Below are 56,230 nucleotides of genomic sequence, written 5' to 3'. Positions count from 1 at the left end.
CTTCAGGTCAGGCGCGCCATCGAGGATGCCAGCCTGCGCCGGGAGAATGCGGAACTCAGGCTGCGCGGCGGGCCGGAGACGGAGCTGACGGGCAGTTCTCCGGCGATCATGCATCTGCGCCAGTCCATCGAGAAGGTGGCCCCCACCGGCAGCCGCGTGCTGATCACCGGGCCGGCGGGGTCGGGCAAGGAAGTGGTCGCCCGCATGGTCCATGCCCGGTCCCGGCGCAATAACGGGCCCTTTATCGTGCTGAACTGCGCCACCATGCACCCTGACCGGCTGGAGCTGGAGCTGTTCGGCAGCGAGAGCGAGCAGGAAGGCAATGGCGGGCGGAAGATCGGCACCTTCGAGCAGGCCCATGGCGGCACGCTGCTGCTCGATGAGGTTGCCGACATGCCGCTGGAAACCCAGGGCAAGATCGTGCGGGTACTGCAGGACCAGACCTTCGAGCGGTTGGGCGGCCGCCGGCGCGTCGAGGTGGATGTGCGCGTGATCGCCTCCACCAACCGCGACCTTGAGCATGAAATGCAGGAAGGCCGGTTCCGCCAGGACCTCTATTACAGGCTGAATGTGGTGCCGCTGCGCGTCCCCTCCCTGCGCGAACGCCGGGAGGATGTGCCGACGCTGATCGCCTATTTCCTGGCCCGCGCGGCGGAGCAGGCGGGCCTGCCGATCCGCCAGATCAGCGATGACGTGATCGCGGCGCTGCAGGTCTATGAATGGCCGGGCAATGTGCGCCAGCTGCGCAATCTGGCGGAATGGATGCTGATCATGGCGCCGGGCGATGCGCGCGAGCCGATCCGGATCGAGAACCTGCCGCCGGAGATCAGCGCCACGGCGCCGGCGGTCACGCGGCTGGACAAGGGCAGCGAGATCATGAATCTGGCCCTGCGCGAGGCCCGCGAGCTGTTTGAGCGGGAATATCTGATGGCGCAAGTGAACCGGTTCGGTGGCAATATCTCAAAAACTGCGGCTTTTGTCGGCATGGAGAGGTCCGCCCTGCACCGGAAGCTGAAATCGCTGGGCGTGCCGGCACCGGAACGGGCGACGAAGCTGGTTTCCTGATCTCCGGCCCTTGCCGGCGGTCGTCGAAAGGATAGGCAACAGCCATGAACGTGATTATCTGCGGCGCGGGGCAGGTTGGCTCCAGCATCGCCCGCTATCTGTCCTCCGAGGGCAATGACGTCACCGTCATCGACCAGTCGCCGGAGCTGATCCGCAAGATCAACGATACGCTCGACGTGCGCGCCTTCGTCGGCCACGCCTCGCATCCCGGCACGCTGGAGATGGCCGGCGCCAAGGAGGCCGACATGCTGATCGCGGTCACCTATGCCGACGAGGTGAACATGATCGCCTGCCAGGTCGGCCACTCTCTGTTCCAGGTGCCAACGAAGATCGCCCGCGTGCGCAGCCAGAATTATCTGCAGCCGGAATGGGCAGACCTGTTCAGCCGCGACAACATGCCGATCGACGTCATCATCTCGCCGGAGGTTGAGGTCGCGCGCCATATCGGCCAGCAGCTGCAGGTGCCGGGCGCCTTCGACATGCTGGCGATGGCGGACGGCAAGGTGCGGGTCGTCGGCGTGCGCTGCGGCGAGGATTGCCCGGTCGTGAACACGCCGATGCGCCAGCTTGCCAGCCTGTTCCCCGACCTCAACATGGTGGTCGTCGCGATCATCCGGAACGACAAGGTGATCGTGCCGTCCAGCGAGGACCAGATGCTGGCCGGGGACGAGGTCTATTTCGTCTGCGACACCGCCCACCTGGCCCGCGCCATGGACGCCTTCGGCCATCAGGAGCCGGAAGCGCGCCGCATCATTGTCGTCGGCGCCGGCAATATCGGCCTGACGCTGGCGCAGAACATCGAGGAAAATCAGTCCGCTGTCAGCGTGAAGCTGATCGAGGTATCGCCGGAGCGCGCTAAGAGGGCGGCGGGCCAGCTTGCCAAGACCATGGTGTTGGCCGGCAGTGCGCTGGACCCGGAAATCCTCGAAGAGGCGAACATCCGCAGCACGGAGACCTTCGTTTCGGTCTCCAACGATGACGAGGTGAACATCATTAGTGCGCTGCTGGCCAAGCGTTATGGCTGCGAGCGGGCGGTGACGCTGATCAACAATCAGCCCTATGGACCGCTGGTCACGGCGCTGGGCGTGGATGCGGTGGTGAATCCGCGCTCCATCACCGTCTCGACCATCCTGCAGCACATCCGGCGCGGCCGTATCCGCGCCGTGCATTCGCTGCGCGAGGGGGTGGGCGAGGTGATCGAGGCGGAGGCGCTGGAGACCTCCACCATGGTCGGCGTACCGCTGCGCGAGGCGAAACTGCCGAATGGTGTCATCGTTGGCGCCATCCTGCGTGATGATGAGCTGGTCGTGCCACGCGGCGACACGCGCATCCAGGCCAAGGACAGGATCATCCTTTTTGCTGCCAGCAATGCGGTAAAGAAGGTGGAGAAGCTGTTCTCGGTTCGGCTAGAGTATTTCTGAGGCGTCTGACGCCCTTCCATTTCCGTTGCGTCGCTAGAGGTTGCGCATGTCCCGTATCGCTTACGTCAATGGCCGCTATGTCCAGCATGGGGATGCCGCCGTCCATATCGAGGATCGCGGCTATCAGTTCGCCGATGGCGTCTATGAGGTGGTCACCGTGGTGAACGGGCGGCTGGTGGACGAGGACCCGCACCTTGACCGGCTGTGGCGCTCGCTGGGCGAACTGCGCATTGATGTGCCGATGTCGCGCGCCTCGATGAAGGCGGTGACGCGGGAGATCATCCGCCGCAACCGGCTGAAGACCGGCCTGGTCTATATGCAGGTGACGCGTGGCGTTGCCCGCCGTGACCATCCTTTTCCGAAGCCGGGCACGCCGCCGGCCATGGTCATGACCGTGAAGCATATGCGCCTGCCGGGCCGGGCGAAGATCGAGGAAGGCGTGAAGGTCATCTCGATCAAGGATATCCGCTGGGAACGCTGCGATATCAAGACGGTAGGTCTGCTTCCTAACATCCTGGGCAAGCAGCAGGCGCGCGAGGCCGGGGCCACCGAGGCCTGGCAGGTGGATGAGGACGGCATGGTGACCGAGGGCACCTCGACTAATGCCTGGATCATCACCAAGGAGGGGGAACTGGTCACGCGGCCGGCCACCAACGACATTCTGAACGGCATCACCCGGCTGCGCATCCTGAAGATTGCCGAGGCGCATGGCGTGAAGTTCGTCGAGCGGCCCTTCAGCCTGGATGAGGCGTTGCAGGCCCGTGAGGCCTTCATCTCCAGCGCCACCAGCTTCGTCACGCCGGTGACGCAGATCAACGACACGGTCATTGGCAATGGCCGGGCCGGCACGCTGTCGCTCAGCCTGCGTGACTGGTACGACGAATTCATGGCCGGCCTGAAGGAGAGTGCGTGAGCGCCCTGGCGGCACTGGACTGTCCGGCGCGGCCGCGCGCCGTCCTCTTCGACTGGGACCATACGCTGGTCGATAACTGGGATGCGATCCGGGCCGCGCTGAACTTCACGCTAGTCAGCTTCGGTCAGGAAGCCTGGACCGTCGAGGAGACGCGTGCCCGGGTGAAAGCCTCGTTGCGCGACTCCTTCCCGCTACTGTTTGGCGACCGGTGGGAGGAGGCGCGGACGCTCTTCCTCGACCACTTTGCGGAAAACCATCTGGCGGTGCTGAAACCGCTGCCGGGGGCGGCCGATCTGCTGGCGCATCTGGCGGCCGAAGGCGTCTATATGGGCATCGTCTCCAACAAGCGCGGCCCGACCCTGCGGCTGGAGACGGCGCATCTTGGCTGGGACCGCTATTTCGGACGGATCATCGGCGCGGAGGATGCCCCCGAGGACAAGCCATCGCCGATCCCGGTGTCGATGGCCCTGGAGGGCAGCGGCATCGCGCCGGGTGCGGATGTCTGGTTCGTCGGCGATACCTCCATCGATATGGAGTGTGCACATAATGCGGGCTGCGTGCCGGTGCTGGTCCGTGACCCGCTGCCCGACGATCCTGCGCTGAAGCTGCACCCGCCGGCCTGGCATGCGCCGCATTGCGGACAACTGACCGACTGGCTGCGGGCCGGACTCTGACGGATCACCCTGCCGCTTTCCGAAAACGGCATTGAATCCATTGAGTCGAAGCCCAATTTCATTTATCGGTAGGTATTTCGCATGTGCGAAAAGACCGGGGCGACAAGAGCCGCAATCGGGCTCCAACAAATTAACAGACGGAAAGCAACGATGTCTGATAAGAATCAAAACGTTCAGGACGTATTCCTCAACAATATCCGCAAGCAGAAGACGCCGGTGACCATCTTCCTGATCAATGGCGTGAAGCTGCAGGGGATCGTAACCTGGTTCGACAATTTCTCGGTTCTGCTGCGCCGTGATGCGCATTCGCAGCTTGTCTACAAGCATGCGATCTCGACCATCATGCCGGCCCAGCCGATCCAGCTGTTTGACGGGGCAAAGGAAGGCGCTGACACTGACGATTGATGTCACGGACGCCGGCCAACGGAATGGGTGATTCGTTCCACGAAAGAAATCAGGGGATTGCCACGCAGGCTTCCTCCACGCGTGCCCTGATCCTGCATCTCGATCTGCTCTCCGCCGCCGACAAGAGCGGCGGAGCTGTTCGTGCGCCCGAAGCGCGGCTGGAGGAGGCGTGCGGCCTCGCGCTCGCCATCGATCTCGACATCGTCCATTCGGAAGTCGTGCGGGTCTCCCGCGCGACGCCGGCGACGCTTATGGGCAGCGGGCAGGTCGAACGCTTCGCTGATGTCATCGACGCGATGGAGATCGAGGTGGCGGTGATCGATACCGCCCTGTCGCCGGTGCAGCAGCGCAATCTGGAACGGTCCCTGAAATGCAAGGTGATCGACCGCACGGCGCTGATCCTGGAAATCTTCGGCGCCCGCGCCCGCACGCATGAAGGCCGGCTACAGGTCGAACTGGCGGCACTGACCTACCAGCGCAGCCGTCTGGTGCGGTCCTGGACCCATCTGGAGCGGCAGCGTGGCGGCGCGGGTTTCATGGGCGGCCCCGGCGAAAGCCAGATCGAGCTGGACCGCCGTATCATCGACGACAAGATCGTGAAGCTGAAGCGCCAGCTGGATGAGGTGAAGCGCACCCGCGAGCTGCATCGCAGCGCCCGGCGCAAGGTGCCGTATCCCATCGTGGCGCTGGTCGGCTACACCAACGCCGGCAAGTCCACGCTGTTCAACCGGATGACGCGGTCGGCTGTCTTTGCCAAGGATCTGCTGTTCGCGACGCTGGACCCGACCATGCGGCGGCTCTCCCTGCCATCGGGCCGGCAGATCATCCTGTCCGATACGGTAGGCTTCATCTCCGACCTGCCGACCCAGCTTGTCGCCGCTTTCCGCGCCACGCTGGAGGAGGTGCTGGAAGCCGACATCATCCTGCATGTCCGCGACGTCGCCCATCCCGACAGCGCGGCGCAGCGCGCCGATGTCGAAGCGGTGCTGGCCGATCTCGGCATTGCGCCGGAGGAAAGCGACACGCCGATCATCGAGGTGCTGAACAAGGTCGATCTGCTGCCTGAGGAGGACCGGGCTCAGGTTCTCAACCTCGCGGCGCGCGATCCGGACAAAGTGGCCGTCTCCGCCTTGGAAGGCAGCGGCACCGATGAGCTGCTCACCCTGCTTGACCAGCGGCTGAATGCCAGGCGGGAACTGCTGCGTGTGGATGTCGATCTGTCGGACGGCGCCACCCTGGCCTGGCTGTACCGCCATGGCGAGGTGCTGGAGCGTGAGGATGACGAGAAGCATTCGCACCTGCTGGTGGGCCTCGATCCTGCCGACCGGGCGCGGTTTGAGCGCCGCCAGGCCGGCCAGCCCCTTTCCTGAAACCGGATGCCGGCATGAGTCTCGATCCCGACCGCGTCTCCGCCCTGCTGCGCGAAACCGCCGAACTGAAGATCCTGCCGCGCTTCCGCGCGCTGGGCGAGGGCGATACGCATGAGAAGGGGCCGGGCGACCTCGTCACCATCGCCGACCTTGAATCGGAAAAGCACCTGACGCCGGCCCTTAAGCGCCTGCTGCCCGGCTCCGAGGTGGTGGGTGAGGAAGCAGCTTCCTCAAATTCCGCCGTGCTTGACCTGCTGAAGGGCGACAGCCCGGTCTGGATCATCGATCCGGTGGACGGGACCGCCAATTTCGCCGACGGGTCGGAGATGTTCGCCGTGATCGTTGCGCTGGTTCAGGGCGGCGAGGTGCTGGCCGGCTGGATCTACGACCCGATCCGCGACCGCATGGCGGTGGCCGAGGCGGGCGAGGGCGCCTATCTGGACGACAAGCGCATGCGGGTGTCGCAGCCGGTGCCGCTGTCCGAGATGCTGGGCATCATCAGCCTGAAATTCGTCCCGACCGAGGAACGGCCCGTCCTGCGCGCCCGCGCCCAGGAACTGCGGCGTTTCTTCTCGCTGGGCTGCGCCGGCCAGGAATATCTGCAGCTGGCGGAAGGGCGGACGCATTTCTCCGTCTATCGCCGGATCATGCCCTGGGACCATGCCGCGGGCTGGCTGATCCACAAGGAGTCCGGCGGCGTCGGCGCCTTCGCGGACGACACACCTTATGACCCGACCATCCACCAAGGGCGCCTGATCATGGCGCCGGATGGCGACAGCTGGCGCGCGCTGCGCGACCTGCTGTTCCCCGATCCTGCCGACCGGGTTGAACGCACAGCCTGAAGAATTGGGCGCTAAGCCTTCAGATCAATTATTTTCTTGTTGGCTGGCGCGATAACCGCCGGCTGTTCCCGGCGCAAGGGGGCGGCAGCCCGGGCCGGCACATCGATGATCGGCGGTGCTGCTGGCGGAGTTGGCTCTTCAGCTGGTGCGGGGGCGGAAGGTGTTTCTGCCGCACCCAGCTTTTCTAGGGTCAGGCTGTCGTCGGCGCTGTCCGGCAGCGCGGTGCCGAGATAATTCAGCGCGAAACGGCGGCGGTCCTCTTCCTCTTCAAACAGCACAGTGAGAGACAGCGCCTGCACGCGCTTCCCGCCATGATCGCGCGCCGCCATGAAGCCGCCGAAGCGAATACTCCACTTGCCCTTGCTGTTCGCCGCCAGCCAGGTTTCGGCATAATCGAGCGAGCGGCGATGCGGGACCGGATAACGCAGCATGTAGCGCATGGCCGGCGGCCTTTCTTTAGCCGCCATCAGGCGGCGGGTGTGCCTTCTTCCTGCAAGGCAAGGTCGAACATCGGGAACAACGCCTCCGGCTCCTGCGCGCCGGACAGGCCGTATTTGCCGTTCAGCACGAAGCAGGGCACGCCATTGATCCCGATCCGGTTGGCCGTCGTGCATTCCGCCTCGACCTCGGCCTTGTGCTCGATCCCGTCCAGGAAAGGCCGCAGCTCGGCGGCGGGCAGCCCTTGCGCCGTGCCGATCTCGAACAGCACCTCCTTGTCGCCGATATCCTGGCCTTCCAGGAAATAGGCCTGGAACAGCGCCTCGGTCACCGGTTCCTGCAGCTGGCTGTCATAGGCATAGCGGATCAGCCGGTGCGCATCGACCGTGTTGGGGGTGCGCTTGATCTTCTCGAAATCGAACGGAATGTTCTCGCTGCTGCCGACCCGGCGGATGGTGTCGTAGATCTGACGGGCACGCATCTCGCTGCCGAACTTGGCCTCGACATAGGCCTGCCGGTCCATGCCTTCCTTCGGCATGCCGGGGTTCAGCTGGAAGGCCCGCCATCTGATTTCCAGCCCCGGCATCGGCCGCAGCTGCAGGGCGCGTTCCAGCCGGCGCTTGCCGATGAAGCACCACGGGCAGATCACGTCGGAGAAGATATCGAGGCGCATGGCTGTTCCTTTCCCGCCCGGTTTGCTGCGGAACAAGCATGCAGCTTGACGGGCGTCAGCAGGGATTCGAGCATGAGGCATAACAAACGGCAACCCGTCAACCGGGTGCCTTGATCACAAGAACGGGAGGGGACGTGTCCGACGCTGGGAATCTGGGCGCCTATGAGCGCGATCTGGATCGCTGTTCCGCCAATCATGTGGCCTTGAGCCCGCTGTCTTTCCTGGAGCGTTCTGCGCTCGTCTATCCCGACAAGATCGCCGTGATTCACGGCAAATCCAGTTACAGCTACCGTGATTTGCGCGCGCGCTGCGGCCGGCTGGCGGCAGCACTGGCGGCGCGTGGCATCGGGGCGGGTGATACGGTCTCCATCCTGGCGCCGAACATTCCGCCGCTGCTGGAGGCGCATTACGGCATCCCGATGCTGGGGGCGGTGCTGAACGCGATCAATACAAGGCTCGATGCCGACACCATCGCCTTTATCCTGCAGCATGGGGAGTCGAAGGCGCTGATTGCCGACCGGGAATTTGCCGGCGTGGTGGGGCCGGCACTCAAGAAGCTGGGCCGGGACATCCTGCTGGTGGAGATCGACGATCCGGAAGCGGGCGGGGCGGGGAGTTCCCTGGGCGGTATCGACTATGAGGATTTCCTGGCGGAAGGCAGCTCAGGCCATGTCTGTGCGCCGCCCGCCGATGAATGGCACCCCATCGCGCTGAACTACACCTCGGGGACCACCGGCAATCCAAAGGGCGTGGTCTATTCCCATCGCGGCGCCTATCTGAACGCCATCGGCCAGGTGCTGGCCTTCGGGCTGGGGCCGCAGACCCGCTATCTCTGGACCCTGCCGATGTTCCACTGCAATGGCTGGACCTATACCTGGGCGGTCACGGCGGTCGGCGGTACCCATGTCTGCCTGCGCCGCGTCGATCCGGCGCTGATCTTTCCGGCGATCCGCGACCATGCAGTGAGCCATATGTGTGGCGCGCCCATTGTGCTGAACATGATGATCCATGCGCCGGACGACCAGAAGCTCGCCTTCGACCATGTGGTCGAGGTGGCGACGGGAGGTGCGGCCCCGCCCTCGGCGGTGATCGAGAAGATGGAGGCAATGGGCTTCTGCGTCACTCATCTCTATGGGCTGACGGAAACCTACGGACCGTCCACCGTCTGCGCCTGGCAGGAGGACTGGGCCGATCTGGAACTGGAGAAGCGCTCGGGCAAGATGGCGCGGCAGGGCGTGCATTACCCGACGCTGCAGGGCATGCGCGTCGTTGATCCGGAAACCCAGCAGGACGTGCCGGCCGACGGCCAGACCATCGGCGAGGTGCTGTTCCGCGGCAATACGGTGATGATGGGCTACCTGAAAAACCGCAAGGCCACGGACGAGGCCTTCGCCGGCGGCTGGTACCACAGCGGCGACCTCGCCGTGCTGCATCCCGATGGCTATATGGAAGTGAAGGACCGCGCCAAGGACATCATCATCTCCGGCGGCGAGAACATCTCTTCGCTGGAGGTGGAGGAGGCGCTGTTCCGCCACCCCTCGATCATGGAGGCAGCGGTGGTGGCCCGGCCAGACGAGAAATGGGGCGAGAGCCCCTGCGCCTTCGTCACGCTGAAGCCCGGTGCGCCAACCCTCTCGGAGGAGCAGGTGATCGACTGGTGTCGGCAGAAGCTGGCGCGCTTCAAGGTGCCGCGCACTGTGGTGTTCGGGCCGCTGCCCAAGACCTCAACCGGTAAGATCCAGAAATTCGTGCTGCGTCAGCAGGCGGAAGGTCTGTAGCCGGCTTGACCGGCGCGCCCTGGCGTGCCGAGATGTCCTATCCCTTTACCAATTTTGGATAACACAATCATGATCATCGATCACCGCACCTATGACATCAAGCCGGGCTGCCTACCGAAATTCCTGCAGCTCTATGGCACTGAAGGCTTCCCCGTGCAGCTGAAGCATCTGGGCCAGCCCTTCGGCTATTTCACCGTGACGGATATCGGCCCGTTGAACCAGGTGATCCATATGTGGAAGTACGAGTCGCTGGCTGACCGCGAGGCGAAGCGCGGCGCGTTGCAGGCCGATCCGGCCTGGCAGGCCTATCTCGCCAAGAGCGCCGAAGCGGGCTATGTCGCCCGTCAGGAGAACAAGATTCTGAAGGCAGCACCGTTCTTTGATCTGAAATAATCAGCAAAAACAAACGACTAATAATGTTCATGTTTTGTTCTTGACGTTACGGCGGAACATGCGGCACTCTTCCCGCCAGTAATGATCTGGCGAGGGAGAGTGTCATGTCGGAACAGACTCTGAATGCGATGGACCGGGTGCTCAGCAGCGTTGCCGTGTTCGGCAGTTTCGCCCTGCTGATGGTGGTCATGACCTATGGCTGGCTGACCGCCTTCCGCGTCATGGCGAGCTAAGCCTTTCTTAGTGCAGGTGAGGCGATGCCGGGTGGATGAAGGGCAGGATATTGCCCGCATCCAGACGCCCTGATGCGGCACGTCCTGTCCGTATGATTTCGGTGCCTTTCGGCGGCAGCTGTATGCCGGCGCGCAGCAGGCAATCGGCCAGCAGCAGGGCCGGCAGCTCGAAAAGGCGAATGGCGGCTGGCGTCAGGATCGGCTTGGCCAGTCGGCCAAAAGTATCCTCCCGGTCCATATGGCGGCGTAACCGGCGCTGCTGGCACAGCGAGACGAGATCGAGCAGCAGCTGCTCATCCTCGGTAACGCCGGGACAGCGCGGGCAATTCACAGCGACCTGCCGGCTGGAGCCGCCAGCCAGAATGCTCATCATGCCTTCCAGCGGATCGATGGCATCCAGCGCATAGGCCAGCGCGAAACCTTCCATCAGCGTCTCGCGCGTCTGTACCGGCGGCCAGTTTTGCCGCAACCCGGCAACCCAGACCCGGATGCCCCAGAGCAACAATTTCCGGCCATTGTCGAGCGCGGCGAAGGAGTCCTCACCCTCATGCGGATTATTCAGGTGCGTTTCGCATCCGTCATCCATGGCGGACCTCATGCTGGGCGGCGGTGCCTAGGGGGAAATGCAGGCCGGCCCCGGCCAGCTCCAGCGCGAGATCGCGCCCCAGCCGGGCAGTGACGGCGGCGGCAGCAGGACGCAGGAAGGAGCGGCAGAGCAGGGCAGGGGCGAATTGCTCTCCCGCCTGGCTGTAGCGCAACAGGTCGAGCAGCCGGGCCTCGTCATCGCTGACCGGGCGGCTGCAGGCGGGCCAAAGCCGGATCGGGCGGATGGCGCCATGTGCCAGCGACAGCATGAACAGTTCCAGGCTTCGTAGCGCATCGGGCCGGTGCAGCCTGCGGAATGCCCCCTCCAGCGCATGCTCCACAGGCTGCCCGCGCCGGCCATCGACCCAGAGCCGCATCGCCCACAGGGAGAATTGCTCCGCGAAGGGCATGGCCAGCCGGTCATGCTGGCAGTCGCGGAGATCGACCGGGGACAGGGCCCGCTCACGCGCGTTGGGCGTGGTCTTCGCGGCCGTCATGGTCTTTTCCGGTTCCACGCCTGTCATGTTTTCGTCCCGCCTGATTCGCTGTGCAAGTGATAGTCATTCTTATTTAAGGCGAGATTGTGGTCAAGAGCGTTGGTGGGATGGCCTCATTCAGGGGCGTATTTAACCCGCAAAAGAAAACGCCCTCCGCTGGGGGAGGGCGTTGGTCGCTAGTCGCTTGTGAGGAGGGTCAGCCGGCGGCCTGAACCGCGCGCTTTGCCATCACGCCTATCAGATGCGCCCGGTATTCCGGGCTGCCATGGATGTCGCCATTCAGCCCGTCAGCGGACACGGCAACACCCTCCAGCGCGGCGGCCGTGAAATTGGCGGACAGGGCACTCTCGAAATCGCCCACCCGGAACACGCCGCCTTCGCCAGCGCCGGTCACCGCGACGCGCACGCCGCCGCCGGTCCTGGCGACGAACACGCCGACCAGGGCATAGCGGCTGGCCGGCTGGGCGAATTTGGCATAGGCCGCCTTCTCCGGGATCGGGAAGGCGACCTTGGTGACGATCTCGTCTTCTGCCAGCGCGGTCGAGAACATGCCGTCGAAGAAATCCTCGGCGGCGAGCTGCCGCTTGTTGGTGTGCACCGTGGCCCCCAGCGCCATCAGCGCTGCCGGATAGTCGGCCGCGGGATCATTGTTGGAGATCGAGCCGCCCAGCGTGCCGCGGTTGCGCACCTGCGGGTCGCCGATACCGTGCGCCAGGCTGGCCAGCGCCGGGATCTTCGCCTTCACCTCGGCCGAGTCGGCGACGGCAGCATGCGGCGTCATCGCGCCGATCACCACGCTGTTGCCCTCGACCTTGATGCCCTTCAGCTCGGCGATGCCGGACAGGTCGATCACCTTGGTCGGCTGCGCCAGGCGCTGCTTCAGCGTCGGGATCAGGGTCTGCCCGCCGGCCATCAGCTTCACCTCGTCGCCGGAGGAGAGCGCCTTCAGCGCCTCGTCGAGCGAGGAGGGGCGGGTATAGTCGAAATTGTACATGATGACGTCCTCGTCTGGATCGGGTCTGAACGCGGTCTATTCGGCTGCCAGCGGCGGGCGGGCGGAGCGGATCGCCTGCCACACCTTGGCGGGCGTGGCCGGCATGGAGATATCGGTGATGCCAAGCGGACTCAGCGCGTCGATCACCGCATTGATGACCGCCGGTGGCGAGCCGATGGCGCCCACCTCGCCGCAGCCCTTCACCCCCAGCGGGTTGTCGGGTGCGGGCACATTGTGCGTGTCGAGGGTGAAGTTCGGCAGATTGTCGGCACGCGGCATGGTGTAATCCATGTAGGAGCCGGTCAGCAACTGGCCCTGCTCGTCATAGACGCAGTTCTCCAGCAACGCCTGGCCGATGCCCTGGGCGAGGCCGCCATGCACCTGGCCTTCGACAATCATCGGGTTGATGACCTTGCCGAAATCGTCTACCGCGACGAAGTTCACCACCTCGGTCACGCCGGTATCGGGGTCGATCTCGACCTCACACAGATGCGCGCCGCCGGGATAGGAGAAGTTCAGCGGATCGAAGAAGGCGGTCTCCTCCAGGCCCGGCTCCAGCTCGGTGATCGGGTAGTTGTGCGGCACATAGGCAGCCAGCGAAATCTCGCCGAACGCCTTCTTGCGGTCGGTGCCGGCCACCTTGAACTCGCCATTCTCGAAGACGATGTCGGCTTCGGCGGCTTCCAGCAGATGGGCTGCGATCTTCTTCGCCTTGGTGATCACCTTCTCCAGCGCCTTGTCGATGGCCACGCCGCCGACCGCCAGAGAGCGCGAGCCATAGGTGCCCATGCCGAACGGAATCTTCGCCGTGTCGCCATGCACCACATCGACATTCTCGATGGGGATGCCCAGCCGGTCTGACACCAGCTGCGCGAAGGTCGTCTCATGCCCTTGGCCGTGGCTGTGCGTGCCGGTGAAGACGGTCACGCTGCCGGTGGGGTGGACACGCACCTGGCCGCACTCATAGAGGCCGGCGCGCGCACCCAGCGAGCCGACGACCGCCGAGGGGGCGATGCCGCAGGCCTCGACATAGGTGGAGAAGCCGATGCCGCGGTACCTGCCGCGCGAGGCGGCTTCCTTGCGGCGTGCCTCGAAACCGGCATAGTCGGCCAGTTTCAGCGCCTTATCCAGGCAGCCGCCGGGATCGCCCGAATCGTACATCAGGGCAACCGGTGTCTGGTAGGGGAACTGCTCGCGCTTGATGAAGTTACGGCGGCGCAGCTCCGCCTGGTCCAGCCCCATCTCGCGCGCCGCCTGGCTGACAATACGCTCCAGCAGGTAGGTCGCTTCCGGCCGGCCGGCGCCGCGATAGGCATCCACCGGCACGGTGTGGGTAAACACCGCCTTCACATTGGCGAAGATCTTCGGCGTGGTGTACACGCCGGCCAGCAGTGTGGCGTAGAGATAGGTCGGCACGCAGGGCGCGAAGGTGGAGAGGTAGGCGCCCATATTGGCGATGGTCTCGACCTTCAGCGCCAGGAATTTGCCATCCTTGTCCATCGCCAGATGCGCGGTCGTCACATGGTCGCGGCCATGCGCGTCGGTCATGAAGCTTTCTGAGCGCTCGGCGGTCCATTTGATCGGCCGGTTCACCTTGGCCGAGGCCCAAGTGACAATCGCCTCCTCGGCATAATGGTAGATTTTCGAGCCGAAGCCGCCGCCGACATCCGGCGCCACGACGCGCAGCCGGTGCTCCGGTATCTGCAGCACGAAGGCGCCCATCAGCAGGCGAATGACATGCGGGTTCTGGCTGGTGGTGTAGAGGGTGTAGTCGCCAGTGGCCGGGTCATATTCGCCGACCGCCGCGCGCGGCTCCATCGCGTTCGGCACCAGCCGGTTGTTCACCAGCTCGATCTTTGTCACATGGTGCGCGCCCTTGAGGGCGGCATCGATCTCCGCCTCGTCGCCCAACACCCAGTCATAGCAGAGATTGCCGGGCGCCTCGTCCCAGACCTGCGGCGCGCCGCCTTCCAGCGCCTTCTTCGGGTTGGCGATGGCCGACAGCGGCTCGTAATCGACCTCGATCAGCTCGGCGGCGTCCTTGGCCTGGGATCGGCTCTCGGCGATCACCACGGCAACCTGATCGCCGACATGGCGCACCCGGTCCACCACCAGCGGCGGATGGCCGGGCTCCTTCATCGGCTCACCGTCGCGCGAGTGGATCTGCCAGCCGCAGGGCAGGCCGCCGACACTGTCGGCCGCCATGTCCTTGCCGGTGAACACCGCGACGACGCCGGGGGCGGCCATCGCGCGGGACGTGTCGATCTTGCGGATTTTCGCGTGCGCGTAGGGCGAGCGCAGGATGTAGGCGTGGGTCTGGCCGGGGCGGTTGATATCGTCGGTGTAATGGCCCCGACCGGTCAGAAAACGCTGGTCCTCCTTGCGGCGGACCGAGGCACCGATGCCAGTAGCAGACATGTTCTTCCTCCCTTTTGGCTGCCCGCGCCGGAATAGGGCGGGTGGCGCAGGAACTGCCCGGTATTCCGGGAACTGTCCGCCGGCGTTTTTGCCGGTTCTTGCTTTCCTTATCTTTAGTTAATCGTCAGGCGGCGCTCATCTTCTCGGCGCCGGCTTTGATGGCCTTCACGATGTTGTGGTAGCCGGTGCAGCGGCAGATATTGCCTTCCAGCCATTCGCGGATGGTGTGTTCGTCCGGCTTCGGATTGTGCTTCACGAGGTCGATGGCGCTCATCACCATGCCGGGGGTGCAGAAGCCGCACTGCAGGCCGTGATGCTCGCGGAAGGCCTCCTGCATCGGGTGCAGCGTGCCGTCCTTCGCCAGGCCCTCGATGGTGGTGATCTCCGCGCCGTTCGCCTGCACCGCCAGGGCCGTGCAGCTCTTCACCGATTCGCCGTCGATATGGACGACGCAGGCGCCGCACTGGCTGGTATCGCAGCCGACATGCGTGCCGGTGAGCTGCAGGTGGTCGCGCAGGAACTGCACCAGCAGGGTGCGTGCCTCAACTTCGCCTGAGACCGGCTTGCCGTTCACCTTCATGGAAACGGAAATGGCCATACGAACCTCCCACTGTTCTCTATTCTGCGTTCGGTAGTCAGATGTGACGGTCCCGCGGTCGCCGCAAGCCGCCCTTGGGACTTAATGATTAATATTACTCTCCCGCGCGGCACAACCAAGGTCAAGCTACGGTTGCACGACACTGGCCGGCCGCGTCGGGATTCTGCCTCAGCCGGCGAAGAAGGCGGCCAGCGCGATGATGGCGGCGACCAGCGACACCAGGATCATCGGCGGCACGCCATGCTCGTAAGACGGCACGGGCGTGGCCACAGGAGCATGGTCGTGATCCGACATGGCCGGCTGCGGCGCAGCCGCCGGGGGCGGGGCAGGAGCAGCAACCGGTTCGGCAGCCGGTGCGGGCGCGGCAGGCGCCGCAGTCTCTGCCGGCGCGGGGCCGGCGACAATCTCGGAGAATTTCTCGAAGAATTCGCCGGACAGCTTCTTTGCCGTCGAATCGATCAGGCGGGAACCGATCTGCGCCAGCTTGCCGCCGACATTGGCGGTCACGGTGTAGTGCAGGATGGTGCCGTCCGGCCCGTCCTCTTCCAGCCGTACCTTGGCGCCGCCCTTGGCGAAGCCGGCGGCACCGCCCTTGCCCTCGCCGCTGATGGTGTAGCTCTCCGGCGGGTTCAGCTCGGACAGGGTGACCTCGCCGCCGAAGGTGGCGCTGACCGGGCCGACCTTCGCCTTCACCTTGGCGCTGAACTTGTCGTCGCCCTGCTTTTCGATGGACTGGCAGCCGGGGATCGCCTGGCCCAGAATGTCCGGATCGTTCAGTGCTTCCCAGACCTTCTGGCGCGGTGCGGGAATACGTTGTTCGCCCGTAAGCTCCATGTGGCTATCTCTCGCTATCGGCTTCGGCTGTGCCGCCCGGACTGTCCGCCAGGCGGCGTTTCGACCGTAACCTTAGTGGACAGGTCAGAGGGGGGCAAGCGCGCCCCGGACCATTTCCGGGGCGCATCAGTACATTAGTACGGCAGCTCCACCGCATAGCTGGCCACCGGCTTGATCTCCCGGATCAGCTTGGCGTCCAGCAGGAACCGGGCGAACCGGTCATAGCGCGCATTGTCCATTGCCGCCGGACGGTGGGCGAAGCGCGGCAGCGTGTCGAACCAGGCGCGGCGGTTCAGCTCGTCATTCAGCTCCGGCCGCCTGGCGCGGAAGGTGTTCCAGGTCTCCTGCGGATGGTTGATCAGGTACTGCGTGCCCTTCTCGACGGCGGACAGGAAGCGGCGCAGGCGTGGATCGCCGACGCTGTCCTTGTGCGCGACGTAAATCAGCTGGTCGAAGGGCGGCACGCCATGCTCCTCGATATAGAAGGCGCGGCCCTTCTTGCCGATCAGATCCATCTGGGTCAGCTCGAAATTGCGGTAGGCGCCGACCACCGCATCGACCTTGCCGGAGGCGAGGGACGGGGAGAGCGAGAAGTTCACATTCACCAGCGTGATGTCGGCGAGCGTCAGCCCGGCGGAGCGCAGCACCGCGCCGAGCACGGCTTCCTCCGTCCCGCTGACCGAGAAACCGACGGTCTTTCCCTTCAGATCGGCGACGGTCTTCACCGGTCCGTCGGCCAGCGTCAGCACGGTGGAGAGCGGCGTGGCCACCAGCGTGCCGATGCGCACCAGCGGCAGGCCCTGGTCGGCCTGCAGATGCAGCTGCGGCTGGTAGGAGATGGCGATCTCCGCCTTCTTCGCCGCGACCAGCTTCGGCGGGTCGTTCGGGTCGGCCGGGGCGATCAACTCCACCTCCAGATTCTCGTCGGCGAAATAGCCCTGGTCGAGGGCGACGAACAGTGGCGCATGGTCCGGGTTAACGAACCAGTCCAGCAGTACCGTCAGCTTGTCGGCAGCCTGGGCCTGAAGTGGCAGGGCGAGGGCCGCGGCAAAAGCCAGTGAACGCAAAAGCTTGAGAGTCATTCTTTTCGTTCCCGTGAAGGTTTATCGAAGGTCCGAATGATCGGTCTCGGGCTGCCAGTGCAGGATACGCCGGCTGGCCAGGTCGATCGTGAAATAGAGGGTGATGGCCATCGCCGCGAGCACCAGCAATGCTGCGAACATCAGGTCGATCTGCAGCCGCGCATTGGCGTGCAGCATCAGATAGCCAAGGCCGGCGCTGGACCCCACCCATTCGCCGACCACCGCGCCGATGGGGGCAACGGCAGCAGCGATGCGCAGCCCGGCGGCGAGGCCGGGCAGGGCGGCCGGAACCCGCACCCGCCAGATCAGCCGCCAGCCCCGGCAGCCCAGCGTGCGGGCGCTGTCGATCCAGGCCCGGTCGGTGCGGCGCAACCCGTCATGGAAGGCGGCGGTCACCGGAAAGAAGATGATGAGGGCGGCCATCGCCACCTTGGAAGCGAGGCCATAGCCCAGCCACAGCACCAGGATCGGCGCCAGCGCAAAGACCGGGATAGCCTGGCTGACCACCAGCACCGGCATCAGCCAGCGCCGGACCTCGCCAGACAGCGCCATGACCAGCGCCGTGGAGATGCCCAGCGAGACGCCGAGCAGCAGCCCGACGATTATTTCCGTCAGCGTCACGCCGGCATGCGGCAGGATGATGTTGCCGCGCTGCAGCAGGGCGGCATAGACATCGGCGGGGCCAGGCAGCAGGAAGGATTCGATGCCGGTCAGCGACACCAGCGCCTGCCAGGCCAGCAGCAGGCCGGCCAGCGTCACGACGGGGCGGAACAGGGCCCGGCCCAGGGTGCGCGCATGGCGGAAGATGAAAGTCCCGTGCATGTCCTCTTCCCTACGCCCGTGCTAGCGGGATCAGGTTCTTGGGGTCGTCGCATCCCCGCGCGGGAGGCGACCTCTCAGCCTGATGGCTCCCCCGAGGTCGGCGCGAACTATGGCACAGGCGTTGTGTCATGCAAGGGGCGATCTATACATGCCACGATTGACCGGACGAGGCCGCCGACGTACCTGAAGCATCATGCTTGAAAAGCCGATCCTTCTGGGCAGCGACATCTACCGGCACTCGATCTACGGGCGGAAGCATCCGCTCTCGATTCCGCGCGTCTCGCTGGTGCTCGACCTGATCCGGGCGTTGGGCTGGTTCGATGAGGCCCGCTACCGCGCCGTCGAGCCGGCAACACGCGAGCAGCTGACCCGCTTCCACGCGCCGGACTATGTCGAGGCGCTGATGCGGGCGGAAGAGACGCGCCATGTCCCACCGGAGGATCAGGAACGTTACAATATCGGGCGCAACGGCAACCCGGTCTTCGCCGAGATTTTCCGCCGGCCCGCCACCTCCTGCGCTGCCTCCATCCTGGCGGCCGGCCTGCTGAAGGAAGGCGGGGTGGTACACAATCCGGCGGGCGGCACGCATCATGGCCGGCCGGACCGGGCCAGCGGCTTCTGCTATTTCAACGATGCGGTGCTCGCGATTCTGGCCTTTCTGGATCAGGGGCTTGAGCGCGTGCTCTATATCGATCTCGACGCCCATCATGGCGATGGCGTGCAGGACGCCTTCCATGACGAGGAGCGGGTGCTGACAGTGTCGATCCATGAGCAGGACCGCTGGCCGCGCACCGGCGCGCTGGCGGACCGGGCTGGCGGCATGGCGCGCAATATCCCGGTGCCGGCGGGCTTCAACGATACGGAGATGGCCTTCCTGGTGGCGGAGGCGCTGCTGCCGCTGGCTGACAGGTTCCGCCCGCAAGCCCTTGTGCTGCAATGCGGATGCGACGGGCTGGAGGATGATCCGCAAAGCCGGCTGTCGCTGTCCAACCGCGCGATATGGAACGCCGTGGCGACGCTGCATCGGCAGGCGCCCCGCACGTTGGTGCTGGGCGGCGGCGGCTATAACCCCTGGGCGGTAGCGCGCTGCTGGGCCGGCATCTGGGGCGTGCTGAACAGCCAGCCCCTCAATGGACAGCCTCTTGACGAGCCGCTGCCGATGCCGGCGCAATCGCTGCTGCGGGAGATCGTCTGGAACCACAGCCGGGGCCGGACCCCGCCGGAGCACTGGTTCACCACTCTGGCGGACGCGGCCCGCCCCGGCCCGGTGCGGCCGGAAATCCGGGCGGCGGCCCGGGCCATTCTTGAGGATTAAGGCCAAGACATGCGGAAATTCTTCTTACCGATGCCGGTTCTGCTGCTGGTGATGGCCTTGTGGACCGGCGATGCCGTCGCGCAGGGGGCGGCCAGTTTCGAGCGCAGCGGCCTCATCATCGAGACGGCGCAGGGTCAGCAGCACCGGTTCGATGTCGAGATGGCGGTGACGCCCGCCCAGCAGGCGCAGGGGCTGATGTTCCGGCAGCAGATGGCGCCGGAGGCCGGCATGCTGTTCCTCTATGACCGGCCGCAGGGTGTCGCCATGTGGATGAAGAACACGCTGATTCCGCTGGATATGTTCTTCATCGACGCGAAGGGGCGAATCACCGGCATCGAGGAGCGCACCGTGCCGTTTTCGACCCAGACCATCGAATCGCCGGGCCTCGCCAGCGCGGTGCTGGAGCTGAATGCCGGCACCGCCGAGCGGCTGGGCATCCGCGTCGGCGACCGGCTGGTGCACCCGGCGTTCCGGTAAGCCTTAGCGCTTGCCTTACCGCTTCCGGGCCAGCGTCAGCCCGTCGCCGATGGGGATCATCGCCGGGGTGACGCGCTCATCCTTCGCGATCTTGGCGTTCAGCGCGCGGATGGCAAGCGTGTCCTCATCCTGCTTTGCTGGATTGATGACGGAGCCGCCCCACAGCACATTATCCACGCCGATCAGCCCGCCGGGGCGCAACAGGGTCAGGGCCGCCTCGTAATAGCGGTCGTAATTGCCCTTGTCGGCATCGATGAAGGCGAAGTCGAAGCTGCCGGACTGGCCGTTGGCGATCAGCCCCTCCAGCGTCTCGGTCGCGGGTGCGATGCGCAGGTCGATCTTGTGATCGAGGCCGGCTTCCTTCCAGTAGCGCCGGCCGATCCCGGTCCATTCCGTGCTGACGTCGCAGCACACCAGCTTTCCGTCAGCGGGCAGGGCCATGGCGACGCACAGCGCGCTGTAGCCGGTGAAGGTGCCGACCTCCAGGCAGCGCTTCGCGCCGGTCAGCTCGACCAGCAGCCGCATGAACTGCCCCTGTTCCGGGGAAATCTGCATCCCGCCGGCGGGCAGGCTGGCGGTCTCCTCGCGCAGCTTTGCCAGCAGGGCGCTCTCCCGCACGCCGGAGGCGATCAGATAGGCGCGCAAATCCTCGGTCATTCCGGTGGTGGTGCGGGACATGTGCTGTTCCTTGAGAATCGTTCGCTTGGTCAAAGCTAACGCCTCGCCCGCCGTGAGGGAAGGGGCGCAACATCCTGCTTGCGCCGCCTGCCTTAAATCCCTAGTTTCCGGGCATTCGGGGTGTAGCGCAGCCTGGTAGCGCGCCTGCTTTGGGAGCAGGATGTCGGCGGTTCGAATCCGTCCACCCCGACCAGTTTGGTCAGGTTCCAGTTTGGCCGGGTAACGTCTAGTCGAGGGGAAACAGGATGTTGGCGCGCATCTATCAGCCGAGCAAGACCGCCATGCAGTCGGGCCGTGCGGGAACGCACCGCTGGGTTCTGGATTATGCGCCGGTGACGCCGCGCCGGCCAGAGCCGCTGATGGGCTGGGTCTCCTCCGGCGATACGATGAACCAGGTGCGCCTGCGCTTCGCGACGAAGGAAGAGGCCATCGCCTACGCCCAGAAGCATGGGCTGCAGTTCGTCGTCGAGGAGCCCAAGGCCCGGACCATCAAGCCGAAGGCCTATGCCGACAATTTCGCCACCAACCGCATGCAGGCCTGGACGCACTGACGCATCCAGGCCCGCCGGGTGATCTCCAGTTCATCAACGGCCCCGTAGCTCAACTGGATAGAGCACCGGCCTTCTAAGCCGGATGTTGCAGGTTCGAGCCCTGCCGGGGTCGCCATTTCCTCCGGTGTTCGGGGGTTAGCGTCGGCCGAAGATCAGCAGCGCGCCACCGCCCACGGCGGCCGCGACGCCGGCCACCAGATACCACATGGTTTCGTCCGTATAGCGGCCGGTCAGCGTATTGGAGAGTTCCTCCACCGGCGCTTCCGTGGCCTGCTGGGCGAAGATCAGCAGCACCACGCCGATGGCAAGGGCGACGATCCCGGCAATTCGGCTCATGGTCATTTTTCTTTCCTTTCGTCTGCCTGATCGGATGTTCACAGTTCCTGTCTGTTGACCTGTGCGTCGGCAACCGCCGGGCGTCAGGCCGATATGACAGGTACAACCCTGGCAAGACGAAATTTGTTCCGGCAAAGAAGCAATATCCGCTTACATCTCCGGCGGAGGAACGGCTACTCTCCGTTACCCTGTCCGCTTTCATTGCTGACCTTGCCTCATGCCGCTGGCCATCCTCTCCCGTTCCTTCAAGAGCAGTCTTCGGGTCCGCGTTTTCCTTCTGACCGTCGTCATGTTTGCGGCGATAGGCGCCTGCGCGTACCTGGCCTTCAATTCGATGGTCGATCGCACGATCATCAAGCTGGGCACGCTGTTCGCGGAAAAGCAGGTCCTGTACGACCGGTATCGTGGGCTGGAGACGCTGTTCCGCGAGGCCTCGCTGGCGGAAACCCTGGCGCGCGCGCCGGCAATCCACGACTGGGCGCTGGATGAGGACGATGCGGAAAAGCGGGCGCGGGGCATTGCCGAGCTGGAGCATTACCGTGCCGCCTTCCGGGACGGTAGCTACTTCTTCGTGATCCATGAGTCCGGCAATTACTACTTCAACAACCAGGCCAACGAGTTCGCCGGCAACCAGCTGCGCTACCGCCTGTCGCCGGACAATCCCCGCGATGGCTGGTACTACAAGACCATCGAGGAGAGTCGGGGCTGCCAGCTGAACGTCGATCATGACGACAATATCCGGGTCACCAAGGTCTGGGTGAACTGCAAGGTCGTCGAGGACGACCGGGTGCTGGGCATCATCGGCACCGGCATCGACCTGAGCGACTTCATCCGCGAGGTGGTGAATATCCCGCAGGTCGGTGTGGACAGCATGTTCATCGACCATAGCGGCGCCATCCAGGCGCACCGCGACCCGCGCATGATCGACTTTCACAGCCTGACCAAGGATCTGAAGGCGAAGAAGACGATCTTCGCGCTGCTGGACCGCAAGCAGGATGGCGAGGCGCTGGCCCGCATGATGGAGGAGGTGTCGCGCGGCGGGAAATCCGTCGCCTCGCGCTTCGTGACCATCAATGGCAAGCGCTATCTGGCCGGCATCGGCTATCTGGAGCAGCTTGGCTGGTACAATGTCAGCCTGATGGATGTGGACCGCATCATCGAGCGCGAGCTGTTCATGCCGATTGCGGCGCTGCTGGGGGCGGTGCTGGTGCTGGCGGCCGCACTGGTGACGCTGCTGTTCAAGCGCAGCGTGCTGGACCGGCTGTCCGGCCTGGAGGCGGCGCTGCATCAGGTGGAGGCCGGCGACTACAAGCCCGCCGCGGATGAGCGCGGCGGTGACGAGATCAGCCGGCTGTCGCGCGCGCTGACCGACATGGCCAGGGCAGTGGGTGACAATACGCATCTGCTGGAAGCGCTGGTGAAGGAGCGCACGGCCCGGCTGGAGAAGCTGGCCAATCACGACACGCTGACCGAGCTGTATAACCGCCGCGGCTTTCTGGAGGCGGTGGAGCGGGAGCGCAACCGTGCGGCCCGGTCCAGCGAAACGCCGGGCCTGCTGCTCATCGATCTGGACGATCTGAAGACGGTGAATGACAGCCATGGCCACAAGGCCGGCGACATGGTGCTGATCGAGGTTGGCCGGCGGCTGTCCAGGGTGGCCCGGAACTACGATGTCTGCGGGCGCTGGGGCGGTGACGAATTCGTACTGCTGGCCGCCGATTGCGACCGCAAGACGCTGCGCATCGTCGCCGACAAGATCCTGGCGGCGATCACCGGCAAGCCGGTCAGCATCGGCGACGGCACGGCGATCCCTGTCGCGGTCAGCATCGGCGCCTGCCTGACCGGCCCGGAACGCCCGCTCGACCATTTCATTCCCAATGCGGACACCGCCCTTTATGAGGCGAAAAAGGACGGGCGGGGCCGGGCCGTGATCTTCGAGGAACTGATTCCGCCGGCCGGCTGAGGCTTCGGTCTCAGTCCAGCCCGGCCAGGCTGCGCATGGCAGGGCCGGTGATGGTCATGCCCAGCTCGCCGGTTTCCTGCATGCCGAGGCCGGTATAGAAGCTGCGCGCCGGGTTCCAGTTCAGCACGTTCAGATCGACGCGCACGCAGCCGCGCTCGACCGCCAGCTGGCAGATATGGCGCATCAGCACCTTGCCGACTCCATAGCCGCGCGCCGTCTCGTCCACATAGAGGCTGTCCACAAACAGGCAGGGCTTGGCCTTGAAGGTGGAGTAGGTGGGGAACAGCGTGGCCAGGCCGGCGGAGGCGCCCTTCACCTCGGCCAGCCACGCCTCGTAGCGCGGTGCTTCGCCGAAACAGTCGCGTTCCACATCGGCCAGCGTGGCCAGGAACCAGTCCTCCGCCTTGATGAAGCGGGCCAGCGCCCGGGTCAGTTCCAGCACGGTGCCGGCGTCCTCGGGACGGGCGGCGCGAATCGTTACGGCGGACACGGCGTTACTCCAGCATTCCGGGAAAGGCCGGCACCCTGCCGCCGGCTCCGCGTGCTGTCAATTGCCAGCACCGCACGGCAGGCTTTCGCGGCAGGGGGCTGGCGTGCTATCTCGCAGGCGCCATGCTGCAAATTCAGAACCTCACCTTCCGAATCGCCGGCCGCGTCCTGTTCGACGCGGCCACTGTTGCCGTGCCTACCGGCCATAAGGTCGGCATGGTCGGGCGCAACGGTACCGGCAAATCCACCTTGCTGAAGCTGATCACCAACGACCTCCAGGTCGATGGCGGGTCGATCGGTTTCGCCGGCAAGCCGCGCATCGGCAAGGTGGCGCAGGAAGCGCCGGGCGGCAGCACGACGCCGCTGCAGGCGGTGATGGCCGCCGATACCGAGCTGACGGCGCTGCGGCGGGAGGAGCTTTCGGCCACCGACCCTGTACGTATCGCGGAAATCCAGCACCGGCTGGTCGATATCGGCGCGCATAATGCGGAATCCCGGGCCGCCTCCATCCTGGCCGGCCTCGGCTTCGACAGCGATGCGCAGAACACCCCGCTGGACGATTTCTCCGGCGGCTGGCGGATGCGCGTGGCGCTGGCGGCGACCCTGTTCACCCGCCCCGAACTGCTGCTGCTGGACGAGCCGACCAACCATCTGGACCTTGAGGCCACGCTGTGGCTGGAAGGCTATCTGAAGCATTACCCGCACACCATCCTGCTGGTCAGCCATGACCGCGATCTGCTGAACCGCGCCGTGGACGGTATCCTGCATCTGGAACATGCGAAGCTGACCTATTATCGCGGCACCTACGACAATTTCGTCCGGCAGCGCGCGGAAAAGCTGGCGCAGCTCGATGCGCAGAAGCGCAAGATCGACGCCCAGCGCAAGCATATGCAGGCCTTCGTTGACCGCTTCCGCTACAAGGCCAGCAAGGCCCGGCAGGCGCAGAGCCGCATCAAGGCCATCGAAAAGCTGGGCAGTATCGTGCTGCCCGCCGACGATGCCTCTGTCGTGTTCCGTTTCCCGGAAGCGGACGAGCTGGCGCCGCCGCTGATTGCCTTCGACAAGGTCGCCGTCGGCTACGAGGCGGGCAAGCCGATCCTGCGGAACATCGATATCCGACTCGACCCGGATGACCGGATCGGCCTGCTGGGCGCCAACGGCAACGGTAAATCGACGCTGGCCAAGCTGATTGCCGGCCGGCTGCAACCGATGCAGGGCGACCAGCACCGGTCGGCCAAGTTGCGTGTCGGCTTCTTCGCCCAGCACCAGATTGAGGATCTGGATGCCGGCAGGACGCCTTACGACCATATCAAGGATCTGATGCCGGAAGCCCGACCGGAGAAGGTGCGCCAGTTTCTCGGCAGCTTCGGCTTTTCCAAGAACAAGGCCGATGTCTCCGTATCGGCGCTGTCCGGCGGCGAGCGCGCGCGCCTGACGCTGGCGATGATGGCGGTCGAATCGCCGAACCTGCTGATTCTCGACGAACCGACCAACCATCTCGATGTCGAGGCCCGCGACGCGCTGATCCAGGCGCTGAACGAGTTTGCCGGCGCTGTGGTCATCATCAGCCATGATCCGCACCTGCTGGAGCTGACCGCCGACCGGCTGCTGCTGGTCGCCGACGGCCGCGTGACGCCCTTCGATGGCGATATGGATGATTACCGCAAGCTGATCCTCGGTCAGGCCCGGGAAGCACGCGAGGAGGCCGCGGGCACCGATCCCAAGGCGGACATGACTGCCGAGGAGCGGCGAGAGGCCCGGCGTAACGCCGCCGCGCACCGCAAGAACCTTGCCCCCCTGCGCAAGCGTGCCCAGGCCGCCGAGCAGCTGCTGCAACGGCTGAATGACGAACACCAGCGCATCACCGCCGCGCTGGCGAAGCCGTCGATCTATGACGGCCCGAAGGAGAAGCTGGCCGAGCTGCTGCGCGTGCAGGGCGAGCTGGAAAAAAGGATTGCCGAGACCGAGGCCGACTGGCTGGAGGCCGAGTCCGCGCTGGAGGAAGCCAGCTAGGCCATTATCGGCATGGCCGGGCTGCATGCAGCCTTCTTGCCCCTTGTCCTGCACCGTCATAGGCTTGGCCCATAAGCCGTGAGGGAGGACAGAATGAGCAGCACCGCAACGCAGCGCGCCGAGGCTGTGGCGGAAACCGTTGCCCGGATTCGCACTATCGAAAAGGAGCAGGGGGTCAACCGCGCTTCCCTGGATGCCATGCGGGCAGAGCTTGAATCGCTGGCGCGCAAGAAGGAGTTGTTCCCGCGCAGCGATTTCCCGGCGGCCGATCTGCGCGATGACGTGTTCATCCGCCTGTCGGAGGATGACGATAACCGGTTTGCCCTCTATCTGAATTCCGGCCTGCCGGGCAAGGCAAGCTCGCCGCACAATCATACGACCTGGGCGGTGATTGCCGGCATCGAGGGGTCGGAGCACAACAAGATCTACCGCCGCATCGACGATAGCAGCGAGCCTGGCCGCGCGCGCGTCGAGGTGGAGCGCGAGGTGAGTGTCGGCGTCGGCGAATCGCTGGCCTTCATGCCGGAGGATATCCATTCGATCCATGTGCTGACCGAGACCCCGATCCTGCACCTGCATATGTATGGCAAGGGGCTGGAGCAGCTGACGGAGCGGGTCTATTTCGACATGGAGAAAGGCACCTGCCAGCTTTTCCCCTCCGTTCCCATCGTGCGGTGAGGGAACCATGGCACGCACGGTTTCAGCCAGGGACCTGAAGAGCTGGATCCGCGATGGCGGGGAGCTGGCTATTCTCGATGTCCGGGAACAGGGCAGCTACGGCAAACGGCATCTTTTCTGGGCCTCCAACGCACCGCTGAGCCGGCTGGAGCTTGATCTTCCCCGGCTGGTGCCGCGCAAGGGCGCGCGCATCGCTCTGTGCGATGGCGGGGACGGTCTGTCGGAACGGGCGGCGGAGAAGCTGTCGCGCTGGGGCTACAGCAATGTTTCCGTGCTGGAGAATGGAGTTGAGGGCTGGGCGCATGCCGGCCTGGAACTGTTCAGCGGCGTCTATGTTCCCTCCAAGGCGTTCGGCGAATTTGTCGAACATGAATATGGCACCCCCTCGGTTTCCGCCGAGGAACTGAACGCAATGGTGCAATCCGGCGAAAAGCTGGTGATCCTCGACAGCCGGCCGCTTGACGAATATGCCAGCATGAATATTCCGGGCGGCATCAATGTACCGGGGGCGGAGCTGACCTTCCGGGTGCATGATCTGGTGCCCGGACCGGACACGACGGTGGTGGTGAACTGCGCCGGGCGCACGCGGTCCATCATCGGCGCGCAGTCACTCATCAATGCCGGCATCCCGAACAAGGTGGTGGCGCTGCGCAACGGCACGATGGGCTGGCATCTGGCCGGCTACACGCTGGAACATGGCCAGATGCGCCGCTATGGCGAACTCACCGACAGCGGGCTTGAAGCGGCCCGCAGCCATGCCGCCGATGTCGCGAAGCGGTTCGGCGTGAAGAAGATCGACCGCGCCGGTGTGGACCGCTTCCGGGCCGAGGCGGAGGATCGTTCGCTCTATCTGCTGGATGTGCGCGACCCGACCGAATTCGCGGTCAGCCGCGTTCCCGGCTCGTTGCCGGCGCCGGGCGGGCAGCTGGTACAGGCGACCGATGCCTATGTGGCGACCCGCAATGCCCGGATCGTGCTGATTGACGATCATGGCGTGCGCGCCACCATGACCGCCTCCTGGCTCATCCAGATGGGCTGGAATGACGTCTATGTCTATGAAAATGCGCTGGTTTCCGAACATCTGGAAGCCGGCCATTTTATCCCGCCGGCGCTGGGCTTCGACCGCGAGCCGATGAAGAGCGTCTCGCCCGAATCCCTGCAGATGCTGATCGAGGCGGAATCGGCGGTGGTGGTCGATGTGGCACGCAGCCTGTACTACCGCGATCACGGCCATGTGCCGGGCGCCTGGTTCGCCGTCCGTGCCCGGCTGGCCGAGGCACTGCGCAAGATGCCGGAATCCGCGCATTATGTGGTGACCTCGGAGGATGGCCGGCTGGCCAAGCTGGCCGCCTATGACCTCGCGGCGCTGACGGAGTCCAAAGTCTCGGTGCTGGCTGGGGGGACGGACCGCTGGCGTGCCGACGGGCTGCCGGTCGAGAAGGGCATGACCCATCTCGCCAGCGAGCCGGACGACGTTTATCTGCGACCCTATGACCGGGAGCAGGGGGTCGAGGAAGCGATGAACGAGTACCTGTCCTGGGAGATCGAGCTGGTCAGGCAGATCGAACGCGATGGCGATGCGCGCTTCGTGAAGTTCTGAGGCTTCTGCGGCTAAGCTCAGTGCTTGTGGCCGCAGCCGCCATAGAGCGCCTTCGGATCGACCTCGACCGGCATGATCTCGACGAGATCGCCATCGCGCACGGCGCGATAGAAGCAGCTGCGCCGCCCGGTATGGCAGGCGACGCCCAACTGATCGACCTTCAGCAGCAGCGTGTCGCCATCGCAATCCACGATCAGCTCCTTCAGCCCCTGCACTTGGCCGGAACTTTCGCCCTTGCGCCATAGCCCACCGCGCGAGCGCGACCAGTAGCACACGCGGCCAGTGGCCAGCGTCTCCTCGATGGCGGCGCGGTTCATCCAGGCCATCATCAGCACCTCGCCCGTGTCGTGCTGCTGGGCGATGGCCGGGACCAGCCCATTCGCGTCGAATTTTATGGCGTCGAACAGCGCGTCACTCATGCGGCTGCCTTAAGCTTGTTCATGCGCTCGAAGCCGGCCTCAAGGTCGGCGATGATATCGGCGGGGTCCTCTAGGCCGATATGCAGGCGCAGCAGCGGGCCTTCCGGGTTCCACGCCTCCACGGTGCGCGGCGGATAGCAGGTGGTCACAAGGCTCTCGTAACCGCCCCAGCTGGCACCGATGGAGAACAGCTCCAGACCCTCGATCATCGCCGCCAGCGCCGGCTTCGGCACATCCTTCAGCACCACGCCGAACAGGCCGGAGGCACCGGTGAAGTCGCGCTTCCACAGCGCATGATGCGGATTGCCGGGCAGGGCAGGGTGCAGCACGCGGGACACTTCCGGGCGCTTTTCCAGCCATTCAGCGACCGCCAGCCCGTTCTTGTGGTGCTGCTTCAGCCGCACCGACATGGTGCGCAGGCCGCGCAGCCCCAGATAGGCATCGTCCGGCGCCACGCAATAGCCCATCGCGCTGGTCACTGCGGACAGCGGTGCGAAATGCTCGTTCTTGGTGACCACGATGCCCAGCATGGCGTCGGAATGGCCGACGACATACTTCGTGGCGGCATGGATCGAGACGTCCACGCCCTTGTTGAAACTGTCGAAATAGAGCGGTGTGGCCCAGGTATTGTCGTGCAGCACCACGCAGCCGGCCTTGTGGGCGGCTTCCGCGATGGCCGGGATGTCCTGGATCTCGAAAGTGTGGGTGCCCGGCGATTCGACATAGACCAGCTTGGTGTTCGGGCGGATCAGTTCCGCGATACCGGCACCGATGCCAGGCGCGAAATAGGTCGTCTCCACGCCCAGCTTGGTCAGCACGCCATCGCAATATTTGCGGGTCGGGGCATAGACCACGTCGCAGACCAGGATGTGGTCGCCGGCATTCACGAAGGCCAGGATTGACGCGGCAATCGCCGCCATGCCGGACGGGTAGAGCAGGGCGCGGTCGCCGCCCTCGATCTCCGCCATCGCCTCCTGCAGGGCGAAGCTGGTCGGCGTGCCATAGCGCCCATAGGCCATGTCCTTATAGAGATCGCGGTTGCGATTCTCCCAGGACTCCAGGGTCTTGTGGGTGATCGTCGAGGCGTGAAAGACCGGTGTGTTGATGATCCGGTTCTCGGTCGCGACCTTCCGCCCCAGATGGGCCAGCATGGTGTCCTTGGTCATCGTCTTTTTCATTTTTGTCGGCTCCCATGGCCTGCGCGAAGATCGTGAGAAAACGGATCGTTGATATCCGACCGTCAGCTAGGGCGATAGCTAGGAACGGCTGCAAAGCGGTGTCAACCCCCGCTACTGGCCCCGCCGCCGGATGCCTGTGTCACGGCTGTTCAGCCGGCTGCTCCGGATGCCGTTCGCAGGGGGCTTTGGGCAGTGAGTTTGCCCATTTGCGTCGAATGCTTGCCAAAACTTGCCATCGCGTGGTGGAATACCAGCCATCGAATAACGAGGGCCTAGAACTTCGGCAGTTGACCGGAATTTGGGCAACAAGGCCGAAACAAGAGCCAAAAAGTTGTTCGATACCGGGGAGATCGGTTTGGCGCGCTGTTTGCTACGCATACCAGACCGGCCTTTGCGGGCTGTACGACAAACCATAATTAACAGGGGTGGTTTCAGGATGAAAAAGCTGAGCCTTTTGGGTCTCGGACTCGGTCTTCTGGCGGGTTTCGCCGTCACGGCCGGTACCGCGGCGGCCCAGAGCACTCTCGAACAGGTCAAGCAGCGCGGTCATCTGCGTTGTCAGGTCGGTATTCCGTCTCCGGGCTTCTATGTGCTCGATCAGAACGGCAACTGGTCCGGCAGCGACGTGTCGATCTGCCGCGCCGTGGCGACCGCAATCTTCGGCGACCCCAGCAAGGTCGAATTCCAGTCGGTGACCAGCGCCGTGCGTTTCACCGCGCTGGCCAATGGCGAGTCGGACATGCTGTCGCGCACCGCGACCTGGACGATTTTCCGCGACACGCAGCTGGGCCTGAAGTTCGCGGGCATCAACTTCTATGACGGTCAGGGCTTCATGGTTCCGAAGTCGCTCGGGCTGAAGAGCGCGAAGGAGCTGAAGGGCGCCACCGTGTGCGTGCTGACCGGCACCACGACGGAGCTGAACCTGACGGACTACAGCCGGACGCTCGGCCTGGACCTCAAGCCGATCGTGTTCGAGGACAACAACGTGCGTGACCAGACCTACTCCCAGGGTGGTTGCGATGCGATCACCAACGACAAGTCCGGTCTGGCCTCCTCGCGTGCCAAGTTCGCGAACCAGAACGACCACGTGATTCTGCCGGAGACCATCTCCAAGGAACCGCTTGGCCCGGCCGTGCGTAATGGTGATGACCAGTGGTTCCAGATCGTCCGCTGGTCGGTCTTCGCGCTGATCGCCGCCGAGGAATACGGCGTGAACTCGAAGAATGTCGATCAGATGAAGGCCAGCCCGCCGAACCCGGAAGTCGCGCGCTTCCTGGGCGTCGAGGGTGAGCTTGGCAAGGGCCTCGGTCTCAGCCAGGACTGGGCCTACAACATCATCAAGCATGTCGGCAATTACGGCGAAGTGTACGAGAAGTACATGGGCGAAGGCCCGGGTGCCATTGGCATCCCGCGTGCCGGGTCGCAGAATGCGCTGTGGACTGAGGGCGGCCTGATGTACGCCCCGCCGTTCCGGTAAGCGTTACGAACAAGCGCCCGGCCTGGGATTTCCCGGCCGGGCGTTCTTCGTAAGACCGTTCATTTTTGCGGAGTACTGGGATGGCGATGCTGGAAAAAGGCTCGCCGGCGCGGGAGACGTCGTTTGCCTTGATGGTGAATGACGAACGGTACCGCTCCGTCTTCTATCAGATCGTTGCTTTCGCGCTGATCGTGTGGTGTGCGTGGTTCCTCTTCACCACCACCTCGCACAATCTCGCGACACGGGGCATGAGTTCGGGCTTCGACTTCCTCGGCAATACCGCCGGGTTCGCGATTGCCTGGCACATCATTCCCTATGAACCGTCGGATACCTACGGGCGGGTCTATCTCGTCGGCATCACGAATACGCTGATCGTCTCGGTCGTCGCGATCTTCTTTACGACGATACTGGGCTTCGTGGTCGGCATTCTCAGGCTTTCCAGCAACTGGCTGATCGCCAAGCTGGCGGCCTGGTACGTTGAAATCCTGCGCAACACGCCGCTGCTGCTGCAGATCCTGTTCTGGTATCTCGCGGTTTTCTCGATCCTTCCCAGGCCCCGCGACAGCCTGAACATCTTCGGGGTGTTCGAGCTGAACAACCGCGGTTTCTACATGCCCTCGCCGCTGCCGGGCGACCTGTTCTGGGTCACGGTCCTGGCGCTGCTGGGTGCTATCGTCGCCACCATTGCGCTGGCGCACCATTCCAACCGCAAGCAGGCCTCCACCGGGCAGCGTATTCCGGTGCTGTGGCCGTCACTGGGCATGATTATCGTGCTGCCGCTGCTTGTGTTCATTGTCACCGGGGCGCCGCTCAGCTTCGATTATCCGGTGCTGCAGGGCTTCAATTTCACGGGGGGTACAAGCGTTCCGCCGGCCTTCTGCTCGCTGCTGATCGCGCTCGTGGTCTATCATTCCGCCTTCATCGCGGAAAATGTGCGCGCCGGCATCCAGTCGGTCAGCCACGGGCAGACCGAAGCCTCCTATTCGCTTGGATTGCGGCCCGGCCTGACGGTCCGGCTGATCGTGATCCCGCAGGCCATGCGCGCCATCGTTCCGCCGCTCATCAGCGTGTGGATGAATGTGGTGAAGAATTCCTCGCTGGCTGTCGCCATCGGCTTCCCCGATCTGGTGTCGGTCTTCATGCAGACCTCGCTGAACCAGTCGGGCTATGCCATCGAGATCGTGGCGATGGTCATGCTGTTCTACATGACGGTCAGCCTGACCATTTCGGCGGCGCTGAACGTCTATAACAAGTCTGTGCAGCTGAAGGAGCGTTGAGCGATGGCGAACACCGATGCCACCGAAGTGACGTTCCGTCCGAAACCCAGCCTGCCGCCGCCGCCCAATACGGTGGGGCCGGTGGGCTGGCTGCGCCGCAACCTGTTCAGCACCTGGTACAACACGCTGCTGACGGCGGTGGCGCTGTGGCTGATCTTCTTTACCCTCTATCACCTCTATGACTGGGGGATCGCCAAGGCCGTGTTCGTGGCCGACAGCCGCCGCCAGTGCCTTGATACCAGCCCGGAAGGGGCGTGCTGGGCCGGTGTGTTCCACTGGTTCAACGCCTTCATCTACGGCCGTTATCCCTATGCCGAGCAATGGCGCGTGAATTTCAGCTTCGTCATGCTGGCGGTCTGGATGGCGCCCTGCTGGATTCCGCGCGTCACCGGCAAGATCGGCATCGGCCTGTCGGCCGTCCTGATCTTCCCGTTCTTCGCCGGCTATATGTTCGCCGGCGGGGACAAGGGCCTCTTCGTGCAGTTCATGCTGTCGGCGGCCATCGTCACCTTCCTGTCGATCTGGCTGCATGTCGCCTGCTGCCTGCTCACCGGCCGGTCGCTGCCAGCGACAATCCTGAGTCTGGCGGGGAAGGGCGACGATACCGATCCCAGGGTACAGCGCAATATCCTGGTCGGGGCCTTCCTGGTCGCGCTGGTCATCGTGTTTGCGATCCAGATGCCCTGGGAACTGCGGGATATCCCGACCAACAACTGGGGTGGCCTGTTCCTGACGCTGGTGATCTCCGGCATTGCCATCACCACGGCGCTGCCGGCGGGTGTGGTGCTGGCGCTGGGGCGGCGCTCGAAGATGCCGGTCATCCGCACGGCGTCGATCGTCTTTATCGAACTGTTCCGGTCGGTGCCGCTGATCACCATCCTGTTCATGGCGGTCACCATGATGCCGCTGTTCCTGCCCGAGACGATGGTGCTGAACAAGCTGATCCAGGTGATCATCGCGGTCTGCCTGTTCGCGGCCGCCTATATGGCGGAAATCGTGCGCGGCGGGTTGCAGGCAATTCCCCGCGGCCAGTATGAGGCGGCCCAGTCGATGGGCCTCAGCTACTGGAAGATGATGGGGCTGGTGGTGATGCCGCAGGCGCTGAAGCTGATGATTCCCAATATCGTCAGCAATTTCATCGGCCTGTTCAAGGACACCACGCTGGTCTCCATCATCGGCCTCTACGACCTGCTGCTGATGCTGAAGGCGGTGAGCCAGAACCCGCGATGGAACGGGCTGCACACCGAACCCTTCGTATTCGGGGCCTTCGTCTTCTTCATCTTCTGCTATGCGATGTCGCGATACAGCCAGCGCCTGGAACGTACCCTCGGCGCCGGTCAGGCGCGGCGCTAGAAATTAGGAGTCTCATCCATGAGCGTCGAAGCGGTCAGCGAATCCCACATCAAGTCGCAGATCCAGAACGAGGTCGTGATCGAACTCGCCAATGTGAACAAATGGTATGGCGAGTTCCACGTCCTGAAGGACATCAACCTCTCGGTCTATAAGGGCGAACGCATCGTCATCTGCGGGCCGTCAGGGTCGGGCAAGTCCACCCTGATCCGCTGCATCAACCGCCTGGAGGAACACCAGAAGGGTGACATCCTGGTCAATGGCGTGACGCTGGACAGCAATTTGAAGAACATCGACGCGATCCGCGGCGATGTCGGCATGGTGTTCCAGAGCTTCAACCTGTTTCCGCATCTTACCGTGCTTGAGAACTGCACCCTGGCCCCGATCTGGGTGAAGAAGACACCCAAGCGCGATGCCGAGGAAATCGCCATGCAATACCTGACCCGGGTGAAGATTCCCGAGCAGGCGGACAAATATCCGGGACAGCTGTCGGGCGGCCAGCAGCAGCGCGTGGCGATTGCCCGCTCGCTGTGCATGAACCCGTCGATCATGCTGTTCGACGAGCCGACCTCGGCCCTCGACCCGGAGATGATCAAGGAAGTGCTGGATGTGATGGTCGGCCTGGCCGAGACCGGCATGACCATGCTGGTGGTCACGCATGAGATGGGCTTCGCCAACAAGGTGGCCGACCGCATCATCTTCATGGACCAGGGCGAGATCGTGGAGCAGAACGTGCCGTCGGAATTCTTCACCAACCCGAAGTCCGACCGCACCAAGCTGTTCCTGAGCCAGATCCTGGATCACTGATCCCAGGTTTCACGCATAAAAAAAGCCGGCGGTGGGTGCCCATCGCCGGCTTTTGCTTTTGCGGTTCGGGTCAGCGCCGGTGTGCTGGCACCTCCAGCCCGAAGAGGTGCGGATGCGGCAACCGGCAGACCTCGCGCCGCACCGGCTGGAAGCCCATCTTCTGGTAGAGCGGCAGGGCGCGCGGGTGATCGAGGTCGCAGGTGTTTACGGTAACCTTCCCGGGCGAACTGCTCCAGGCCTGATCGATGCCCCAGTTCAGCAGGTAGCCACCCAGTCCTGACCCGATGAATTCCGGCATCAGGCCGAAATAGGCGAGGTCCACGACATCGGCCTCGCGGCGGTCGAGCTGCACCATGCCGGCCGGCACCCCACCCACCGTCAGCACATAGAGCTCGACCTTCGCGTCCTGGATGGTGGCGGCAATCTCCTCATCGGTCTTCAGGCGCTGGTTCACCCAGGCCCAGGGCGCGCCGATGCTGTTGTAGAGATAGCGGTAGAAGGAGACGGTCGGGTTCTCCGCCCGCTGCAGGCCGAGCCGCAGTCCGGACGGCGCCGGCACTGTCGGGCGCGTCGGCTGCCGGGACATCTCCAGATAGGTGACAGTGGTCTCTATCGTCCATAGCTCGGCAGGGTCGGTGTCCGTTGCCGGCCCGCCGCGCAACCAGCGGGTCAGCAGGCTGCGGTCTTCCTCGGCATAGCCCAGCCGCTCATAGAACACCTTCACCTTCGTGTTGGTCGGGCGGACCAGCAGCATCACCTTGCAGATGCCATGGCGCTCCAGCCAGTCTTCCGCCGCCTTCACCATGGTGCGGCCATGCCCGCCACCCTGGATATCGGGATCGACGGCGACATAGTACATCCAGCCGCGATGGCCTTCGCTGCCAACCATGACGGTGGCAGCGATGCGTCCGTCCTCCGTCTCGCCGACCAGGATGTCGCTGCCGGGGCAGGCCCGGGCGCGGGCGATATCGGCCTCCGGGTCGTTGTAGGAGACGGTCAGGTTGCATTTGCGCCAGAGGTCGGCGACCTCGCCAGCCTCATCCGGCCGCATCGGGCGGATGGAGAGCGTCATCCTACAGCCACCGGCGTATCGTCGCGCTTGCCCCATTCGGCCCAGCTGCCGTCATAGACTGCGACATCGTCGCGCCCGACGAGATAGAATCCCAGCGCCAGCACGCAGGCCGTCACGCCAGAGCCGCAGCTGGCGACGATGGGCTTGTCGAGATCGACGCCGGCCTCGGTGAAGCGGGCGCGCAGCGCCTCGCCCGATTTCAGCGTCTTGTCCTCGGGGTTCAGAAGGTCGGTGAAGGGCACGTTCAGGCTGCCCGGAATCCGTCCCTTGCGGCCCGGCCAGACTTCCGGTTCCTCGCCGCGCCAGCGCCCGGCGGAACGGGCATCGACGATCTGCGCGGCCTTACTGTCCAGATTGGCCTTCATCTGGTCGATCCGGCGCAGCAGCGCGTCGTTCGGGCGGGCGGTGAAGTGCTTTTCGGCAGCCTGGCTGGCCCCATCCGTGACGGGCCGGCCCTCGGCCAGCCATTTCGGCAGGCCGCCATCCAGCACGGCGACATTCTGGTGACCGAAGACGCGCAGCATCCACCAGGCGCGGGCCGCGCTCATCAGGCCGAACTGGTCATAGACGACCACCTTCAGGCCGTCGCCGATGCCGAGCTGGCGGGCCTTGGCCGCGAATTTCTCCGCGCTGGGCATCATGTGGGGCAGGTCCATCCCCTCGGCGGAGATATCGTCGATGTCGAAGAACACCGCCCCCGGAATGTGCCGAGCCTCGAATTCGGTGCGGCCGCTCTTCTTCATGGCCGGCAGGTAATAGCTGGCATCGACGATGCGGACGGTCGGATCATCGAGATGGTCCGCCAGCCATTGCGTCGAGACCAGGGCGTCGGGCTTGGCGTAACTCATCGGATAACTCCAAAGAATCGTTAGGGAAGCTGGGAGCCTAGCCCTGCCGCCGCTGCTGTTCAACGATATCCGGCGGCAGCCTATTTCGCGGCGATGGCCGGATCGCGGGCGCCGTCGAGGAACTGCCGGAGATTGCCGCCGGCCAGCCGGTAGAAGATCTTCTCCGCCTTCAGCAGTGTTGCCATGCCCTCATAGAAGCGCCGTGCCTCCTCGTTCCAGCTGTCGGCGGTCCAGTCGATCTGGAAGGCGCCGCGCTGCAGGGCAATCTCCGCCAGCGCTCGCATCAGCGCCAGGCCGACGCCTAGGCCGCGAGCCCGCTTGGTGACGAAAATATCCTGAATGAACAGGGAGTTGCGGCAGATCGCCACGGCATAGATTTCGCTGAAAACGACCATGCCCAGCGGCTCGTCGCCATCCATCGCCAGCAGCAGCTCGACAGTCTTCCGCTCGCCCGTCAGCGCGGCCTTCAGCTTGCGGATCATGTCGGGGCGTGGCAGGGGCGGCGTGACCCCGTAAAACTGCAACAGTTCGCGGCTAAGATCGACGATGGCGTCGATGTCGTGCGGACCGGGAGAGCGTATGTCGAAGGAAGCCATCGCCGCTACCTGCCGCGCAAGGTCTGAAGGGCGCTTGTCATCGCTGGAACGGGTCTCCGGTACAACGGGGAATGGCTGATGCCGCTTGAGGGCGCCGCTTTCGGACCGGCGCGGGATTGCGCTACGCCCTTGCAGACAATGCCCTTTCGCCTCCGTCCAAGTCAATTTGTCACTTCGTTTTTTCCATCCGCATAACCATATAGCCCAGAACGCGATCAGGGATGCTATACGCCATGAAGACGCTTTATTTGCTGCGCCACGCGAAATCGAGCTGGGACGATCCGGGACTGAAGGATGAGGAGCGCCCGTTGAACGAGCGCGGCTTCCGCGCCGCCACCGTCATGGGGCTGTATTTCGCGCAGTGCGGATACCGACCGGATGCGATTCTGTGCTCGACCGCGCGCCGTGCACTGGAAACCCTGGATCAGGTGCGCCCGCGGCTGGCCGGCAAGCCGGCATTGACCATCGACAAGGCGATCTACAAGGCCAATTCCAAGGCACTGCTTGAGATGGTTAGGGCCTTGCCGGAGGATACTGGATCGGTTCTGGTCGTCGGCCACAATCCGGCGCTGGAGGAATTCGCGCTGTCGCTGGCCGGCAGCGGCGCGAAAGACGCACGCGAACGCATGGAACAGAAATATCCGACCTGTGCGCTGGCCGTATTCTCGCTACCGAAACAGCCCTGGGCTGAAATCGACTGGAAGAATGCGGAACTTCGCAGCTTCACCAGCCCGAAGGATCTGGTGTAGGCAACGGGGCGGAGCAGCCTCGTATATTACAATAATGTTACAGATCGGTTGTCGTTTTTTGCCCAGCCGCGATTGCACCAATTTCAGGATTCGTATAGGGCGGATTTTGCTGAATTTGGATTTGAGGCTGCCGTGGCGCTATCTGGGGCGATATCTGGTGGGGAAGGGCGGGAGAATAAGCGCCCTCGGGAAACGGAACTGAAACTGGCCCTAGATCCGGCCCTGGCCGAGCGTCTTTGGCGGCATCCGCTGTGGAAGGGACATGCGCCGGGCCGGACGGTCAGCCGGCAGCTGCGGGCGATCTATTTCGACACGCCGGACCTTCTGCTTGCCCGCGCCGGCGTTGAATTGAGGGTCAGGCGGCAGGGGCGGCAGAATATCCAGGCTGTCAAGGCGCGCGGCGCCTATGCCGCCGGTCTTGCGCAGCGTGACGAGCTGGAAGCGGCGGTTCCCGATGCCCAGCCCCATGCGGTGCCGATGCCGGATCGAATTGCCGATGCCGATCTGCGCCAGCTGGTCGAGCAGGCGGTCGCGGAAGGGCTGGCGCCCATCTTCGAAACCGATATAAGGCGCTGGGAACGCAGCATCAGCTACGGCGGCGGCAGGCTGAGTATCTGCCTGGACCGTGGCGTGGTGCGGGTTGGTGCCAAGGAATCCGCACTCTGCGAGCTGGAGATCGAGCTGGAAGAGGGGGCGGTCGGCCTTGTCTTCGCGCTGGCGCAGGAGCTGCTGACGCATGTTCCGTTGAGTGTCGCCCATACCGGCAAATCGAAACGCGGCTACGATCTGCTGCTGGACCGCCAGCCACGGCCGGAAAAGGCGGACCGGCCGGCGCTGGACCGGCAGATGCTGCTGGAGGAGGTGCTGTCCCTCAGCGTACGTAGCTGCGTCAGGCAGATCGCCGCCAATGAACCGGTCGTCTGCCAGGGCGATGACCCGGAGGGCGTGCATCAGATGCGTGTCGGGCTGCGCCGCCTGCGCTCGCTGTTCACGGTCTTTGCGCCGGTGTTGCCGACGGAACAGGCGGCGCATTTCAAGGCGGAGCTGAAATGGCTGGCCAGCGAACTGGGCCCCGCCCGGGATTATGATGTGTTCCGCGAGGAGATCGTGCGCCCGGTCCAGGCGGTTTTCCCGGCGGCACCCGGTATGGCGGGCCTGCTGGCGGAATCCGACCGGATGAGCGCGCTGGCCTATGACCGCGCGCGGGCGGCGATTGCCGACCGCCGCTATACAAGGCTGCTGCTCGACCTCAGCCGCTGGATTGCCGAGGCCGGCTGGCGCGAGCAGGGGCTGACGGAAACCGGCGCGCAGCTCTTCGCGCCGGCACGGGATTTTGCCGATGCGCTGCTGGACCGGCGGTCCCGTAAGCTGCGCAAGAATGGCAAGCGCCTGATGGCCGGCCCGCCCGCCGACCGCCACCTCCTGCGCATCTATGTGAAGAAGATGCGCTATGCCGCTGAATTCTTTTCCGGACTGTACCCGAAGAAGAAGACCGAACCTTATCTGAAAGCCTTGGCTGCGCTGCAGGAAGTGCTGGGCCATATGAATGATGCCGCGGTTGCCGAGAGCCTGCTCCTGCCCAAGGGAATGGCAGGCCTGTCGGGCAAGGATCTTCAGCGTGCCCATGCAGCGGGCCTGATTCTGGGCTGGCATGGCCATGCGTCATCCGAGGGCGGACGAAAGCTGGACAAGCTGTGGCGCCGGCTGCGGTCGGGCGAGATTTTCTGGCGCCGCCCGGCGCTATCCCCGAAGCCGTGACAATCCTGTGTCACTGAGCGCCATGAGCGCTTGACCCGGGCGCCGCGCGGAGCCTATATCTTCCGCCCCACGGTCAAACGGCCGTCGCCGCCGGCCCGGTGGCAGAGTGGTTATGCAGAGGACTGCAAATCCTTGTACGTCGGTTCGATTCCGGCCCGGGCCTCCAGCGGCTTCCGTTTTTTCAGGGGGACGGCTCGGATGCCCCGCTAATATTTCGGCGGCGGTGAATTCGGGCTGGAAAGCGGGAAGGGGCTTTGCTATAAGGCCGGCCTCCCACGGCGGACCGGATAGCGGTTCGCCAAGGATCGCAGCGGGATATCGCGCTGTTGCTGATCCCCGGTAGCTCAGCGGTAGAGCAAGCGGCTGTTAACCGCTTGGCCGGCGGTTCGAATCCGTCCCGGGGAGCCAATTCGAAAAAAGGGGCACGTCTCAGACGTGCCCCTTTTTGTTTCGTTTTATATCCAGACCCGTCCGGGCGTTGTCAGGCGGCGGGGAGGGGGATATAACTGCGCACGGCGGCTGCGGCTGCCTGTCGAAGGGCTGTTCCCGTTCGATATCGTCAGACACTTGCCGGATAGAATCATGACGAATTTTGCGGCCGCGCGGCACAATATGGTCGAGAGCCAGCTTCGCACCAACAAGGTGACGAATACGGCCATCATCGAGGCGTTCGAGGCGATTCCGCGCGAATCCTTCGTGCCGAAGGCCTATCGCGGCATCGCCTATCTGGATGAAGACCTGCCGATTGGCGACGGTCGCCATCTGATGGAGCCGCTGGTGCTGGCCCGCCTGCTGCAGGAAGCGCGCATCGCCGCCACCGACGCCGTGCTGGATATCGGCTGTGCCACCGGCTATTCCACGGCCATCCTGGCGCGGCTTTCCGCCTCCGTGCTGGGGCTGGAGGCGGTGGAGCCAATGGTGGACGAAGCCAACCGTCTGCTGACCGAGCTGAACTGCGACAATGCCGCCGTCATTCATGGTGCCATGCAGGAAGGCTATGCCAAGCAGGCGCCCTATAATGTGATCGTGCTGAATGGCGCGGTCGAGACGATCCCCACGATGCTTGTGGATCAGCTGGCCGAGGGCGGCCGGCTGGTCGCTGTCCTGCGGGAGCCGGGGCAGATTGCCGGTGTCGGCCGGGCCGTCATCGTCACCATGACCGGTGGCGTTGCATCGCGGCGCATCCTGTTCGACGCGGCGACACCCCTGCTGCCGGGCTTCGCCAAGGAATTGGGGTTCGTGTTTTAAGCCTGTCTGGGTTAGGGTTACCCGCTTTGTTTTCCTTGGATATTCTGTCGCCAAATCGGAAAGGCCTCACGATGCTGCCAAAGCTTGCCGGCGCAAACCAGACCATGGCCGATCCGGCGCGCCGTTCGCGGTGGCGCGGTCTGCTGCTGGGCGGTGCCGCCTTCGCCGCGCTGGCCGCCCTGTCGCCGTCATCGGTATCCGCCCAGACGCTGAGCGAGGCGCTGGCGCTGGCCTATGAGACCAACCCGGTGCTGCAGGCCCAGCGCGCCCGGCTGCGCGAGACGGACGAAAGCCTGGCGCAGGCGCTGTCCAACTGGCGGCCGACCGTCAGCGTCTCCGGCGAGATCGGCCGGACCACGACCGATGTCGAGCGTTTGGGGGTCGAAGACCGGCAGAGCAGCAACACGCGCACGCCGTCCCGCGCCACCTTCTCGGTGAATCAGCCGCTCTATCGCGGTGGCCGCACCACCGCCGAGACTGAACGCGCGGAGGCCAGCATCCAGGCGCAGCGCGCCCAGCTGATCTCGACCGAGCAGCAGATTTTCCTGCAGGCTGCGACCGCCTACATGAATGTGATCCGCGACGAGGCGACGCTGGAACTGCGCGTCAATAACGTGCAGCGCCTGCAGCGCCAACTGGAAGCGACGCGCGACCAGTTCAATGTCGGCGAGGTTACCCGCACGGACGTGTCGCAGTCCGAGGCGCGGCTTGCCCAGTCGCAGGCGGACCGCGTCGCGGCGGAAGGCCAGCTGGCCGCTTCGCGCGAGCGCTTTATCCAGGTTGTCGGCATCGCGCCGACGCGGCTCAGCGAGCCGGATGTGCCGCTGGACACGCCGGGCGACCGGGAAGCCGTGCTGACGGAAGCCTCGCGCAACAACCCGAATGTGCTGACCCAGCGTTTCTCGATTGATTCGGTCGAGGCGCAGACCCGGCAGATTTTCGGCGAGACACTGCCGCAGGTGAATCTCAGCGTCGAAGTCAGCCGGTTCGAGAACCAGCAGCTGCGCGATTCGCGCACGGATGAGGCGTCGGTCTTCGCCACGGTCACCGTGCCGCTGTATCAGTCGGGCTCGGTCAGCTCCCGCGTGCGGCAGTCGAAGCAGCAGGAAACCCGCGCGCAGAACGCGCTGGAGGATGCCCGCCGTACCGCCGTTTCCAACGCTGCGGCGGCCTATGACAATCTGGCCGCGGCGAAGGCCCGCATCGAATCGCTGGTTACCGTTATCGGCGCTGCCGAGATCGCCCTGGATGGCGTGCAGGAAGAGGCAAAGGTGGGCTCGCGCACCATCCTCGATATTCTTGATGCTGAGCAGGAACTGCTGAACGCGCAGGTCAGCCTGGTGTCGGCGCAGCGCGACGAGATTGTCTACAAGCTGGAACTGCTGACGGCCATTGGCAGCCTGACGGCCCGTGACCTTGGGCTGCAGGTGCAGTTCTACGATTTCGAGAAGCACTACCGGGAGACCCGCGGACGCTGGTGGGGCTTCGATATTTCAGAGGATTGAGGCGGTATTGCCGGCACTGCGTATGAATAGCGCCGGGTGCTAGCCAAGGGGCATATTCTGTTCTACTGTGAAGAGAAATATCATTATCTGGCGGTAAGATGAGCGAAAACAGGGCAGAAGAACCGTCAATGGAGGAGATACTTGCGTCGATCCGGCGCATTATCTCCGAAGACGGCGCGGCTGACGAAGCCGAACCTGCGCCGGCGCCAAAGGCGGCCAAGCCTGCGCCGAAGCCACAGCCTGTAGCCGAGCCGGAACCCGAACCCGAGCCAGAGGTCGATTTCGAACCGGTGCCCGCCGAGGAGCCGGAACCGGAATTCGAGCCGGAACCCGAAATCGAGGAAGAAGCCTTCGTCCCGGAGGAGGAAGAGGAAGACATCCTCGACCTCACCGAAAAGGTCGAGGAAGAGGCGGAAGTCGAGCCGCTGTTCGAGGAACAGCGGCGTCGCGCCCAGGCCGCGCCACCGCCGCAGCCCGACTTCGAGGAAGAGGATGAAGGGCTGGTCTCCCCGCCGAAGCGGGATGAGGCCGTTTCCGCTTTCGCCAACCTGACCTCCACCCTGGAGGCACGGCATCCGGAACTGCCCATCGGCGCCGGCCACAAGACATTGGAATCGCTGACCAAGGAGGTCATGCGGCCGATGCTGAAGGACTGGCTCGACAAGAATTTGCCGCACATCGTCGAGCGGCTGGTCCGCGAGGAGATCGAGCGGATCGCCCGGCAGGGACAGCGCCACCCCGAAGAATGACGGACTTTGCCGCCGCCCGGCCCGCCCATCCCGCAGGGATGAATGGCGGTTTCTGGCGTTATGCCTTGGCGTTTGCCGTTGGCAGGGAGGGCCGCTTGTCGTAGATAAGGCGGCTTGGTCCCTTACTCCCCACAAGACCAGACGAAACCGAGGATTTTCGAGAATGCTGGGCAAGACGTTCGAGCCGGCCGCGATCGAGGCGAAATGGTACCCGGAATGGGAGAAGAGCGGTGCCTTCTGCTGCGACCCCAAGTCGGGCAAGACGCCCTACACGATCATGATGCCGCCGCCGAACGTTACCGGCAGCCTGCATATGGGCCACGCGCTGACCTTCACCCTGCAGGACATCCTGATCCGCTATCACCGGATGAAGGGCTATGACGTGCTGTGGCAGCCGGGCACCGACCATGCCGGCATTGCCACCCAGATGGTGGTGGAACGACAGCTTGAGGCCCAGCAGGTCACCCGGCACGATCTCGGCCGCGAGAAATTCGTCGAGAAGGTGTGGGAGTGGAAGGCGGAATCCGGCGGTACGATCATCAATCAGCTGCGCCGGCTGGGTGCCTCGGCGGATTGGGAACGCGAGCGCTTCACCATGGATGAGGGCCTGTCGAAGGCAGTGCGCAAGGTCTTCGTGCGGCTGTTCAAGGAAGGGCTGATCTACCGCGACAAGCGGCTAGTGAACTGGGACCCGCGCCTGCTGACCGCGATTTCCGACCTGGAGGTTGAGCCGCGCGAGGTGAAGGGCAAGCTCTGGCATTTCCGCTACATGCTGGCCGATGGCAGCGGCCGCTCGATCACTGTGGCGACCACACGCCCGGAAACCATGCTGGGCGACACCGCCGTTGCCGTACATCCCGAGGATGAGCGGTTTACCGATCTGGTTGGCCAGATGGTCGAGCTGCCGCTGGTCGGCCGGAAAATACCGATCATCGCCGATGACTATTCCGACCCGGAGAAGGGCACCGGCGCGGTGAAGATCACCCCGGCGCATGACTTCAACGATTTCGAGGTCGGCAAGCGGCATCATCTGGAGATGATCAACGTTCTCGACCGCGAGGCGCGGATGAACGAGAACGCACCGGAAGCCTATCGCGGCCTCGACCGTTACAAGGCGCGCGAGAAGATCGTCGCCGATATCGAGGCGCTGGGCCTGCTGGAGAAGATCGAGGATCACCCGCATACCGTGCCGCATGGCGACCGTTCCGGCGTGGCCATCGAGCCCTGGCTGACCGATCAGTGGTTTTGCGATGCCGCCACGCTAGCCAAGCCGGCGCTCGAAGCGGTGGAGACCGGCAAGACCGAGTTCGTGCCGAAGCAGTGGGAAAAGACCTATTACGAGTGGATGCGCAACATCCAGCCCTGGTGTGTGTCGCGCCAGCTCTGGTGGGGGCATCAGATTCCGGCCTGGTACGGCCCGGACGGTGCTTATTTCGTCGAGGAAACCGAGGAGGAGGCACAGGAAGCCGCCACGAAGCACTATGGCAAGCCGGTAGATCTGACCCGCGACCCGGACGTGCTGGACACCTGGTTCTCCTCCGCCCTGTGGCCGTTCTCCACGCTGGGCTGGCCGGACGAAACGCCGGAGCTGAAGCGCTATTACCCCGGCGACGTGCTGGTCACGGGTCTGGACATCATCTTTTTCTGGGTTGCCCGGATGATGATGGCGGGCATACATTTCGAGAAGGATATCCCGTTCCGCACCGTCTATATCCACGCGCTGGTGCGCGACGAGCGCGGCCAGAAGATGTCGAAGTCGAAGGGCAATGTCATCGATCCGCTGGACCTGATCGACCGGTTCGGCGCCGATGCGCTGCGCTTCACCCTGACGGCGCAGGCCGGGCAGGGGCGGGACATCAAGCTGGCCGAAAGCCGGGTCGAGGGCTATCGCAACTTCGCCACCAAGCTGTGGAACGCGGCGCGCTATTGCGAGATGAACGGGGCGCGGGCCGTCGAGGGCTTCGATCCCGCCACGGCCAAGCAGCGGGTCAATCGCTGGATTGCCGGCGAGGTCGTGCGGACAGCGAAGAAGATATCGCAGGCCTTTGAAACCTATCGCTTTAACGACGCCGCCGGTGCGGCCTACCAATTCATCTGGGGCAGCTTCTGCGACTGGTATCTGGAATTCACCAAGCCGATCCTGCTGGGCGAGGACGAGGCCGCCAAGGCCGAGACCCGCGCCATGACCGGCTGGGCGCTGGACCAGATCCTGCTGATGCTGCACCCGATCATGCCCTACATCACCGAAGAGCTGTGGAACGCGCTTGCCGAAAAACGCGGCGGGCTGCTGATCTCGGCATCCTTCCCGGACCTGCCGGACAGCCTGATCGACCCGGAAGCCGATGCGGAGATGGAATGGCTGGTGCGGCTGATCTCCGACATCCGCTCGGTGCGCAGCGACATGAATGTGCCGCCCGCCGCCAAGGCACCGCTGCAGGTGAAGGGCGCCAGTGCCGCCACGCAGGCGCGGTTTGCGGCGCATAACGACATCATCCTGCGCATGGCACGGCTCTCCGGGGTCGAGACGGTGGATGAAACCGCCAGGGGGGCAGTGCAGATCGTCCTCGACGAGGCCACGCTTGCCCTGCCGCTGGCCGAGCTGATCGATGTCTCGGCGGAAAAGCAGCGCCTGACCAAGGAGATCGACAAGGTGGAGGCGGAGATTAGGAAGATCGCCGCCAAGCTGGCGAACGAGAATTTCGTCGCCAAGGCGCCGCCCGAGGTGGTCGAGGAGAATCAGGAGCGCAAGGCCGACGCCGAGGCCACCCGCGACAAGCTGTCGGCAGCCCTGCAGCGACTGGCGGCGGTGTAGGCCCGGCTCCTGAAGGCTGAAAGCCTAACGGTTCCAGCGCTTTTATATGCTTTCCGTCATTCCTGGCCTTGTGCCGGGAATCCACGGTTGAGCTGACGCTGGCATCAGTTGAGCAGGCTGAAACCTGGACCCCCGGGACAAGCCCGGGGGTGACGGGTGGAGTTTGATTCTGGAAAGCCTGTTGCAGGTGCGAACTGTCTGCTTGAGCGGACAGCTTGTGTCTTACGCCAGCTTCTTTTCCGCTGCCGCGCCGAGATAGGGCTTCAGATAGCGTCCGGTGTGGCTGCGCGGGTTTTCGGCCACTTCCTCGGGCGTGCCGATGGCGACGATCTCGCCGCCGCCGGTGCCGCCTTCCGGCCCCAGATCGATGACCCAGTCGGCGGTCTTGATGACCTCCAGATTATGCTCGATCACCAGCACCGTGTTGCCCTGATCGACCAGCGCGTGCAGCACTTCCAGCAGCTTCTTCACATCCTCGAAATGCAGGCCGGTGGTCGGCTCGTCGAGGATATAGAGGGTGCGCCCCGTGGCCCGGCGGGAGAGCTCCTTCGCCAGCTTCACGCGCTGCGCCTCGCCGCCCGACAGGGTGGTGGCCTGCTGGCCGACATGGACATAGCCGAGGCCGACCCGTTCCAGCGTCTCCATCTTGTCGCGGATTGAGGGGACGGCCTGGAAGAACTGCGCCGCATCCTCCACCGTCATGTCCAGCACATCGGCGATGGACTTGCCCTTGAAGTGGATTTCCAAAGTCTCGCGGTTATAGCGCTTGCCCTTGCAGACGTCGCACTGGACATAGACGTCGGGCAGGAAATGCATTTCGATCTTGATGACGCCATCGCCCTGGCAGGCTTCGCAGCGGCCGCCCTTCACGTTGAAGGAGAAGCGGCCCGGCGCGTAGCCGCGCGACTTCGCCTCCGGCAGTCCGGCGAACCAGTCGCGGATCGGCGTGAAGGCGCCGGTATAGGTGGCGGGGTTGGAGCGCGGGGTGCGGCCGATCGGCGACTGGTCGATGTCGATCACCTTGTCGATCAGCTCGATGCCGTCGATCCGGTCATGCGGGGCGGCATGTTCGCGCGCATTGTGCAGCCGCCGGGCCAGCGCCTTGTAGAGCGTGTCGATGATCAGGGTCGATTTGCCCCCGCCCGACACGCCGGTCACGCAGGCGAAGGTGCCGAGCGGGATATCGACCGAGACATTCTTTAGATTATTGCCAGTGGCGCCGCTCAGCCGCAGCACCTGGCCCTTCTTGCCCTTGCGCCGCTTCGCCGGCACCGGCACCTGGCGCATGCCGGTCAGATACTGGCCGGTGATGCTGGCCGGGTTCTGCATCACCTCGGCCGGCGTGCCCATCGCCACCACCGTGCCGCCATGCGCGCCCGCACCCGGTCCCATATCGACCAGATAATCGGCGGCGCGGATCGAATCCTCGTCATGTTCGACCACGATAACCGTATTGCCGATGTCGCGCAGCCGGCGCAGCGTGGCCAGCAGCCGGTCATTATCGCGCTGATGCAGGCCGATGGAGGGCTCGTCCAGCACATAGAGCACGCCGGTGAGGCCGGACCCGATCTGCGAGGCGAGGCGGATACGCTGGCTCTCGCCGCCCGACAGCGTGGCCGAGGCGCGCGACAGCGTCAGATAGTCGAGGCCGACATTCATCAGGAAGCCCAGCCGCTCGTTGATTTCCTTCAGGATGCGGCCGGCGATCTCGTTCTGCTTGTCGGAGAGCGTGCCGGAGAGGCGGCCGAACCAGTCATGCGCCTCGGCGACGGAGAATTCCGCGACTTCCGAGATATTGCGCCCGTCGAGCTTCACCGCCAGCGCCTCCGGCTTCAGCCGCTGGCCGTGGCAGGTTTCGCAGGTGGTAACGGACTGGAAGCGGCCCAGCTCCTCGCGCACCCAGGCGCTGTCGGTCTCGCGAAACCGGCGGGCGAGGTTGGGCACGATACCCTCGAACGGCTTGTTGGTGGTGTATTTGCGCAAGCCATCGTCGAAGGTCATTTCGACCGCATCCGCGCCGGTACCGAACAGGACGCCGTTGCGGGCCTCTTCCGGCAGGTCACGGAAGGGCGTGCGCATCTTCACGCCGAAATGCTTGGCCAGGCTCTCCAGCGTCTGTTTGTAATATTGCGAGGAGGAATTGGCCCAGGGCGCGATGGCGCCTTCCGCGAGGCTCAGCGTGTCGTTCGGCACCACCATCTCGGGGTCGAAATACATCTTGGTGCCAAGCCCATCGCAGGCCGGGCAGGCGCCGAACGGGTTGTTGAAGGAGAACAGGCGCGGCTCGATCTCGTCGATGGTGAAGCCGCTGACCGGGCAGGCGAACTTGGCGGAGAAGATCGTCCGCTCGCCGCCATCGGCATTTTCCGCGATGGCCAGCCCGTCGGCCAGCTCCAGCGCGGTTTCCAGCGAATCGGCCAGCCGCGTCGCCAGGCCGTCGCGCACCACCAGCCGGTCGATCACCACCTCGATATCGTGCTTGCGCTTCTTGTCCAGCGCCGGCGCCTCGTCGATCTCGTAGAGCTCGCCGTCGATCTTCACGCGGGTGAAGCCGCGCTTCTGCAGCTCCTGCAGTTCCTTGCGGTATTCGCCCTTGCGGCCGCGCACGATGGGCGCCAGCAGGTAGAGGCGCGTGCCTTCCGGCATCGCCACAATGCGGTCCACCATCTGGCTGACCGTCTGGCTCTCGATCGGCAGGCCAGTGGCGGGCGAGTAGGGGATGCCGACCCGCGCGAACAGCAGGCGCATATAGTCGTAGATCTCGGTGACCGTGCCCACGGTGGAGCGCGGATTCTTCGAGGTCGTCTTCTGCTCGATGGAAATCGCCGGTGACAGGCCCTCGATCAGGTCCACATCCGGCTTGCCCATCAGCTCCAGGAACTGGCGGGCATAGGCCGACAGGCTCTCGACATAGCGGCGCTGCCCTTCGGCATAGATCGTGTCGAAGGCCAGCGACGACTTGCCGGAACCGGACAGGCCGGTGATGACCGTCAGGCTGTTGCGCGGCAGATCGACATCGACACTCTTCAGATTGTGCTCGCGGGCGCCGCGAACGCGGATGGTCTCAAGCATGGGGCAAACCGTCTCGGGAGGTTATGGCCTGAACTATATGGCGGGCGAATTGCTTTCTTGCCACCTTTCAATTATAAACTCAAAAAGGAACAAAAAAAGAACAAATAGCAATTCAGGAAAGAAACTGAAAATGCAGTTGTGCGGAGGCGCTATTGATACGATGCCGGAACGACTACCCGGTGGCATCCGAACGTCCTTTGCATGTAAAGTCGCTACCCACAGTGACGGCTGGCGATAAAGGATCGCCGCTTTGTCGCTGATTTCGTTTGTTTTGTATCTATTCTTGAAGTTTGGGGAAACACATGGCCGGGTCCGTCAACAAAGTCATCCTGATCGGTAATCTGGGACGCGATCCGGAGATTCGCTCCATGCAGAACGGCCAGAAGGTGGCGAATCTGGCGCTGGCGACTTCGGAGAGCTGGCGCGACCGCCAGAGCGGCGAGCGCAAGGAGCGCACAGAGTGGCACCGCGTCGTGATCTTCAACGAGAACCTCATTGATGTCGCCGAGAAATATCTGCGCAAGGGCTCGAAAATCTACATCGAAGGCTCGCTACAGACCCGCAAATGGCAGGATCAGAGCGGCCAGGAGAAGTACACGACCGAAATCGTGCTGCAGCGCTATCGCGGCGAGCTGACCATGCTCGACGGGCGTGGCGATGGCGGTGGCTCCGGCGGCGGTTATGGCGGTGGCTCCGGTGGCGGGGGCGGAGGTTATGATTCGGGTCCGGACGATTATTCGGGCGGCTCTTCCGGTGGCTCTGGCGGCGGTGCACCCCGTGGCGGCAGCGACCTGGATGACGAAATTCCCTTCTGACAGGGCGGGACAGCTATTTTTTCCGGACAGCCCAAAATTTAACGCTCTCGAAAGCAATAGAGCCTAAAGTTGCCGGGTTCTTAAAGTAACATCCTTATAGACATTGCATGGCTGGACTCCTCAAAGAGCGTCTGGGGCACTGGGTAGGGTTCTACCCGGAGCCTGTCCTGCTCATTGAGGGCGGGATCGTTCGCGATTCGAACATTGCGCTGTCCCGGTTGATCGGTGTCGATGATGCCGCGTTCGGCCATGGCCAGTCTTTCGCCCGTGTCGTCAGCATCGACGCGCAGCGGGCGGGTGGGATTTCCTGGCTGACGGGCAAGCTGATCGGGCCGGACTCTGAAGTGCCGGTGGAGGTGCTGCTGCTGCCGCTCCAAGCCGGCAAGGAGGCGCGCGAGCATATCGTCTATCTGCGCGACCGGCGGCCCTGGCTAGAGCGCGAGGAGACCCTGCACAGGGCGAAATTGCAGGCCGAGACGGAACGCAACTCGGCCCGCCAGTTCCTGGCGCAGATGACGCATGAATTGCGCACGCCGCTGAACGCGGTTATCGGGTTCAGCGAGATCATGGTCAACCAGCTGTTCGGGCCGCTGGATAACCGGTACCGCGACTATGCCGAGGATATCATGCAGAGCGGCCGTCACCTGCTCGGCATCATCAACGATATTCTCGATCTGTCGAAGATCGAGGCCGGCGAGATGGTGCTCGACGAGCGCCAGGTCGATATCGGCCGGATATTGCAGACCTCGATCCGCATTCTAAGCGAGCGTGCGGCCATGGGGCAGGTGAAGATTCAGGTCGATCCCGCCTGCATTTTCCCTCTGGTCGTCGGCGATGAAACCAAGCTGAAGCAGCTCTTCCTCAACCTCCTGTCGAACGCGGTGAAGTTCACGCCGGCCGGGGGGCGTGTTGTGGTGCGCAGCGAGATCGATTCGCGGGGCTGGCTCGCCATTTCCGTGATCGACACCGGTATCGGGATGAGTGCCGCCGATTCGAAGATCGCCATGATGCCGTTCAAGCAACTGCATGCGAAGACCGAGCATGATGATCGTGGCACCGGCCTCGGGCTGACGATCAGCCAGGCCATCGCGGCCCTGCATAATGGCGTGCTGGAGCTGGAGAGCGAGGTCGGCAAGGGCACGAGGGTTACCCTGAAGCTGCCGGCGGATCGGCTGCTGGCGGTCTCCTGAGGCACGCTCTCGCGCCCGGTTCGCTTCAGACGAGGCCGGTCGTCCCCTCCATTGAGGAACCCTGCAGCTTCGCATTGCCCATGGCGGCACCGATGAAACGGGCACCGTCGAGATTGGCGCCGGTCAGGTCGGCTTCGTCGAGTTTCGCCCGCGACAGGTCGGCGCCGGCGAGATTGGCATGCATCAGTTTCGCGCCGCGCAGATCGGCACCCACCAGCTTCGCACCGCGCAGATCGGTACTGAGCGACCGCCCGGAACTGCCGACATCGGTCAGCGGGGACAGGTCGGCGCCGGCCAGGATCGATTCGTTCAGATGCGCATGTTCCAGGCTCGCGCCGCGCAGATCGGCATTGCGCAGGATCGCGGCACGCAGGTCAGTTCGTGCCAGATTGGCGCTGGCCAGCTGCACCCCGGTCAGGTTACAGCCGCGCAGGATGGCCTCGGCCATTGAAATGGCGGTCAGGTTGCGCGCGGAAAAATCGCCGCGCGACAGGTCGATGCCGTCCAGGGTGAGGCGCTTGCCCTCGTGCGCCGCGCTCCGGACCCAGCTTTCGTGCATGTCGAGCGCTGCTTCCAGGTCCAGGCCGGCATCTTCCGGCGTCTTCGGCAGCACCGCCCGGGCAAAGACCGGGGAGGTGAGGTGGGTGAGGTCGAGAATGGCCCCGGTGAGATCGACGCCATCGAAATTGGCATCGTGAATACGCGCGTTGGTCAGCACGGCGCCGTGGAAATCGGCACCGGCGGCATTCACCCCGATCAGGTTCACGCCGGTCATGATGGCATTGCGGAAATTGCTCATCCGCAGGTCGGCGTTGCGCAGATCGGCATTGGACAGGTTCGCCTCGCTGAAATCGGCGCGTAGCGTAAAGGAACCGCCCATTTTCGCATTGCTGAGATTGGCGCCTTCGGCATTGATGGCGCTCATATCCGCATGGCCGTCACCATGGCTGACAGCCGTGGGAATCCGGTTGGCGGAATAGCGCGCCAGAACGGCCTCGCGGATGTCGGCCTCGGTCAGATTGGCGCCAACCAGGCTGGCGCCGCGGAAGCACGCACCGCGCAGGTCCGCGCGTGTCAGGTCGGCGCCATTGAAATTGGTGCGGCGCAGGTCAGCGGCATAGAAATTGGCGAATTGCAGCTTGGTCCGGCGGAACAGACTGCCGGCGAGAGCAGCACCGGTGAAATCCGATTCGCGCAGGTCACGCGTGCTGAAATCGGTGGCCTCCAGCCGGAATCCGGACAGCAGGGCACGACGGCCGCCGGGCCGGCCGGACAGCAGCCTTTCGTGAAGCGACAGGGCCTTGGCAAGATCGGCAGGACGAAGATTCTTAAGCTCGGTGGCTTCCCCATTCTGCAAGGCGGTTATTTTCGTGTCAGACATCGATGAATTCTGCCCCGCTTGATGACTGGCGTTCGACATTGTTTTGCTGTGGATTCTGCCAGACTTCTAAAATAATAACCCCTAATCTTTAAGGCTCTCTTAAGAGCAGCCAAAGGCCTGGATGAAGCTGGTTTTGCGAGCCCCGCCAGCGGCCTGTCCGTGGGCCTGTCTGCAACGTTGTTCGCATGCGCGAAACATGCTAGAAACCTCGTTCAAACAACAATATCTTGGGGTAAGCCAAGATCGCGCCTCATAATGACGCGCTGCCAAGCCACCATCGCCCGTAACGGAAAGTTCCCTTCGCCTTGTCCACGACGACGCCTCCCGGAACGCCTCCCGGCTTCGATGTAAAGCCCGTCTCCATCGAAGAGGAGATGCGCCGCTCCTACCTTGATTACGCCATGAGCGTAATCGTTGCGCGCGCCCTTCCTGACGTGCGCGACGGGCTGAAGCCCGTGCATCGCCGTATTCTCTACGCGATGAAGGATGGCGGCTACGACTGGACGAAGCCCTACCGCAAGTCGGCCCGCATCGTCGGCGATGTCATGGGTAAATACCATCCGCACGGCGACAGCGCCATCTATGATGCGATGGTGCGCATGGCGCAGGACTTCTCCATGCGCCTGCCGCTGATCGATGGGCAGGGCAATTTCGGCTCGATGGACGGCGATCCGCCGGCGGCCATGCGCTATACCGAGGCGCGGCTGGCCAAGGCGGCCGAGGCGCTGCTGCGCGATATCGATAAGGAGACCGTGAAGTTCGTCGCCAACTACGACGAATCGGTCGAGGAACCCGCCGTCCTGCCGGCGGAATATCCCAACCTGCTGGTGAATGGCGCCGGCGGTATCGCCGTCGGCATGGCGACCAACATTCCGCCGCACAATCTGGGCGAGGTGATCGACGCCTGCTGCGCCTATGTGGACGACCCCTCCATCAGCATGGAAGGGCTGATGCAGCACGTGCCGGGGCCGGATTTCCCGACCGGCGGCATCATCATGGGCAAGCGCGGCATCCACGAGGCCTACAGCACCGGGCGCGGGTCGGTCGTCATGCGCGGCCGCGTGGCGGTCGAGGAAATCCGCAAGGACCGCGAGGCGCTGGTCATCAGCGAGATCCCCTACCAGGTGAACAAGGCGCGCCTGATCGAGCGCATCGCCGAGGTGGTGAACGCCAAGATCGTCGAAGGCATCTCGGACATCCGCGACGAGAGCGACCGCGACGGCGTGCGCGTCGTCGTGGAGATCAAGCGCGACGCCCAGGCGGATGTGGTGCTGAACCAGCTGTACCGCTATACGCCGCTGCAGACCTCCTTTGGCGTGAATGCGCTGGCGCTGAATGGCGGCCGGCCGGAAATGATGACCCTGAAGCAGGTCATCGAGGCGTTCCTGCAGTTCCGCGAGGAGGTCATCACCAAGCGCACGGTCTATGAGCTGGGCAAGGCCCGTGACCGCGCCCATATCCTGGTCGGCCTGCTGGTGGCGATCCAGAATCTCGATCCGGTCATCGAGTTGATCCGCGCGTCCCGCGATGCCGCAGAGGCGCGCGCCGCGCTGATGGGCAAGGACTGGCCGGCGACCGATGTCGCGCCCTATATCGCCCTGATCGACGAGCCGGGCCGCGCCGTGGTCGATGGCAAGTACCGGCTGTCGGAAGCACAGGCCCGCGCCATCCTGGAGCTGCGCCTGCAGCGCCTGACCGGCATGGAACGCGAGAAGCTGGTCGAGGAAACCCAGGAAATCGCTGGGAAAATCGAAGAATATCTGGCGATCCTGGGCTCCCGCGAGAAGCTGATGAGCGTGCTGCGCGAGGAGCTGGTGCGCATCAAGGAACAGTTCGCCACGCCGCGCCGCACCGCGCTGGAAGAAGGCGAACTGGACCAGGATATCGAGGATCTGATCCAGCGCGAGGACATGGTGGTGACGGTCAGCCGTCTCGGCTATGTGAAGCGCGTGCCGCTCTCGACCTACCGGGCGCAGAAGCGCGGCGGCAAGGGCCGCGCCGGCATGACGACCCGCGACGAGGATTTCGTCTCGCGCGTTTTCGTCGCCAATACGCATACGCCGCTGCTCTTCTTCACCTCGCGCGGCATGGTTTACCGCATGAAGGTGTGGCAGCTGCCGCTGGCGACGCCGCAGGGCCGGGGCAAGCCGATCGTGAACATGCTGCCGGTGCAGGCGGGCGAGGGCATCTCCACCATCATGCCGATGCCGGCCGACGAGGAAAGCTGGGGCGGGCTGCATGTCATGTTCGCCACCTCGGCGGGCACGGTGCGGCGCAATTCGCTGTCCGACTTCACCAACATCAAGTCGAACGGCAAGATCGCCATGAAGTTGGATGAGGGCGAGCATCTGGTCGGCGTGATGCCCTGCTCGACGGAGCAGGATGTGCTGCTCTCCACCCGTAACGGCCAGTGTATCCGCTTCGCCGTGACGGATGTGCGCGAGTTCAAGGGCCGCGATTCGATGGGCGTGCGCGGCATCAGGTTGCAGGGCGACGATCAGGTCATCTCGCTGTCGATCATCGACCATGTCGAGGCCACGGCGGACGAGCGGGTCGCCTATCTGCGCCGGGCGGCCGCGCTGCGGCGCCAGAATGGCGATGACGGCGCCGAGGAGGCCGTCGTGCTGGATGCCGAGGAGGGGGCCGGCAATGGCGGCGCTCTCGACGATACCCGCTTCGAGGAACTGGCCTCGCGCGAGGAATTCATCCTTACCGTCAGCGAGAAGGGCTTTGGCAAGCGCACTTCCGCCTATGAGTACCGGGTCACCGGCCGCGGCGGGCAGGGCATCGCCAATATGGAGCTGAATGAGCGCAACGGTAAGCTGGCGGCCTCCTTCCCGGTGGCGCAGACCGACCAGATCGTTCTGGTGACCGATGGCGGCCAGCTTATCCGCTGTCCGGTACATGATATCCGCATCGCCGGCCGACGGACGCAGGGCGTCACCCTGTTCCGGGTCGCCGAGGATGAGCATATCGTCTCCGTCGCCTGGATGGCCGAGGAAAGCGGCGCCGCAGAGGACGAGATCGGCGACGAGATCGGGGAAGCTGCCGACATCGTCGAGGGCGACCCTGCTGAAGGGGAGGCAGCGACGGAATCGGAGGGGCGTGATGAATAAGCATCTGATCGGGGTCTATCCGGGCACTTTCGACCCGATCACCTACGGCCATCTGGATATCATCAAGCGCGCTTCGAAGATGGTTGACCGCCTGATCATCGCGGTCGCGCAGAATGCCGGTAAGGGACCGCTGTTCAGCATTGGCGAGCGGCTGGATCTGGTGCGGGGCGAAATCGCCGCGATGAATGGCACGGGCGAGTACGACCATATCGAGGCCCGGTCCTTCAACAATCTGCTGATGCATTTCTGCCAGGCGGCGAATGCCTCGCTGATCGTGCGCGGGCTGCGCGCCGTCTCCGACTTCGAGTACGAGTTCCAGATGGCCGGCATGAATGCCCGTCTCGACTCGAATATCGAGACCGTGTTCCTGATGGCCTCCGAGCGCCAGCAATTCATCTCCTCGCGCTTCGTGAAGGAGATCGGCGCCCTGGGCGGCGATATCAGTACCTTCGTGCCGCCCCGTATCGCCGAGCGCGTCATGCACCGCTTCGCCAAGGATAGCGCGCCCGAGGTCGAGACCCGCGCCTAGGAAAAAGCCGGGCGGCGCAACCCCGGGGATTGACCCGGCGGGCAAGCTTGCCTAGGTTGCGGCCACCCGAACGCGCAAGCCGCGTATCGCGCCAAGAGTCCTTAGCTCAGCCGGTAGAGCAACTGACTTTTAATCAGTAGGTCGTGG

Annotated in this window: 51 protein-coding genes, 4 tRNA genes and 1 riboswitch (1 of these 56 cut by a window edge); of the genes, 35 read left to right on the top strand and 20 right to left on the bottom strand. The window is 64.3% G+C overall.

Annotated elements, in window-relative coordinates; translation table 11 throughout:
* The 7 genes from ntrX to P24_RS04795 all read left to right on the top strand — a co-directional run.
* Positions 1–1,065: the 3' portion of a nitrogen assimilation response regulator NtrX gene (ntrX, locus tag P24_RS04825; protein ID WP_008943575.1), read on the top strand. It extends 339 nt beyond the left edge of the window; 1,065 of the gene's 1,404 nt are visible here — the last part of the coding sequence; the start codon falls outside the window, past its left edge; the stop codon is at positions 1,063–1,065.
* A gap of 44 nt (positions 1,066–1,109) precedes the next feature.
* Complete coding sequence (trkA, locus tag P24_RS04820) at positions 1,110–2,486, top strand: Trk system potassium transporter TrkA (protein ID WP_008943574.1); 1,377 nt, start codon at positions 1,110–1,112, stop codon at positions 2,484–2,486.
* A 46-nt stretch (positions 2,487–2,532) separates the two neighbouring features.
* A complete protein-coding gene (locus P24_RS04815) occupies positions 2,533–3,399 on the top strand; it encodes a D-amino-acid transaminase (RefSeq protein WP_008943573.1) in 867 nt (288 codons plus the stop codon).
* Positions 3,396–4,073 (top strand): HAD family hydrolase, encoded by a 678-nt coding sequence (locus tag P24_RS04810; protein WP_008943572.1) that lies wholly within the window; start codon positions 3,396–3,398, stop codon positions 4,071–4,073. Before P24_RS04815 ends, P24_RS04810 begins: the two co-directional genes overlap by 4 nt.
* Positions 4,074–4,223: 150 nt before the next feature.
* A complete protein-coding gene (gene hfq, locus P24_RS04805; RefSeq protein WP_008943571.1) occupies positions 4,224–4,478 on the top strand; it encodes an RNA chaperone Hfq in 255 nt (84 codons plus the stop codon).
* 23 nt (positions 4,479–4,501) lie between these two features.
* Positions 4,502–5,848: a GTPase HflX gene (gene hflX, locus P24_RS04800; RefSeq protein ID WP_051013078.1), complete on the top strand. Its 1,347-nt coding sequence runs from the start codon at positions 4,502–4,504 to the stop codon at positions 5,846–5,848.
* A gap of 14 nt (positions 5,849–5,862) precedes the next feature.
* Positions 5,863–6,690: an inositol monophosphatase family protein gene (locus P24_RS04795; RefSeq protein ID WP_008943569.1), complete on the top strand. Its 828-nt coding sequence runs from the start codon at positions 5,863–5,865 to the stop codon at positions 6,688–6,690.
* Between the two features lie 11 nt (positions 6,691–6,701).
* Here the strand turns inward: P24_RS04795 and P24_RS04790 are convergent, their stop codons facing one another.
* Together P24_RS04790 and P24_RS04785 are read right to left on the bottom strand one after the other, a co-directional pair.
* On the bottom strand, positions 6,702–7,130 hold the full coding sequence (locus P24_RS04790; RefSeq protein WP_008943568.1) for a hypothetical protein: 429 nt from the start codon (positions 7,128–7,130) through the stop codon (positions 6,702–6,704).
* A 26-nt stretch (positions 7,131–7,156) separates the two neighbouring features.
* Positions 7,157–7,801 carry a DsbA family oxidoreductase gene (locus tag P24_RS04785; protein ID WP_008943567.1) on the bottom strand — a complete coding sequence of 215 codons (645 nt, stop codon included), beginning with the start codon at positions 7,799–7,801 and terminating at the stop codon, positions 7,157–7,159.
* Positions 7,802–7,935: 134 nt separating this feature from the next.
* Between P24_RS04785 and P24_RS04780 the strand changes: the two genes are divergently transcribed.
* From P24_RS04780 to P24_RS20615, 3 genes are all read left to right on the top strand, one after another.
* Positions 7,936–9,579 (top strand): acyl-CoA synthetase, encoded by a 1,644-nt coding sequence (locus tag P24_RS04780; RefSeq protein WP_008943566.1) that lies wholly within the window; start codon positions 7,936–7,938, stop codon positions 9,577–9,579.
* Between the two features lie 69 nt (positions 9,580–9,648).
* Entirely contained in the window at positions 9,649–9,972 is a 324-nt protein-coding gene (locus tag P24_RS04775; protein ID WP_008943565.1) for an NIPSNAP family protein, read from the top strand.
* A gap of 104 nt (positions 9,973–10,076) precedes the next feature.
* Positions 10,077–10,205: a hypothetical protein gene (locus P24_RS20615; RefSeq protein ID WP_272943347.1), complete on the top strand. Its 129-nt coding sequence runs from the start codon at positions 10,077–10,079 to the stop codon at positions 10,203–10,205.
* Between the two features lie 7 nt (positions 10,206–10,212).
* On the opposite strand, the gene P24_RS04770 is transcribed toward P24_RS20615, so the two are convergent.
* The 8 genes from P24_RS04770 to P24_RS04735 form a co-directional block, all read right to left on the bottom strand.
* Entirely contained in the window at positions 10,213–10,791 is a 579-nt protein-coding gene (locus P24_RS04770) for a hypothetical protein (protein WP_008943564.1), read from the bottom strand.
* Positions 10,784–11,314 (bottom strand): hypothetical protein, encoded by a 531-nt coding sequence (locus tag P24_RS04765; RefSeq protein ID WP_008943563.1) that lies wholly within the window; start codon positions 11,312–11,314, stop codon positions 10,784–10,786. Before P24_RS04765 ends, P24_RS04770 begins: the two co-directional genes overlap by 8 nt.
* A gap of 169 nt (positions 11,315–11,483) precedes the next feature.
* Complete coding sequence (locus P24_RS04760; RefSeq protein ID WP_008943562.1) at positions 11,484–12,281, bottom strand: FAD binding domain-containing protein; 798 nt, start codon at positions 12,279–12,281, stop codon at positions 11,484–11,486.
* A 36-nt stretch (positions 12,282–12,317) separates the two neighbouring features.
* A complete protein-coding gene (locus tag P24_RS04755; RefSeq protein WP_008943561.1) occupies positions 12,318–14,699 on the bottom strand; it encodes a xanthine dehydrogenase family protein molybdopterin-binding subunit in 2,382 nt (793 codons plus the stop codon).
* 124 nt (positions 14,700–14,823) lie between these two features.
* The gene (locus P24_RS04750) at positions 14,824–15,297 is read right to left on the bottom strand and encodes a (2Fe-2S)-binding protein (RefSeq protein WP_008943560.1); all 474 of its coding nucleotides are present in this window, start codon (positions 15,295–15,297) and stop codon (positions 14,824–14,826) included.
* Positions 15,298–15,465: 168 nt separating this feature from the next.
* Positions 15,466–16,131: a CoxG family protein gene (locus P24_RS04745; RefSeq protein WP_008943559.1), complete on the bottom strand. Its 666-nt coding sequence runs from the start codon at positions 16,129–16,131 to the stop codon at positions 15,466–15,468.
* A 134-nt stretch (positions 16,132–16,265) separates the two neighbouring features.
* Positions 16,266–17,213 (bottom strand): ABC transporter substrate-binding protein, encoded by a 948-nt coding sequence (locus P24_RS04740; protein ID WP_040706601.1) that lies wholly within the window; start codon positions 17,211–17,213, stop codon positions 16,266–16,268.
* A 21-nt stretch (positions 17,214–17,234) separates the two neighbouring features.
* Positions 17,235–18,035, bottom strand: coding sequence for an ABC transporter permease (locus tag P24_RS04735; RefSeq protein ID WP_008943557.1), 801 nt, complete (start codon positions 18,033–18,035; stop codon positions 17,235–17,237).
* Positions 18,025–18,138: riboswitch (TPP riboswitch) on the bottom strand. (Overlaps the previous gene by 11 nt.)
* Before the next feature lie 90 nt (positions 18,139–18,228).
* On the opposite strand from P24_RS04735, the gene P24_RS04730 reads away from it, so the two are divergent.
* Positions 18,229–19,350: an acetoin utilization protein AcuC gene (locus P24_RS04730; RefSeq protein WP_008943556.1), complete on the top strand. Its 1,122-nt coding sequence runs from the start codon at positions 18,229–18,231 to the stop codon at positions 19,348–19,350.
* Positions 19,351–19,380: 30 nt separating this feature from the next.
* Positions 19,381–19,827: a DUF192 domain-containing protein gene (locus P24_RS04725; RefSeq protein ID WP_202802359.1), complete on the top strand. Its 447-nt coding sequence runs from the start codon at positions 19,381–19,383 to the stop codon at positions 19,825–19,827.
* Between the two features lie 15 nt (positions 19,828–19,842).
* Here the strand turns inward: P24_RS04725 and P24_RS04720 are convergent, their stop codons facing one another.
* Positions 19,843–20,505 (bottom strand): class I SAM-dependent methyltransferase, encoded by a 663-nt coding sequence (locus P24_RS04720; RefSeq protein WP_008943554.1) that lies wholly within the window; start codon positions 20,503–20,505, stop codon positions 19,843–19,845.
* Positions 20,506–20,621: 116 nt separating this feature from the next.
* Between P24_RS04720 and P24_RS04715 the strand changes: the two genes are divergently transcribed.
* The 3 genes from P24_RS04715 to P24_RS04705 all read left to right on the top strand — a co-directional run bounded on the left by P24_RS04715 (position 20,622) and on the right by P24_RS04705 (position 21,171).
* Positions 20,622–20,698, top strand: a tRNA-Pro gene (locus P24_RS04715).
* 52 nt (positions 20,699–20,750) lie between these two features.
* Complete coding sequence (locus P24_RS04710; RefSeq protein WP_008943553.1) at positions 20,751–21,056, top strand: ETC complex I subunit; 306 nt, start codon at positions 20,751–20,753, stop codon at positions 21,054–21,056.
* A 38-nt stretch (positions 21,057–21,094) separates the two neighbouring features.
* A tRNA-Arg gene (locus tag P24_RS04705) sits at positions 21,095–21,171 on the top strand.
* A 20-nt stretch (positions 21,172–21,191) separates the two neighbouring features.
* On the opposite strand, the gene P24_RS04700 is transcribed toward P24_RS04705, so the two are convergent.
* On the bottom strand, positions 21,192–21,398 hold the full coding sequence (locus P24_RS04700) for a DUF3185 family protein (protein ID WP_008943552.1): 207 nt from the start codon (positions 21,396–21,398) through the stop codon (positions 21,192–21,194).
* A 328-nt stretch (positions 21,399–21,726) separates the two neighbouring features.
* On the opposite strand from P24_RS04700, the gene P24_RS04695 reads away from it, so the two are divergent.
* Positions 21,727–23,355 carry a sensor domain-containing diguanylate cyclase gene (locus P24_RS04695; RefSeq protein ID WP_202802358.1) on the top strand — a complete coding sequence of 543 codons (1,629 nt, stop codon included), beginning with the start codon at positions 21,727–21,729 and terminating at the stop codon, positions 23,353–23,355.
* Between the two features lie 10 nt (positions 23,356–23,365).
* Here the strand turns inward: P24_RS04695 and P24_RS04690 are convergent, their stop codons facing one another.
* Positions 23,366–23,845 carry a GNAT family N-acetyltransferase gene (locus P24_RS04690; RefSeq protein ID WP_008943550.1) on the bottom strand — a complete coding sequence of 160 codons (480 nt, stop codon included), beginning with the start codon at positions 23,843–23,845 and terminating at the stop codon, positions 23,366–23,368.
* Positions 23,846–23,967: 122 nt separating this feature from the next.
* Here P24_RS04690 and P24_RS04685 point away from each other — a divergent pair, with 122 nt between their 5' ends.
* From P24_RS04685 to P24_RS04675, 3 genes are all read left to right on the top strand, one after another.
* Positions 23,968–25,857 (top strand): ABC-F family ATP-binding cassette domain-containing protein, encoded by a 1,890-nt coding sequence (locus P24_RS04685; RefSeq protein ID WP_008943549.1) that lies wholly within the window; start codon positions 23,968–23,970, stop codon positions 25,855–25,857.
* 93 nt (positions 25,858–25,950) lie between these two features.
* Positions 25,951–26,535 carry a cysteine dioxygenase family protein gene (locus tag P24_RS04680; protein ID WP_008943548.1) on the top strand — a complete coding sequence of 195 codons (585 nt, stop codon included), beginning with the start codon at positions 25,951–25,953 and terminating at the stop codon, positions 26,533–26,535.
* Positions 26,536–26,542: 7 nt separating this feature from the next.
* Positions 26,543–28,135 (top strand): rhodanese-like domain-containing protein, encoded by a 1,593-nt coding sequence (locus P24_RS04675; RefSeq protein ID WP_008943547.1) that lies wholly within the window; start codon positions 26,543–26,545, stop codon positions 28,133–28,135.
* Between the two features lie 17 nt (positions 28,136–28,152).
* Here the strand turns inward: P24_RS04675 and hisI are convergent, their stop codons facing one another.
* Together hisI and metC are read right to left on the bottom strand one after the other, a co-directional pair.
* On the bottom strand, positions 28,153–28,554 hold the full coding sequence (gene hisI / locus P24_RS04670) for a phosphoribosyl-AMP cyclohydrolase (protein WP_008943546.1): 402 nt from the start codon (positions 28,552–28,554) through the stop codon (positions 28,153–28,155).
* Positions 28,551–29,732 carry a cystathionine beta-lyase gene (gene metC, locus P24_RS04665; RefSeq protein ID WP_008943545.1) on the bottom strand — a complete coding sequence of 394 codons (1,182 nt, stop codon included), beginning with the start codon at positions 29,730–29,732 and terminating at the stop codon, positions 28,551–28,553. Before metC ends, hisI begins: the two co-directional genes overlap by 4 nt.
* Before the next feature lie 436 nt (positions 29,733–30,168).
* Between metC and P24_RS04660 the strand changes: the two genes are divergently transcribed.
* The 4 genes from P24_RS04660 (at position 30,169) to P24_RS04645 (ending at position 34,643) form a co-directional block, all read left to right on the top strand.
* Positions 30,169–31,209 (top strand): amino acid ABC transporter substrate-binding protein, encoded by a 1,041-nt coding sequence (locus tag P24_RS04660; protein WP_008943544.1) that lies wholly within the window; start codon positions 30,169–30,171, stop codon positions 31,207–31,209.
* Positions 31,210–31,289: 80 nt separating this feature from the next.
* Positions 31,290–32,486 carry an amino acid ABC transporter permease gene (locus P24_RS04655; RefSeq protein ID WP_008943543.1) on the top strand — a complete coding sequence of 399 codons (1,197 nt, stop codon included), beginning with the start codon at positions 31,290–31,292 and terminating at the stop codon, positions 32,484–32,486.
* A gap of 3 nt (positions 32,487–32,489) precedes the next feature.
* Positions 32,490–33,839 carry an amino acid ABC transporter permease gene (locus tag P24_RS04650; RefSeq protein ID WP_008943542.1) on the top strand — a complete coding sequence of 450 codons (1,350 nt, stop codon included), beginning with the start codon at positions 32,490–32,492 and terminating at the stop codon, positions 33,837–33,839.
* Positions 33,840–33,857: 18 nt separating this feature from the next.
* The gene (locus P24_RS04645; RefSeq protein ID WP_040706598.1) at positions 33,858–34,643 is read left to right on the top strand and encodes an amino acid ABC transporter ATP-binding protein; all 786 of its coding nucleotides are present in this window, start codon (positions 33,858–33,860) and stop codon (positions 34,641–34,643) included.
* Positions 34,644–34,713: 70 nt separating this feature from the next.
* Here the strand turns inward: P24_RS04645 and P24_RS19625 are convergent, their stop codons facing one another.
* The 3 genes from P24_RS19625 to P24_RS19075 all read right to left on the bottom strand — a co-directional run bounded on the left by P24_RS19625 (position 34,714) and on the right by P24_RS19075 (position 37,159).
* Entirely contained in the window at positions 34,714–35,715 is a 1,002-nt protein-coding gene (locus P24_RS19625) for a GNAT family acetyltransferase (protein WP_008943540.1), read from the bottom strand.
* Positions 35,712–36,563 carry a 3-mercaptopyruvate sulfurtransferase gene (gene sseA, locus P24_RS04630; RefSeq protein ID WP_008943539.1) on the bottom strand — a complete coding sequence of 284 codons (852 nt, stop codon included), beginning with the start codon at positions 36,561–36,563 and terminating at the stop codon, positions 35,712–35,714. Before sseA ends, P24_RS19625 begins: the two co-directional genes overlap by 4 nt.
* An 80-nt stretch (positions 36,564–36,643) precedes the next feature.
* Positions 36,644–37,159 carry a GNAT family N-acetyltransferase gene (locus tag P24_RS19075; RefSeq protein WP_008943538.1) on the bottom strand — a complete coding sequence of 172 codons (516 nt, stop codon included), beginning with the start codon at positions 37,157–37,159 and terminating at the stop codon, positions 36,644–36,646.
* A gap of 233 nt (positions 37,160–37,392) precedes the next feature.
* On the opposite strand from P24_RS19075, the gene P24_RS04620 reads away from it, so the two are divergent.
* From P24_RS04620 to P24_RS04580, 8 genes are all read left to right on the top strand, one after another.
* A complete protein-coding gene (locus P24_RS04620) occupies positions 37,393–37,908 on the top strand; it encodes a SixA phosphatase family protein (RefSeq protein WP_008943537.1) in 516 nt (171 codons plus the stop codon).
* Between the two features lie 132 nt (positions 37,909–38,040).
* Complete coding sequence (locus P24_RS04610) at positions 38,041–39,666, top strand: CYTH and CHAD domain-containing protein (protein ID WP_008943536.1); 1,626 nt, start codon at positions 38,041–38,043, stop codon at positions 39,664–39,666.
* A 92-nt stretch (positions 39,667–39,758) separates the two neighbouring features.
* A tRNA-Cys gene (locus P24_RS04605) sits at positions 39,759–39,832 on the top strand.
* 167 nt (positions 39,833–39,999) lie between these two features.
* Positions 40,000–40,074, top strand: a tRNA-Asn gene (locus P24_RS04600).
* A gap of 174 nt (positions 40,075–40,248) precedes the next feature.
* Positions 40,249–40,914 (top strand): protein-L-isoaspartate O-methyltransferase family protein, encoded by a 666-nt coding sequence (locus tag P24_RS04595; protein WP_008943535.1) that lies wholly within the window; start codon positions 40,249–40,251, stop codon positions 40,912–40,914.
* 71 nt (positions 40,915–40,985) lie between these two features.
* Positions 40,986–42,419, top strand: coding sequence for a TolC family outer membrane protein (locus tag P24_RS04590; protein WP_008943534.1), 1,434 nt, complete (start codon positions 40,986–40,988; stop codon positions 42,417–42,419).
* Between the two features lie 128 nt (positions 42,420–42,547).
* The gene (locus tag P24_RS04585; protein ID WP_008943533.1) at positions 42,548–43,168 is read left to right on the top strand and encodes a DUF2497 domain-containing protein; all 621 of its coding nucleotides are present in this window, start codon (positions 42,548–42,550) and stop codon (positions 43,166–43,168) included.
* Positions 43,169–43,331: 163 nt separating this feature from the next.
* Positions 43,332–45,980 (top strand): valine--tRNA ligase, encoded by a 2,649-nt coding sequence (locus tag P24_RS04580; protein WP_008943532.1) that lies wholly within the window; start codon positions 43,332–43,334, stop codon positions 45,978–45,980.
* 222 nt (positions 45,981–46,202) lie between these two features.
* Here the strand turns inward: P24_RS04580 and uvrA are convergent, their stop codons facing one another.
* Complete coding sequence (uvrA, locus tag P24_RS04575; protein ID WP_008943531.1) at positions 46,203–49,052, bottom strand: excinuclease ABC subunit UvrA; 2,850 nt, start codon at positions 49,050–49,052, stop codon at positions 46,203–46,205.
* Positions 49,053–49,354: 302 nt separating this feature from the next.
* On the opposite strand from uvrA, the gene ssb reads away from it, so the two are divergent.
* Both ssb and P24_RS04565 read left to right on the top strand, forming a co-directional pair.
* Entirely contained in the window at positions 49,355–49,867 is a 513-nt protein-coding gene (ssb, locus tag P24_RS04570; protein WP_008943530.1) for a single-stranded DNA-binding protein, read from the top strand.
* 107 nt (positions 49,868–49,974) lie between these two features.
* Positions 49,975–51,057: a sensor histidine kinase gene (locus P24_RS04565; protein WP_083859547.1), complete on the top strand. Its 1,083-nt coding sequence runs from the start codon at positions 49,975–49,977 to the stop codon at positions 51,055–51,057.
* A gap of 25 nt (positions 51,058–51,082) precedes the next feature.
* Here P24_RS04565 and P24_RS04560 read toward each other — a convergent pair whose 3' ends face one another.
* The gene (locus P24_RS04560) at positions 51,083–52,438 is read right to left on the bottom strand and encodes a pentapeptide repeat-containing protein (RefSeq protein ID WP_192813230.1); all 1,356 of its coding nucleotides are present in this window, start codon (positions 52,436–52,438) and stop codon (positions 51,083–51,085) included.
* A 305-nt stretch (positions 52,439–52,743) separates the two neighbouring features.
* Here P24_RS04560 and gyrA point away from each other — a divergent pair, with 305 nt between their 5' ends.
* Both gyrA and coaD read left to right on the top strand, forming a co-directional pair.
* Positions 52,744–55,554 carry a DNA gyrase subunit A gene (gyrA, locus tag P24_RS04555; protein WP_040706592.1) on the top strand — a complete coding sequence of 937 codons (2,811 nt, stop codon included), beginning with the start codon at positions 52,744–52,746 and terminating at the stop codon, positions 55,552–55,554.
* Positions 55,547–56,083, top strand: a complete 537-nt coding sequence (coaD, locus tag P24_RS04550) for a pantetheine-phosphate adenylyltransferase (RefSeq protein WP_008943526.1) — start codon at positions 55,547–55,549, stop codon at positions 56,081–56,083. The genes gyrA and coaD overlap by 8 nt, the downstream gene beginning before the upstream one ends.
* The last annotated feature ends 147 nt before the right edge of the window (positions 56,084–56,230 follow it).

It is taken from the genome of Oceanibaculum indicum P24 (genome assembly GCF_000299935.1).
Taxonomy (GTDB): domain Bacteria; phylum Pseudomonadota; class Alphaproteobacteria; order Oceanibaculales; family Oceanibaculaceae; genus Oceanibaculum; species Oceanibaculum indicum.
This window is presented reverse-complemented; position numbering and strand designations above follow the sequence as displayed.

What these genes read in the sequence shown, in the direction of transcription:
- P24_RS19625 (WP_008943540.1), bottom strand. Translation starts at nt 35,715, where the DNA reads ATGACGCTCTCCATCCGCCCGATGCGGCCGGATGAGGCTGGCGAGGTC.
- P24_RS04710 (WP_008943553.1), top strand. Translation starts at nt 20,751, where the DNA reads ATGTTGGCGCGCATCTATCAGCCGAGCAAGACCGCCATGCAGTCGGGC.
- P24_RS04620 (WP_008943537.1), top strand. Translation starts at nt 37,393, where the DNA reads ATGAAGACGCTTTATTTGCTGCGCCACGCGAAATCGAGCTGGGACGAT.
- P24_RS04595 (WP_008943535.1), top strand. Translation starts at nt 40,249, where the DNA reads ATGACGAATTTTGCGGCCGCGCGGCACAATATGGTCGAGAGCCAGCTT.
- P24_RS04720 (WP_008943554.1), bottom strand. Translation starts at nt 20,505, where the DNA reads ATGTCCCGCACCACCACCGGAATGACCGAGGATTTGCGCGCCTATCTG.
- P24_RS04655 (WP_008943543.1), top strand. Translation starts at nt 31,290, where the DNA reads ATGGCGATGCTGGAAAAAGGCTCGCCGGCGCGGGAGACGTCGTTTGCC.
- hisI (WP_008943546.1), bottom strand. Translation starts at nt 28,554, where the DNA reads ATGAGTGACGCGCTGTTCGACGCCATAAAATTCGACGCGAATGGGCTG.
- P24_RS04650 (WP_008943542.1), top strand. Translation starts at nt 32,490, where the DNA reads ATGGCGAACACCGATGCCACCGAAGTGACGTTCCGTCCGAAACCCAGC.
- P24_RS04755 (WP_008943561.1), bottom strand. Translation starts at nt 14,699, where the DNA reads ATGTCTGCTACTGGCATCGGTGCCTCGGTCCGCCGCAAGGAGGACCAG.
- uvrA (WP_008943531.1), bottom strand. Translation starts at nt 49,052, where the DNA reads ATGCTTGAGACCATCCGCGTTCGCGGCGCCCGCGAGCACAATCTGAAG.
- P24_RS04645 (WP_040706598.1), top strand. Translation starts at nt 33,858, where the DNA reads ATGAGCGTCGAAGCGGTCAGCGAATCCCACATCAAGTCGCAGATCCAG.
- P24_RS04775 (WP_008943565.1), top strand. Translation starts at nt 9,649, where the DNA reads ATGATCATCGATCACCGCACCTATGACATCAAGCCGGGCTGCCTACCG.
- P24_RS04585 (WP_008943533.1), top strand. Translation starts at nt 42,548, where the DNA reads ATGGAGGAGATACTTGCGTCGATCCGGCGCATTATCTCCGAAGACGGC.
- hflX (WP_051013078.1), top strand. Translation starts at nt 4,502, where the DNA reads ATGGGTGATTCGTTCCACGAAAGAAATCAGGGGATTGCCACGCAGGCT.
- trkA (WP_008943574.1), top strand. Translation starts at nt 1,110, where the DNA reads ATGAACGTGATTATCTGCGGCGCGGGGCAGGTTGGCTCCAGCATCGCC.
- P24_RS04760 (WP_008943562.1), bottom strand. Translation starts at nt 12,281, where the DNA reads ATGTACAATTTCGACTATACCCGCCCCTCCTCGCTCGACGAGGCGCTG.
- P24_RS04750 (WP_008943560.1), bottom strand. Translation starts at nt 15,297, where the DNA reads ATGGCCATTTCCGTTTCCATGAAGGTGAACGGCAAGCCGGTCTCAGGC.
- P24_RS19075 (WP_008943538.1), bottom strand. Translation starts at nt 37,159, where the DNA reads ATGGCTTCCTTCGACATACGCTCTCCCGGTCCGCACGACATCGACGCC.
- ssb (WP_008943530.1), top strand. Translation starts at nt 49,355, where the DNA reads ATGGCCGGGTCCGTCAACAAAGTCATCCTGATCGGTAATCTGGGACGC.
- P24_RS04730 (WP_008943556.1), top strand. Translation starts at nt 18,229, where the DNA reads ATGCTTGAAAAGCCGATCCTTCTGGGCAGCGACATCTACCGGCACTCG.
- P24_RS04685 (WP_008943549.1), top strand. Translation starts at nt 23,968, where the DNA reads ATGCTGCAAATTCAGAACCTCACCTTCCGAATCGCCGGCCGCGTCCTG.
- P24_RS04790 (WP_008943568.1), bottom strand. Translation starts at nt 7,130, where the DNA reads ATGCGCTACATGCTGCGTTATCCGGTCCCGCATCGCCGCTCGCTCGAT.
- hfq (WP_008943571.1), top strand. Translation starts at nt 4,224, where the DNA reads ATGTCTGATAAGAATCAAAACGTTCAGGACGTATTCCTCAACAATATC.
- P24_RS04565 (WP_083859547.1), top strand. Translation starts at nt 49,975, where the DNA reads ATGGCTGGACTCCTCAAAGAGCGTCTGGGGCACTGGGTAGGGTTCTAC.
- P24_RS04785 (WP_008943567.1), bottom strand. Translation starts at nt 7,801, where the DNA reads ATGCGCCTCGATATCTTCTCCGACGTGATCTGCCCGTGGTGCTTCATC.
- P24_RS04770 (WP_008943564.1), bottom strand. Translation starts at nt 10,791, where the DNA reads ATGGATGACGGATGCGAAACGCACCTGAATAATCCGCATGAGGGTGAG.
- P24_RS04560 (WP_192813230.1), bottom strand. Translation starts at nt 52,438, where the DNA reads ATGTCTGACACGAAAATAACCGCCTTGCAGAATGGGGAAGCCACCGAG.
- P24_RS04740 (WP_040706601.1), bottom strand. Translation starts at nt 17,213, where the DNA reads ATGACTCTCAAGCTTTTGCGTTCACTGGCTTTTGCCGCGGCCCTCGCC.
- P24_RS04745 (WP_008943559.1), bottom strand. Translation starts at nt 16,131, where the DNA reads ATGGAGCTTACGGGCGAACAACGTATTCCCGCACCGCGCCAGAAGGTC.
- metC (WP_008943545.1), bottom strand. Translation starts at nt 29,732, where the DNA reads ATGAAAAAGACGATGACCAAGGACACCATGCTGGCCCATCTGGGGCGG.
- P24_RS04580 (WP_008943532.1), top strand. Translation starts at nt 43,332, where the DNA reads ATGCTGGGCAAGACGTTCGAGCCGGCCGCGATCGAGGCGAAATGGTAC.
- P24_RS04795 (WP_008943569.1), top strand. Translation starts at nt 5,863, where the DNA reads ATGAGTCTCGATCCCGACCGCGTCTCCGCCCTGCTGCGCGAAACCGCC.
- P24_RS04765 (WP_008943563.1), bottom strand. Translation starts at nt 11,314, where the DNA reads ATGACAGGCGTGGAACCGGAAAAGACCATGACGGCCGCGAAGACCACG.
- P24_RS04695 (WP_202802358.1), top strand. Translation starts at nt 21,727, where the DNA reads ATGGTCGATCGCACGATCATCAAGCTGGGCACGCTGTTCGCGGAAAAG.
- P24_RS20615 (WP_272943347.1), top strand. Translation starts at nt 10,077, where the DNA reads ATGTCGGAACAGACTCTGAATGCGATGGACCGGGTGCTCAGCAGCGTT.
- P24_RS04590 (WP_008943534.1), top strand. Translation starts at nt 40,986, where the DNA reads ATGCTGCCAAAGCTTGCCGGCGCAAACCAGACCATGGCCGATCCGGCG.
- coaD (WP_008943526.1), top strand. Translation starts at nt 55,547, where the DNA reads ATGAATAAGCATCTGATCGGGGTCTATCCGGGCACTTTCGACCCGATC.
- P24_RS04700 (WP_008943552.1), bottom strand. Translation starts at nt 21,398, where the DNA reads ATGACCATGAGCCGAATTGCCGGGATCGTCGCCCTTGCCATCGGCGTG.
- P24_RS04675 (WP_008943547.1), top strand. Translation starts at nt 26,543, where the DNA reads ATGGCACGCACGGTTTCAGCCAGGGACCTGAAGAGCTGGATCCGCGAT.
- P24_RS04725 (WP_202802359.1), top strand. Translation starts at nt 19,381, where the DNA reads ATGCCGGTTCTGCTGCTGGTGATGGCCTTGTGGACCGGCGATGCCGTC.
- P24_RS04735 (WP_008943557.1), bottom strand. Translation starts at nt 18,035, where the DNA reads ATGCACGGGACTTTCATCTTCCGCCATGCGCGCACCCTGGGCCGGGCC.
- P24_RS04660 (WP_008943544.1), top strand. Translation starts at nt 30,169, where the DNA reads ATGAAAAAGCTGAGCCTTTTGGGTCTCGGACTCGGTCTTCTGGCGGGT.
- P24_RS04815 (WP_008943573.1), top strand. Translation starts at nt 2,533, where the DNA reads ATGTCCCGTATCGCTTACGTCAATGGCCGCTATGTCCAGCATGGGGAT.
- P24_RS04680 (WP_008943548.1), top strand. Translation starts at nt 25,951, where the DNA reads ATGAGCAGCACCGCAACGCAGCGCGCCGAGGCTGTGGCGGAAACCGTT.
- sseA (WP_008943539.1), bottom strand. Translation starts at nt 36,563, where the DNA reads ATGAGTTACGCCAAGCCCGACGCCCTGGTCTCGACGCAATGGCTGGCG.